This window comes from Bradyrhizobium sp. KBS0727 (assembly GCF_005937885.2).
In the GTDB taxonomy this organism is placed as follows: Bacteria; Pseudomonadota; Alphaproteobacteria; order Rhizobiales; family Xanthobacteraceae; genus Bradyrhizobium.
On record NZ_CP042176.1, the window covers coordinates 451,249 to 508,298 of the forward strand.

At 63.7% G+C, this 57,050-nt stretch carries 51 protein-coding genes and 1 pseudogene (1 of these 52 running past the window's edge); 30 read left to right on the forward strand and 22 right to left on the reverse strand.

What is annotated here, in order from left to right; all coding sequences use genetic code 11:
• Positions 1–481: the 5' portion of a heme ABC exporter ATP-binding protein CcmA gene (gene ccmA / locus FFI89_RS02140; RefSeq protein ID WP_138832460.1), read on the reverse strand. It extends 122 nt beyond the left edge of the window; only the first 481 of its 603 coding nucleotides appear in the window; it begins with the start codon at positions 479–481; its stop codon lies beyond the left edge, outside the window.
• A 238-nt stretch (positions 482–719) separates the two neighbouring features.
• Between ccmA and acnA the strand changes: the two genes are divergently transcribed.
• The 3 genes from acnA (at position 720) to FFI89_RS02155 (ending at position 5,191) form a co-directional block, all read left to right on the forward strand.
• Positions 720–3,440 (forward strand): aconitate hydratase AcnA, encoded by a 2,721-nt coding sequence (gene acnA / locus FFI89_RS02145; protein ID WP_138832462.1) that lies wholly within the window; start codon positions 720–722, stop codon positions 3,438–3,440.
• Between the two features lie 158 nt (positions 3,441–3,598).
• On the forward strand, positions 3,599–4,375 hold the full coding sequence (locus FFI89_RS02150; protein ID WP_138832464.1) for a thioredoxin family protein: 777 nt from the start codon (positions 3,599–3,601) through the stop codon (positions 4,373–4,375).
• Positions 4,376–4,804: 429 nt separating this feature from the next.
• A complete protein-coding gene (locus FFI89_RS02155; RefSeq protein ID WP_138832466.1) occupies positions 4,805–5,191 on the forward strand; it encodes a DUF2794 domain-containing protein in 387 nt (128 codons plus the stop codon).
• 244 nt (positions 5,192–5,435) lie between these two features.
• Here the strand turns inward: FFI89_RS02155 and FFI89_RS02160 are convergent, their stop codons facing one another.
• From FFI89_RS02160 to FFI89_RS02185, 5 genes are all read right to left on the reverse strand, one after another.
• Positions 5,436–6,419: an MBL fold metallo-hydrolase gene (locus FFI89_RS02160; protein ID WP_210249065.1), complete on the reverse strand. Its 984-nt coding sequence runs from the start codon at positions 6,417–6,419 to the stop codon at positions 5,436–5,438.
• A 609-nt stretch (positions 6,420–7,028) separates the two neighbouring features.
• Positions 7,029–7,568, reverse strand: a complete 540-nt coding sequence (locus FFI89_RS02170; protein ID WP_138832468.1) for a GNAT family N-acetyltransferase — start codon at positions 7,566–7,568, stop codon at positions 7,029–7,031.
• An 85-nt stretch (positions 7,569–7,653) separates the two neighbouring features.
• Positions 7,654–8,448, reverse strand: a complete 795-nt coding sequence (locus FFI89_RS02175; RefSeq protein ID WP_138832470.1) for a Bax inhibitor-1/YccA family protein — start codon at positions 8,446–8,448, stop codon at positions 7,654–7,656.
• A gap of 244 nt (positions 8,449–8,692) precedes the next feature.
• The gene (locus FFI89_RS02180) at positions 8,693–11,263 is read right to left on the reverse strand and encodes an ABC transporter permease (RefSeq protein ID WP_138832472.1); all 2,571 of its coding nucleotides are present in this window, start codon (positions 11,261–11,263) and stop codon (positions 8,693–8,695) included.
• A 10-nt stretch (positions 11,264–11,273) separates the two neighbouring features.
• Complete coding sequence (locus tag FFI89_RS02185; protein ID WP_138832473.1) at positions 11,274–11,987, reverse strand: ABC transporter ATP-binding protein; 714 nt, start codon at positions 11,985–11,987, stop codon at positions 11,274–11,276.
• On the opposite strand from FFI89_RS02185, the gene FFI89_RS02190 reads away from it, so the two are divergent.
• The 12 genes from FFI89_RS02190 (at position 11,986) to FFI89_RS02245 (ending at position 26,092) form a co-directional block, all read left to right on the forward strand.
• Positions 11,986–12,702, forward strand: a complete 717-nt coding sequence (locus tag FFI89_RS02190; protein ID WP_210249066.1) for an arylesterase — start codon at positions 11,986–11,988, stop codon at positions 12,700–12,702. The genes FFI89_RS02185 and FFI89_RS02190 overlap by 2 nt on opposite strands.
• 178 nt (positions 12,703–12,880) lie before the next feature.
• On the forward strand, positions 12,881–13,417 hold the full coding sequence (gene thpR, locus FFI89_RS02195; RefSeq protein WP_138832477.1) for an RNA 2',3'-cyclic phosphodiesterase: 537 nt from the start codon (positions 12,881–12,883) through the stop codon (positions 13,415–13,417).
• Between the two features lie 131 nt (positions 13,418–13,548).
• Positions 13,549–14,733, forward strand: coding sequence for a cell division protein ZapE (gene zapE / locus FFI89_RS02200; RefSeq protein WP_138832479.1), 1,185 nt, complete (start codon positions 13,549–13,551; stop codon positions 14,731–14,733).
• Positions 14,734–14,982: 249 nt separating this feature from the next.
• Positions 14,983–15,951 (forward strand): malate dehydrogenase, encoded by a 969-nt coding sequence (gene mdh, locus FFI89_RS02205; protein WP_138832481.1) that lies wholly within the window; start codon positions 14,983–14,985, stop codon positions 15,949–15,951.
• A gap of 120 nt (positions 15,952–16,071) precedes the next feature.
• Positions 16,072–17,268, forward strand: coding sequence for an ADP-forming succinate--CoA ligase subunit beta (sucC, locus tag FFI89_RS02210; protein WP_138832483.1), 1,197 nt, complete (start codon positions 16,072–16,074; stop codon positions 17,266–17,268).
• Between the two features lie 2 nt (positions 17,269–17,270).
• Complete coding sequence (locus FFI89_RS02215; protein ID WP_138832485.1) at positions 17,271–17,747, forward strand: DUF1579 family protein; 477 nt, start codon at positions 17,271–17,273, stop codon at positions 17,745–17,747.
• A 50-nt stretch (positions 17,748–17,797) separates the two neighbouring features.
• Positions 17,798–18,682: a succinate--CoA ligase subunit alpha gene (gene sucD / locus FFI89_RS02220; protein WP_138832487.1), complete on the forward strand. Its 885-nt coding sequence runs from the start codon at positions 17,798–17,800 to the stop codon at positions 18,680–18,682.
• 134 nt (positions 18,683–18,816) lie between these two features.
• Positions 18,817–21,774 carry a 2-oxoglutarate dehydrogenase E1 component gene (locus FFI89_RS02225; RefSeq protein ID WP_138832489.1) on the forward strand — a complete coding sequence of 986 codons (2,958 nt, stop codon included), beginning with the start codon at positions 18,817–18,819 and terminating at the stop codon, positions 21,772–21,774.
• A gap of 157 nt (positions 21,775–21,931) precedes the next feature.
• Positions 21,932–23,170, forward strand: a complete 1,239-nt coding sequence (gene odhB, locus FFI89_RS02230) for a 2-oxoglutarate dehydrogenase complex dihydrolipoyllysine-residue succinyltransferase (RefSeq protein ID WP_138832491.1) — start codon at positions 21,932–21,934, stop codon at positions 23,168–23,170.
• A gap of 80 nt (positions 23,171–23,250) precedes the next feature.
• Positions 23,251–23,997 carry an SDR family oxidoreductase gene (locus FFI89_RS02235; protein ID WP_168212752.1) on the forward strand — a complete coding sequence of 249 codons (747 nt, stop codon included), beginning with the start codon at positions 23,251–23,253 and terminating at the stop codon, positions 23,995–23,997.
• A 35-nt stretch (positions 23,998–24,032) separates the two neighbouring features.
• Positions 24,033–25,436 (forward strand): dihydrolipoyl dehydrogenase, encoded by a 1,404-nt coding sequence (gene lpdA / locus FFI89_RS02240; protein WP_138832495.1) that lies wholly within the window; start codon positions 24,033–24,035, stop codon positions 25,434–25,436.
• A 125-nt stretch (positions 25,437–25,561) separates the two neighbouring features.
• A complete protein-coding gene (locus tag FFI89_RS02245) occupies positions 25,562–26,092 on the forward strand; it encodes a hypothetical protein (RefSeq protein WP_138832497.1) in 531 nt (176 codons plus the stop codon).
• A gap of 63 nt (positions 26,093–26,155) precedes the next feature.
• On the opposite strand, the gene FFI89_RS02250 is transcribed toward FFI89_RS02245, so the two are convergent.
• A complete protein-coding gene (locus FFI89_RS02250; RefSeq protein WP_138832499.1) occupies positions 26,156–26,746 on the reverse strand; it encodes a DUF4337 domain-containing protein in 591 nt (196 codons plus the stop codon).
• Between the two features lie 129 nt (positions 26,747–26,875).
• The gene (locus FFI89_RS02255) at positions 26,876–27,853 is read right to left on the reverse strand and encodes a tyrosine recombinase XerC (RefSeq protein WP_138832501.1); all 978 of its coding nucleotides are present in this window, start codon (positions 27,851–27,853) and stop codon (positions 26,876–26,878) included.
• Between the two features lie 127 nt (positions 27,854–27,980).
• On the opposite strand from FFI89_RS02255, the gene FFI89_RS02260 reads away from it, so the two are divergent.
• Entirely contained in the window at positions 27,981–30,191 is a 2,211-nt protein-coding gene (locus FFI89_RS02260; protein WP_138832503.1) for a primosomal protein N', read from the forward strand.
• Between the two features lie 248 nt (positions 30,192–30,439).
• Here FFI89_RS02260 and FFI89_RS02265 read toward each other — a convergent pair whose 3' ends face one another.
• Positions 30,440–30,928 carry a septal ring lytic transglycosylase RlpA family protein gene (locus FFI89_RS02265; RefSeq protein ID WP_138832505.1) on the reverse strand — a complete coding sequence of 163 codons (489 nt, stop codon included), beginning with the start codon at positions 30,926–30,928 and terminating at the stop codon, positions 30,440–30,442.
• A gap of 632 nt (positions 30,929–31,560) precedes the next feature.
• Here FFI89_RS02265 and FFI89_RS02270 point away from each other — a divergent pair.
• The 6 genes from FFI89_RS02270 to FFI89_RS02295 all read left to right on the forward strand — a co-directional run bounded on the left by FFI89_RS02270 (position 31,561) and on the right by FFI89_RS02295 (position 38,512).
• Positions 31,561–32,121: a F0F1 ATP synthase subunit delta gene (locus FFI89_RS02270; RefSeq protein WP_138832507.1), complete on the forward strand. Its 561-nt coding sequence runs from the start codon at positions 31,561–31,563 to the stop codon at positions 32,119–32,121.
• Positions 32,121–33,650, forward strand: a complete 1,530-nt coding sequence (gene atpA, locus FFI89_RS02275) for a F0F1 ATP synthase subunit alpha (protein WP_138832509.1) — start codon at positions 32,121–32,123, stop codon at positions 33,648–33,650. Before FFI89_RS02270 ends, atpA begins: the two co-directional genes overlap by 1 nt.
• A 134-nt stretch (positions 33,651–33,784) precedes the next feature.
• Complete coding sequence (locus tag FFI89_RS02280) at positions 33,785–34,663, forward strand: F0F1 ATP synthase subunit gamma (protein ID WP_138832511.1); 879 nt, start codon at positions 33,785–33,787, stop codon at positions 34,661–34,663.
• Positions 34,664–34,720: 57 nt separating this feature from the next.
• Positions 34,721–36,163 carry a F0F1 ATP synthase subunit beta gene (atpD, locus tag FFI89_RS02285; protein ID WP_138832512.1) on the forward strand — a complete coding sequence of 481 codons (1,443 nt, stop codon included), beginning with the start codon at positions 34,721–34,723 and terminating at the stop codon, positions 36,161–36,163.
• A gap of 142 nt (positions 36,164–36,305) precedes the next feature.
• Positions 36,306–36,713 carry a F0F1 ATP synthase subunit epsilon gene (locus FFI89_RS02290; RefSeq protein ID WP_138832514.1) on the forward strand — a complete coding sequence of 136 codons (408 nt, stop codon included), beginning with the start codon at positions 36,306–36,308 and terminating at the stop codon, positions 36,711–36,713.
• A gap of 164 nt (positions 36,714–36,877) precedes the next feature.
• A complete protein-coding gene (locus tag FFI89_RS02295; RefSeq protein WP_138832516.1) occupies positions 36,878–38,512 on the forward strand; it encodes an adenylate/guanylate cyclase domain-containing protein in 1,635 nt (544 codons plus the stop codon).
• 26 nt (positions 38,513–38,538) lie between these two features.
• On the opposite strand, the gene FFI89_RS02300 is transcribed toward FFI89_RS02295, so the two are convergent.
• From FFI89_RS02300 to FFI89_RS02345, 10 genes are all read right to left on the reverse strand, one after another.
• Positions 38,539–38,766, reverse strand: a complete 228-nt coding sequence (locus FFI89_RS02300; RefSeq protein ID WP_138832518.1) for a hypothetical protein — start codon at positions 38,764–38,766, stop codon at positions 38,539–38,541.
• A gap of 131 nt (positions 38,767–38,897) precedes the next feature.
• Complete coding sequence (locus FFI89_RS02305; RefSeq protein ID WP_138832520.1) at positions 38,898–39,419, reverse strand: RNA pyrophosphohydrolase; 522 nt, start codon at positions 39,417–39,419, stop codon at positions 38,898–38,900.
• Positions 39,420–39,489: 70 nt separating this feature from the next.
• Complete coding sequence (locus FFI89_RS02310) at positions 39,490–39,993, reverse strand: RNA pyrophosphohydrolase (RefSeq protein ID WP_138832522.1); 504 nt, start codon at positions 39,991–39,993, stop codon at positions 39,490–39,492.
• A gap of 79 nt (positions 39,994–40,072) precedes the next feature.
• Positions 40,073–41,293 carry a divergent polysaccharide deacetylase family protein gene (locus FFI89_RS02315; protein WP_138832524.1) on the reverse strand — a complete coding sequence of 407 codons (1,221 nt, stop codon included), beginning with the start codon at positions 41,291–41,293 and terminating at the stop codon, positions 40,073–40,075.
• A gap of 198 nt (positions 41,294–41,491) precedes the next feature.
• Positions 41,492–42,853 (reverse strand): S41 family peptidase, encoded by a 1,362-nt coding sequence (locus tag FFI89_RS02320; RefSeq protein WP_138832526.1) that lies wholly within the window; start codon positions 42,851–42,853, stop codon positions 41,492–41,494.
• A complete protein-coding gene (locus FFI89_RS02325) occupies positions 42,850–44,241 on the reverse strand; it encodes a murein hydrolase activator EnvC (protein ID WP_138832528.1) in 1,392 nt (463 codons plus the stop codon). Before FFI89_RS02325 ends, FFI89_RS02320 begins: the two co-directional genes overlap by 4 nt.
• A gap of 42 nt (positions 44,242–44,283) precedes the next feature.
• The gene (gene rlmH / locus FFI89_RS02330) at positions 44,284–44,766 is read right to left on the reverse strand and encodes a 23S rRNA (pseudouridine(1915)-N(3))-methyltransferase RlmH (protein ID WP_138832530.1); all 483 of its coding nucleotides are present in this window, start codon (positions 44,764–44,766) and stop codon (positions 44,284–44,286) included.
• Between the two features lie 100 nt (positions 44,767–44,866).
• Positions 44,867–45,223: a ribosome silencing factor gene (gene rsfS, locus FFI89_RS02335; protein ID WP_138832532.1), complete on the reverse strand. Its 357-nt coding sequence runs from the start codon at positions 45,221–45,223 to the stop codon at positions 44,867–44,869.
• Positions 45,224–45,446: 223 nt separating this feature from the next.
• The gene (locus FFI89_RS02340) at positions 45,447–46,028 is read right to left on the reverse strand and encodes a nicotinate-nucleotide adenylyltransferase (protein ID WP_246669574.1); all 582 of its coding nucleotides are present in this window, start codon (positions 46,026–46,028) and stop codon (positions 45,447–45,449) included.
• A gap of 103 nt (positions 46,029–46,131) precedes the next feature.
• Positions 46,132–47,424, reverse strand: a complete 1,293-nt coding sequence (locus tag FFI89_RS02345) for a glutamate-5-semialdehyde dehydrogenase (RefSeq protein ID WP_138832536.1) — start codon at positions 47,422–47,424, stop codon at positions 46,132–46,134.
• A gap of 160 nt (positions 47,425–47,584) precedes the next feature.
• Between FFI89_RS02345 and FFI89_RS02350 the strand changes: the two genes are divergently transcribed.
• From FFI89_RS02350 to FFI89_RS02365, 4 genes are all read left to right on the forward strand, one after another.
• A complete protein-coding gene (locus tag FFI89_RS02350; RefSeq protein ID WP_138832538.1) occupies positions 47,585–47,794 on the forward strand; it encodes a hypothetical protein in 210 nt (69 codons plus the stop codon).
• A gap of 356 nt (positions 47,795–48,150) precedes the next feature.
• Positions 48,151–48,891 carry a hypothetical protein gene (locus tag FFI89_RS02355; protein ID WP_138832540.1) on the forward strand — a complete coding sequence of 247 codons (741 nt, stop codon included), beginning with the start codon at positions 48,151–48,153 and terminating at the stop codon, positions 48,889–48,891.
• Complete coding sequence (locus FFI89_RS02360; RefSeq protein ID WP_138832542.1) at positions 48,888–49,256, forward strand: hypothetical protein; 369 nt, start codon at positions 48,888–48,890, stop codon at positions 49,254–49,256. Before FFI89_RS02355 ends, FFI89_RS02360 begins: the two co-directional genes overlap by 4 nt.
• A gap of 432 nt (positions 49,257–49,688) precedes the next feature.
• On the forward strand, positions 49,689–50,369 hold the full coding sequence (locus FFI89_RS02365; protein ID WP_138832544.1) for a hypothetical protein: 681 nt from the start codon (positions 49,689–49,691) through the stop codon (positions 50,367–50,369).
• A 231-nt stretch (positions 50,370–50,600) separates the two neighbouring features.
• On the opposite strand, the gene FFI89_RS02370 is transcribed toward FFI89_RS02365, so the two are convergent.
• Positions 50,601–50,897, reverse strand: a complete 297-nt coding sequence (locus FFI89_RS02370; protein ID WP_138832546.1) for a cytosolic protein — start codon at positions 50,895–50,897, stop codon at positions 50,601–50,603.
• 252 nt (positions 50,898–51,149) lie between these two features.
• Here FFI89_RS02370 and FFI89_RS02375 point away from each other — a divergent pair, with 252 nt between their 5' ends.
• Positions 51,150–51,383 (forward strand): type II toxin-antitoxin system RelE/ParE family toxin, encoded by a 234-nt coding sequence (locus FFI89_RS02375; RefSeq protein ID WP_138832548.1) that lies wholly within the window; start codon positions 51,150–51,152, stop codon positions 51,381–51,383.
• Positions 51,384–51,386: 3 nt separating this feature from the next.
• On the opposite strand, the gene proB is transcribed toward FFI89_RS02375, so the two are convergent.
• Positions 51,387–52,529 carry a glutamate 5-kinase gene (gene proB / locus FFI89_RS02380; protein ID WP_138832550.1) on the reverse strand — a complete coding sequence of 381 codons (1,143 nt, stop codon included), beginning with the start codon at positions 52,527–52,529 and terminating at the stop codon, positions 51,387–51,389.
• 113 nt (positions 52,530–52,642) lie between these two features.
• The gene (gene obgE / locus FFI89_RS02385) at positions 52,643–53,701 is read right to left on the reverse strand and encodes a GTPase ObgE (RefSeq protein ID WP_138832552.1); all 1,059 of its coding nucleotides are present in this window, start codon (positions 53,699–53,701) and stop codon (positions 52,643–52,645) included.
• 251 nt (positions 53,702–53,952) lie between these two features.
• On the opposite strand from obgE, the gene FFI89_RS02390 reads away from it, so the two are divergent.
• From FFI89_RS02390 to FFI89_RS02405, 3 genes and pseudogenes are all read left to right on the forward strand, one after another.
• Positions 53,953–54,933: an ABC transporter substrate-binding protein gene (locus FFI89_RS02390; protein WP_138832554.1), complete on the forward strand. Its 981-nt coding sequence runs from the start codon at positions 53,953–53,955 to the stop codon at positions 54,931–54,933.
• A pseudogene (locus FFI89_RS02395) lies at positions 54,930–55,931 on the forward strand (ABC transporter substrate-binding protein). Before FFI89_RS02390 ends, FFI89_RS02395 begins: the two are co-directional and overlap by 4 nt.
• Complete coding sequence (locus FFI89_RS02405) at positions 55,928–56,926, forward strand: ABC transporter substrate-binding protein (protein ID WP_138832559.1); 999 nt, start codon at positions 55,928–55,930, stop codon at positions 56,924–56,926. Before FFI89_RS02395 ends, FFI89_RS02405 begins: the two are co-directional and overlap by 4 nt.
• Positions 56,927–57,050: the final 124 nt, after the last annotated feature.

Here is a 57,050-nt window from a genome sequence, read left to right on the forward strand (position 1 = left end):
CAGCGGCATCAAGCGCCGAGGTCGGCTCGTCCAGCAACCAGACCGGCCGCCGCACCACCAATAGCCGGGCGATCGACAACCGCCGCCGCTGCCCGGCCGACAGGTACGCCGCGGGCAGGTGGGTCGTATGGCCGAGCCCGACCGAAGCAAGGCATTGGCCGGGATCGGCGACATCGCCGCCCAGAAAATCGCACCAGAACGACAGGTTTTCGGTCACGCTGAGCGCTGGCTTCAGCGCGTCGCGATGGCCGAGATAGTGGGATTGTTCTGATAGGGTCAGTTCCGCTTCGCCGCCTTCGAGGTCGAACGATCCGCCCGCCGGCGTCAGCAGCCCTGCGATCAGGCGTAGCAGCGAGGTCTTGCCGGATCCATTGGGGCCGGTGACGGCAAGGGCCTGGCCGGACGAAGCCTCGAAATCGAGGCCGGAAAACACCTCGCGGCCGCCCCTGATACAACTGACCTGGCGTCCCGAGAGCCGCATCTTGTCCCTTCACAGCCCTCTGAAAACCCAGCCCTCTGAAAGCTATGGGTAGCGCATTCAAATTTGTGGGTCGCGCCATGCTGCCGCACGATTGTCGGTGTGGCGGCGCTTCTAGAAAGATTCTATAAGTCCGGAACTTGATGCAGCACACAATCGGCCGCCGCAAGCCAATAGGCCGACCAAGCGGCGGTGTTTAAATACCCTTGCCGGGTATAACTGAGAATTGGGATTTCCTCACATGACCTCTCTCGACAGCTTCAAATGCCGCAAGACCCTCAAGGTCGGTGGCAAGACCTATGTTTATTACAGCCTGCCCACCGCCGAGAAGAACGGTCTGAAGGGAATTTCCAAGCTTCCCTATTCGATGAAGGTGCTGCTGGAGAACCTGCTGAGGTTCGAGGACGACCGCACGGTCAAGAAGGCCGACATCGTCGCGGTGTCGAAATGGTTGAAGACGCGCAAGCTGCAACACGAAATCGCGTTCCGTCCCGCGCGCGTGCTGATGCAGGATTTCACCGGCGTGCCGGCGGTGGTCGATCTCGCCGCGATGCGCAACGCGATGCAGGCGCTCGGCGGCGATGCCGAGAAGATCAATCCGCTGGTGCCGGTCGATCTCGTGATCGACCACTCCGTGATCGTGAACTTCTTCGGTGACAACAAGGCGTTCGGCAAGAACGTGGTCGAGGAATACAAGCAGAACCAGGAGCGCTACGAGTTCCTGAAATGGGGCCAGAAGGCGTTCTCGAATTTCTCCGTGGTGCCGCCCGGCACCGGCATCTGCCATCAGGTCAATCTCGAATATCTCGCGCAGACGGTGTGGACCCGCAAGGAGAAGCTGACGGTCGGCAAGAAGACCGGCACCTTCGAGGTCGCCTATCCCGACACGCTGGTCGGTACCGACTCGCACACCACGATGGTCAACGGCCTTGCCGTGCTCGGCTGGGGCGTCGGCGGCATCGAGGCGGAAGCCGCGATGCTCGGCCAGCCGCAATCGATGCTGCTGCCGGAAGTGATCGGCTTCAAGCTCAAGGGCTCGCTGAAGGAAGGCGTGACCGCGACCGACCTGGTGCTGACGGTGACGCAGATGCTGCGCAAGCAGGGCGTGGTCGGCAAGTTCGTCGAGTTCTACGGCCCCGGCCTCGATCATCTCTCGGTCGCCGACAAGGCCACCATCGGCAACATGGCGCCGGAATATGGCGCGACCTGCGGCTTCTTCCCGGTCGATGCCGCGACCATCGATTATCTCAAGACCTCCGGGCGCAAGGCGGACCGCGTCAAGCTGGTCGCGGCCTATGCCAAGGCGCAGGGCCTGTTCCGCACCGCCAAGTCCGCCGATCCCGTGTTCACGGAAAAGCTGACGCTCGACCTCGGCGACGTGGTGCCGTCGATGGCCGGACCGAAGCGCCCCGAAGGCCGCGTCGCGCTGCCGGCGGTCGCCGCCGGCTTCTCCGCGGCGATGAGCAGCGAATACAAGAAGGCCGCGGACGCCTCGTCACGCTACGCCGTCGAGAGCCGCAAGTTCGATCTCGGCCATGGCGACGTCGTCATCGCGGCGATCACCTCCTGCACCAACACCTCCAATCCGAGCGTGCTGATCGGCGCCGGCCTGCTGGCCCGCAACGCCGCCGCCAAGGGCCTGAAGGCCGCGCCCTGGGTCAAGACCTCGCTGGCGCCGGGCAGCCAGGTGGTCGCGGAGTATCTTTCCAATTCCGGCCTGCAGACCGAACTCGACAAGGTCGGCTTCAACCTGGTCGGCTTCGGCTGCACCACCTGCATCGGCAACTCAGGCCCGCTGCCGGAGGAGATTTCGAAATCGATCAACGACAACGGCATCGTTGCCGCCGCGGTGCTGTCGGGTAACCGCAACTTCGAAGGCCGCGTCAGCCCCGACGTGCAAGCCAACTATCTCGCCTCGCCGCCGCTGGTGGTGGCCTACGCGCTGGCGGGAACGGTGACCAAGGACCTCGCGGTCGAGCCGATCGGCAACGGCAAGGACGGCAAGCCGGTGTACCTGAAGGACATCTGGCCGACGACCAAGGAGATCAACGCCTACATGAAGAAGTTCGTCACCGCGACGATCTTCAAGAAGCGTTACGCCGACGTGTTCAAGGGCGACACCAACTGGCGCAAGATCAAGACGGTCGAGAGCGAGACCTATCGCTGGAACATGAGCTCGACCTACGTGCAGAACCCGCCCTACTTCGAAGGCATGAAGAAGGAGCCCGAGCCGATCGTCGATGTCGTCGATGCGCGGATTCTGGCGATGTTCGGCGACAAGATCACCACCGACCACATCTCGCCGGCAGGCTCGATCAAGCTGACCTCGCCGGCCGGAAAGTATCTGTCGGAGCATCAGGTGCGGCCCGCGGACTTCAACCAGTACGGCACGCGGCGCGGCAATCACGAGATCATGATGCGCGGCACCTTCGCCAACATCCGCATCAAGAACTTCATGCTGAAGGGCGCCGACGGCAACATTCCGGAAGGCGGCCTCACCAAGCACTGGCCCGACGGCGAGCAGATGTCGATCTACGACGCCGCGATGAAGTACCAGCAAGAGCACGTGCCGCTGGTGGTGTTCGCCGGCGCCGAATACGGCAACGGTTCGTCGCGCGACTGGGCCGCCAAGGGAACCCGGCTGCTCGGCGTTCGCGCCGTGATCTGCCAGAGCTTCGAGCGCATCCATCGCTCCAACCTGGTCGGCATGGGCGTGCTGCCGCTGACCTTCGAGGACGGCACCTCCTGGTCTTCGCTCGGCCTGAAGGGCGACGAGAAGGTCACCATCCGGGGCTTGCAGGGCGAACTGAAGCCGCGTCAGACCCTGACGGCGGAAATCGTGTCCGGCGACGGTTCGCTGCAGCGGGTGCCGCTGCTGTGCCGCATCGATACGCTCGACGAGCTCGAGTACTATCGCAACGGCGGTATTCTGCAGTATGTGCTGCGCAATCTCGCGGCCTGACGCGGATTTGTGATCAGGGGCTCACTGCGAAGTGAGTGGCGACAAGCAAGAAGGCGGCCTATGAAAAGGCCGCTTTCGCGCGTTTTGGGGCACGCTCACAGGGATCAGATCATGCCCCGTACAAATACGGATGGAAATCGTTACGACCGGTTCGCAGTATGACAGCGATGATGGCCTATAATCGTATTTCGCGGTGGTCCGGAGCGCTCAGTGCAAGTGCGCTAAGTGTCTTTGCGATCGTCGCTATCATCCGTCCCGCCCACGCCGACCCGCGCGCCGTGGTTGAGCTGTTCACCTCGCAGGGATGTTCGTCCTGTCCGCCCGCCGACAAGATCCTCGGCGAGCTCTCCAAGGACCCTTCGGTGATCGCGCTGAGCATGCCGATCGACTATTGGGATTATCTCGGCTGGAAGGACACGCTGGCGGACTCGCGCTTCAGCGCCCGCCAGAAAGCCTACTCGCATATGCGCGGCGATCGCGACGTCTATACGCCGCAGATGATCGTCAACGGTTCGGCGCACGTGATCGGCAGCGACCGCGCCAGCATCGAAGGCGCGATCCAGGATACGACCAAGACCGATGGCGTGATGTCGGTGCCGGTGACGATGACGCTGTCCGGCAAGCAGATCAATGTTTCGGTCGCCGCCAGCAAGGCGCCGATGGCCGCGCATGGCGAAGTCTGGATCTGCTCGGTTTCGAAGGCAGTACCGATTTCGATCGGGCGCGGCGAAAATCGCGGCCGGGAAATCACCTACTACAATGTGGTGCGCAATCTGCTGAAGGTCGGCGACTGGAACGGCAATTCCGGAAGCTGGAGCGTGCCGATCGAGAATATCTCGCGCGAGGGCGTCGATGCCGCGGTCGTCTATGTCCAGGACGGCAATCGCGAGAAGCCGGGCCCGATGCTCGGCGCGGCCTATACGCCGCTGCGCTAGTTCTCTTTGGATTTTTGGGGACGGACGTCGCGGCTGCCGGCGAAGGTTGGCGGTCGCCGGACCGTGGCTGACGCCAGCAGGACCCCGGAAACGAAAGACGCCCGAAACGAAAAAGGACCAACTTTCGTTGGCCCAGGTTCGGGATTAACTCCCCTGCGAACAGGCCCGATCCCGACGGCCCCGGGGGGCTGGGGGCTGAGGAATCCGGAACCGAAAGGACCGGGCCAACGCAGAATCATCTTGTCGCAATCCAGCGGGGCGGTCGGTTGGCGGAAGTGGGGCAGCAATAAGATTCTGCTAACGATCGCGTGACTCGGTGTGTCCCGCGGGTAACGGACAATCCGTCGCGGTTTTCGTTGTGTTTACAATGGCCCTTGCGGTGCCCGGCGGTTAGCGCAATCATGTCGGGAGGATGACAGGAGGCGCTCGATGAGTTCGATGTCGGAGGACACTGATCCAAGCGAGAGTCGCGCAGTGGCGCGCACCGCCACTGCGAGCCCCGGGCAAACCAGTCCCTTGCCAAATCGCGTCACGTTCAATCGTCTGGAACTCAATCGTATCCTGAACCTGTACGGCCGCATGGTCGCGGACGGCGAGTGGCGCGACTACGCCATCGACTTCCTGAAAGACCGCGCGGTGTTTTCAGTGTTCCGCCGCGCCTCCGAAGTCCCGATCTATCGCATCGAGAAAGACCCGCGGCTGGCGCGCAAGCAGGGCATGTACAGCGTGATCACCGCGACCGGGCTGATCCTGCGCCGCGGCCACGAACTCGAACGCGTGCTGCTGGTGATCGACCGCAAGCTGGCGGTGGTGTAGGAGACCTGAGCGCGACGGCCCCTATCAGGGCGCGTACTCATGACGCGTTCTCATGAATCGAGTTCGTTCGTCGCGGGCTTGGCCAATGTCCGCTGTGCCCCAGTAGCGACCAAATTCCGCGCCGCAGCGAAATGACGCGATGTGCCAGGATCGGAAGTCATGGCCGTGGCTCATCGTTGATATCGAGACACCCGTGCTTGTTACGCTCGCGTCCTCGAACAATGACGGTATCAGCCTGGATGCTCTAGCGTCCGGCCTTGCGTTCGATCTCGAGCCGCTGTTCGGCGCCGATGCGCCACTCGGCGAGCAGTTTGAGGAATCCGTCCGGATCGACCAGCAGGTTGGGTTCGCCGGGCTTGCGCGCCATCAGCCTGTAATGAGTTTCCGTCAATCCGCTCGAAAAGGGATGAGGCGTAAGGTTCACTGTGACGGGTTGGTTAGGCTGCTTGACCAGTCCGCTGAGCCGGTCGAGGGTTGCAATGAAGCCTTCGACCTGTTTTGAACTCTTGATGGCATTGAGACCCAATCCGCCGATGGTGATTGCCCTGTAGAGGTTGGCGCCGTCCTTGACGTCGAAGGTGTAGGACGCGGTACCGAGCGTATGGCCAGGGGTCTCAAGCACGCCGAAGCTGTTGCCGCCGAGCTGGATGACGTCGCCGTCCTTCACCACGACATCCTGCGGGATCATCGACCAGGACCACGGCGTCGATTCCGATGCTCGCGCCGCCTCCATCGCCTCGTCCCAGCCGGCTTGCGTCATCACGAACTTTGCGTTGATCAGGAGCGGCTTGAGCTTGGCAGCGCCGCCGACATGGTCAAAGTGGCCGTGCGTCATGAGCACATATTTGATGTCGGCGAGATTGATCCCGGCCTTGCCGAGGTTTGCAACCAGCCGGTCGACATGGGGCTCATGAAGGGTGTCGATCAGCACCACGCCGTCGGCGGTCCGGATTGCCCAGGCAGATACCCAGCACACGCCGACGGACTGGATGTTGTCGAATGCGTGCCAGGGTTCGACCGCCTGCTGCGCATTGGCATCGCGCTGCCAGCTGCGCCAGGCATCCGGGGGCGGCTTTCCGACGCTGGCGAAAGCGTTGAAGGCCGCCAGAATTTCTTTGGAGGGGCAGCCCTCGAACGGCTGGGCTGCCAGCGGATTAGCTGACGCAGTCACGAGCAGCACCGTAAGCCCAAATGACATAATCCACTCGGAGAAGGTCAGGCGAGGCATGATGTATCTCCGGGACCCGGATGTTAGACACTTGTGCGGGCCGCCAAATGCAGGCCGCCAAATCCAATAAAGCCGCGCGGCTGCTCATTTTGGAATGATGCACCTTGCAAGCGCAAAAGCATACAGATTTGAACCGGAGCTACGGAAAAATGGTCCGGCGACCTGCTTCGGACGGTGATGAGGCACATGTCTGCTTCGGGTCCAATCGCGACTGGGTCGAGCCAGCAGCAAGTCCGGCCATGCCCGCAATGCCGCCGAAGCGGAAGTGACTTCATGGCATTAGCAGCAACCGCGATGGACGTGATTCAAGCTTCGAAACCTGCAGTCTCGAATCATGCGCTACGAACTCAGCGACTTTGAGGGACCTGGAGCCTTTTCCGTTCCGATAGAATCGGAACGGGGCTCCAGTTTCTTGTTTTGACGCGTTTTCTTGACGCGAACCGGTATCCACTTCGCTCGAAAACGCTCTGGTCTACTTTGCATGGGGTTGTTTTCGCGATTTTGTGTTCAGGCCCTACGGTTCAGCGCAGAAGAGGCGTTGCGCCGCGTCCGGGACACGCGCGATCGTTAGTGCTTCACGCTTACGGCGAATCGAAATCAACTCCAGCGTTAAGCCTTCGAGTCCGCCGGCAGCGTCGTCGCACCTTCGCCGAGCGCGCGCTGCATCATCACGGTATCGAGCCAGCGGCCGAATTTGAGGCCGACATCGGGGTGCGTCCCGATCATCTGGAAACCGGTTTTGGTGTGGACGCCGATCGAGCCGGCATTGGCGGAGTCGCCGATCACGGCGATCATCTGCCGGTAGCCGCGGGTCTCGCATTCGGCGATCAGCCGCTGCAGCAATTGCAGGCCGATGCCGCGGCGGTGGATCGCCGGCTGCAGGTAGACCGAATTCTCCACCGTGAAGCGATAGGCCGGCCGCGGCCGGTACGGCCCGGCATAGGCATAGCCGATGACGCGGCCTTCGACGGCGGCGACCAGATACGGAAATCCGCCGTCCATCAAGGCCCGGAAGCGCCGGGTCATCTCGGCAAGGTCGGGTGGGATCAGCTCGAAGGTCGCGGTGCCATAACGCACCGCGTGCTCGTAGATCTCGGTGACAAAGGGGAGGTCGGCCTCGGTGGCGGGCCTGATTTCAGGGGTGGACATGCGCGCAGATTATTTTTGCCGGCCGCAAAAGAAAAGCCCCGGCCGCGAGGGCCGGGGCTGCAAATTTAGCCTTGGTCGGAAGCGTCTAGTTGTCGCGCTGTCCGAGCAGCTGCAGCAGCAGCGTGAACAGGTTGATGAAGTTCAGGTAGAGCGACAGCGCACCGGTGATCGCCGCCCGCTCCGCCACCACACCACCCTGCGACGCGTAGCCGTAGATGTAGTCGTTCTTCAGCCGCTGGGTGTCCCAGGCGGTGAGGCCCGCGAACACCAGCACGCCGACCACCGAGACGATGAACTGCAGCATCGAGCTTGCCAGGAACAGGTTGACCAGGCTTGCGATGATGATGCCGATCAGGCCCATGAACAGGAACGACCCCATGCCGCTCATGTCACGCTTGGTGGTGTAGCCGTAGAGGCTCAGCGCGCCGAAGGTCGCCGCGGTGATGAAGAACACCCGTACGATCGAGGTGTGGGTGTACACCAGGAAGATCGACGACAGCGAAACGCCCATCAGCGCCGAGAACACCCAGAACAGCATCTGGGCGGCCGCGGGCTGCAGCCGGTTGATGCCGGCAGAGATCACGAACACCATGACCAGCGGCGCGAAGATGAACAGCCACTTCAGCGGGCTGACATACATCGCGTAGCCGAACGGGGTCAGGAAGGCGCTGCCGAACTTGGCCGCACCGGCCGACGGATCCGTCGTCACCGCTGCCATGTAGACACCGAGCGCCGCCAGGCCGGTGATGGCCAGGCCGATGCTCATGTAGTTGTAGATGCGCAGCATGTAGGCGCGCAGACCGGCATCGACGGTCGCGGCGTCAGCGCGCCCGGCGGCCCGGCCGAAAGGAGAAGCGTAGTTACGGTCTAGGTCCGACATGGTCGAATTCCCGTTGGTTGCCCGGCGGAGCGCAAGGGGTTTGCGGCGCCGGTTCGAAATCTATCTCAGATGACCGCGATTTGCCGACATTAATTTTGTGTCATCAAACCGGGTCTGTTCCCATCCGATATGTGGGAAACTAACACATTTGCTGCAAGCTTCCACGCGCGGCTGAATGTCGCTCTATCAGGCGATTTCCGAGCAAAAGCAGCGTTAACCCTGCCCTGGTCCCCGCTACAATTTGTCACAAATTCCGCAACACGCTGGCCGGCTTCTGGTTCAGGGCCAGCAACGTCCCGGCGAGTCCGAGGCCGACGGTGACGACCAGGGCGGCGGCGACCACGCCGGCCGCGCTGCCGGCCTGCCATATGAAGCTCAACGTCATCAGCCGGGTCACGATCAGCCAGGCCGCGACCGAGCCCGCGATCACGCCGAACACGGCGGTGGCAAAGCCGATCATCAGGTATTCCAGCGCATAGGCGCCGAGCAGCCGTGCCCGGGTGGCGCCGAGCGTCTTCAGGATCACCGCGTCGTAGACCCGGTGGCGATGGCCGGCGGCGAGCGCCCCGCCCAGCACCAGGATGGCCGAGATCAGCGTCACCGCGCTGGCGCCGCGGATCGCCAACACGAGGTTGGTGACGACGGTGCCGATGGTCTCCAGCGCCTCGCGCACCCGTACGCTGGTCACCATCGGGAAGGCATCCGCGACCTGCCGGATGATCCGGGCGTCGCCGGCGGCGTCCGGGTGGGCCTCGGTCAGGGTGGCGACATGGGTGAGCGGGGCGCCCTTGAAGGCGTTCGGCGAGAACACCAGCACGAAATTGATGCCGAGGCCCTGCCAGTCGATGTTGCGCAGGTTGGCGATCTTGGCCGGGATGTCGCGGCCGAGCACGTTGACCACGACCTCGTCGCCGATCTTGAGCTTCAAGCCGTCGGCAATCTTCCTCTCCATCGAGACCAGCGGCGGGCCGCTATAGTCCTTACCCCACCATTCGCCCTCGACGATCTTGGAGCCTTTTGGGACCTCGCCGGTATAGGTCAGGCCGCGGTCGCTCTGCAGCACCCATTCGGAATCCTGGGATGCGCCGAGTTCCTCGGCCTTGACGCCGCGGGCGGCGACGATGCGCCCGCGCAGCATCGGCACGTCCTCCACGGTCGAGTCGGGCGCCGTCTGCTTGAGGAAGGCGCCGAAGCGGTCGGCCTCCGTGGTCGGAATGTCGATGAAGAAGAACGAGGGCGCGCGATCCGGCAGCGCGGCCAAAAACTGCCGGCGCAGGTTGCCGTCGATCTGGGTGATGGTGACCAGTACCGCGAGGCCGAGGCCGAGCGACATCACGACCGACGGCGTCAGCGCGCCCGGCCGGTAGATATTGGCAATCGCCAGCCGCAGCATGGTGATCCGGGATCGCGGCAGCCGGCGGGCCAGCGCCATCAGGCCGGCGGCGACGCCGCGCAGCACCGCGAACACGACGATCGAGGAAACCACGAACACGGCGGCGACGCGCTTGTCGTAGGCGAGGCCAATGGCAACGCCGATCAGCAGCGCGATCACCACGGCCATCAGCGCGAGATAGCTCCAGCGCGGGCGATGCCATTCGCGGGCGACCTCTTCGCGAAACAGTGCGGCGACCGGCACGTCGTGGACCCGGCCGAGCGGCCACAGCCCGAAGGCGAGCGCGGTGAGCAGGCCGTAGATAAACGACAATGCGAGCTCGTCCGGGTGCAGCGCCGGGATCACCGGCAGCGGCAGCAGCTTGCCGAACAGGCCGACGATGACGAACGGCAGCGCGGCGCCGGCCGCCAGCCCGATCACCGAGCCGATCCCGGCCAGCACGATCACCTGGGTCAGATAGATCGTGAAGACGTCGCGGCCGGTGGCGCCGAGCGCCTTGAACGCGGCAATGACGTCGCGGCGGCGGTCGATGTGGCTCTTGACCGCGTTGGCGACGCCGACGCCGCCGACCAGCAGGGCGGCGAGGCCGACCAACGTGAGAAATTGCGTAAAGCGGCTGATGGTGCGTTCGAGCTGCGGCGAGGCGTTGCCGCGGCTGCGAATTTCCCAGCCGGCCTGCGGCAGCGTCGCCCGCGCATCGTCGACCAGCCGGGTCGCGGCGCGATCATCGGCCGCATTGTCCGGCAGCCTCACCCGGTAAATCCATCGCACCAGGCTGCCCGGCTGCAGCAGCCCGGTCGCGCGCAAACTGGTCTCGCTGACCAGAAAGCGCGGCCCGAGGCCGACATTGCCGGCAAGCTTGTCCGGCTCGGCCTCGACCACGCTGCGGATCTGGTAGGGGGCGTTGCCGATGGTGACGCGGTCGCCGAGCTTGAGGTCGAGCCGCGCCAGCAGGGTGGAGTCGACTGCCGCGCCGAACGCCCCGTCACGCTCGGCGAGCAGGTCCGCCATCGGCATTTTGGGATCGAGCGTCAACTCGCCGAGCATCGGGTAGTTGCCGTCGACCGCCTTGAGTTCGACCAGCGCCAGTCGGCCGTCGCCGCTGCGGACCATTACCCGCAAGGCGGCTGCGACCGACACCTCGCCGCGCGTGCGCAGGAAGGCGACTTCGTCGGGCTTGGCCTCGCGCTGAATCAGCGAGAACGCGACATCGCCGCCGAGCAGCGTGCGGCCTTCCCGCGTCAGACCTTCGCTGAGGCTGGCGGCGACCGAGCCGACGCCGGCAATCGCCATCACGCCGAGCGCGATGCAGGCGATGAAGACGTAAAAGCCGCGCAGGCCGCTGCGCAATTCACGCAGGGCATAACGCAGCGCCAGCGATGATCCGCGGCTGCGGTAAACGGGTTCGGCGATGGTGGTCATGCAATGACGTTCATGCGTGGGTGTCGATCTTTCCGGAGCGCAGCCGCACCACGCGATCGCAGCGTTGCGCGAGCGAGGTGTCGTGCGTCACCAGCACCAGGGTCATGCCGCGCTCGGCATGTTTGGTGAACAGCAAATCGACGATCTGCTTGCCGGTGGCTTCGTCGAGATTGCCGGTCGGTTCGTCGGCGACGAGAATGGCGGGATCGGGCGCCAGCGCACGGGCCAGTGCCACGCGCTGCTGTTCGCCGCCGGACAATTGCGTCGGGTAGTGATGCAGGCGATCGCCGAGTCCGACCGCGGTCAATTCCTGCGCCGCGCGCTCGGCCGCATCGGGGTTGCCGGCGAGTTCCAGCGGCACCGCGACGTTCTCCAGCGCGGTCATGGTCGGGATCAGATGGAACGACTGGAACACGATGCCGACTTGGCGGCCGCGGAAGCGCGCCAGCGCATCCTCGTCGAGGGCATTGAACGGCGTTCCGTTCACCACCACTTCTCCGCTGTCAGGACGTTCCAACCCCGCCATCACCATCAGCAAGGTCGATTTGCCCGAGCCTGACGGCCCGATCAGGCCGATCGCCTCGCCCGATGCCACACGAAGGCTGATATCTTTCAGGATATGAACGCGCGCGGCACCGGTGCCGAGCGAGAGATTGACGTTGGAAATGGAAATGGTGTCCGGCTGGAGGCCGATCAGTGAAGAGGATGCGATGAGACTGTCCATGGCTCGGTCATATGGCACTTCCGCCGCTCGGGTCGAGGGCTGGCGAGGAATCTTCGCGCACATACGCGTGTTGATTATGGCTTTGATGACGGCGGGACCGGTTTTGGCGCAAAGCCCGGCCCAAGAACCGATCAAGTCCCCCGCCAAACCGGTCAAGATGGTCGTATTGGGCGATTCCTTGAGCGCCGGCCTCGGCCTGTCGGGTTCGGCGGCGTTCCCGGCCCGGCTGCAAAAAGCCTTGAGCGACAAGGGGATAAAGGTCGACATGATCAATGCCGGGGTGTCCGGCGATACCGCTTCGGGCGGCCGCGACCGGCTCGACTGGTCGATCCCCGAGGGAACCGAGGCGGTCGTTCTCGAACTCGGCGCCAACGACGCCTTGCGCGGCACCGACCCCGCCGTTACCCGCGCCGCATTAACCGATATCCTGACGCGGCTGAAGGCGCGCAAGATCGCGGTGCTGTTGTGCGGCATGGTAGCGCCGCCCAATTATGGCCGCGAGTACGCGGCCAAATTCAACGCGATCTATCCGGAGCTTTCGAAATCGTTCGACGTCCCGCTCTATCCGTTTTTCCTCGAAGGGGTCGCGGCCGACGCCAAGCTCAATCAGGCCGACGGCTTGCATCCGACCGCCGAGGGCGTCGACGTCATCGTGAAAAATATTCTGCCCGCTGTGCAGGCACTTGTCGGCACGATCTCCGGGCAACGCAGTTGAAAAGCCGGCAATCAACGACGTTACCCAACGTTTTTTCCGTAGCTTTCCGGAGAGCGCGTGCCGGATGCTTCGCAGAGTCACATAAGTCGGGTAGAAATTAGGGATCGGTGATTCGTCACCGGGTTTGTTGTCAGGCGTGAGCCTCAGGGCATCGCGCCTTTGCATCGAGGATCTTGCGATGCCGCGTTTGTTCGCTGGACTGGAAATTCCGGCCGAGATCGGCCAGCAACTTTCCAATTTGCGTGGCGGCCTTCCCGGCGCACGCTGGATCGATCCCGAAAATTATCACGTCACCTTGCGCTTCATCGGCGATATCGACGGCATGTCGGCGAATGAAATCGCCTCGCTGCTGTTTCGGATCAACCGCAAGCCGTTCGAGGTCAAGGTGCAGGGCCTGCAAAGCTTCGGCGGCAAGAAACCGCGCGCGGTGGTCGCCGCCGTCGAGCCGAGCCGGCCGCTGATCGAATTGCAGGCCGAACTCGAGCGGCTGATGCAACGCCTCGGGCTCGATCCTGAAGGGCGCAAGTTCGTTCCCCATGTCACGCTGGCGCGGCTGCACGATGCCTCGAGCCAGGACGTCGCCGATTATCTTTCGGTGCGCGGCTATTTCCCGAGCCGAACCTTCATGGCCTCGCGTTTCGTGCTGTTCTCCTCCCGCGCCTCCACCGGCGGCGGGCCCTATGTGGTCGAGGATTCCTACGCGCTGAGTGCGTAGCCGAAAGGCCGCGGCGTACTGGATACCCGCTTTCGCGGGTATGACGGCTTGGGCGTGGCGAGTATTTGCATACCGCGTACACCAATTCACGGCTTGCAATTTCCGTCGCGGTGGGGCCGTAAGATGGGCCCATGCTGTCCACCTTGCCCAATTCGTTCCGTTCCCAATATCAGGCCCTGGTTTCCTCCGGCGCGATCGAGGCCGATCCGGCGCAGGCCGACGCCGTCGCGGCGTTGGCTGATCTCGACGAGCGGCTTTCGGACTACAAGCCGCGGCGCAAGCAGAACCTGTTCGGCCGGCTGTTCGGCGACAAGGACGAGGCGCCGCCGCGCGGGCTGTACGTTTATGGCGAAGTCGGCCGCGGCAAGACCATGCTGATGGATCTGTTCTTTCAGTACAGCCCGGTCGAACACAAGCGCCGCGCCCATTTCCACGAATTCATGGCCGAGGTGCATGAGCGGATATACGGCTACCGCCAGAACATTGCGCGCGGCGAGATCGCCGATGGTGACGTCATCACGCTGACCGCGAACGCGATCTTCGATGAGGCCTGGCTGTTGTGCTTCGACGAATTCCACGTCACCGACATTGCGGACGCGATGATCCTGGGGCGGCTGTTCTCAAAACTGTTCGATCTCGGCACCGTCGTGGTGGCGACCTCGAACGTAGCACCCGAGGATCTCTACAAAGGCGGCCTGAACCGCGCGCTGTTCCTGCCTTTCATCGCGCAGATCTCGGATCACATGGACGTGCTGCGGCTCGATGCGCGTACGGATTTCCGGCTGGAAAAACTCGTCGGCGTGAACATGTGGCTGGTGCCCGCCGATGATGCGGCCAAGGCCGCGCTCGACAAGGCCTGGGGCAGGATGACCGGCAACGCGCCGTGCAAGGCGCGCGACATCTCGATCAAGGGCCGGGTCCTGCACGTGCCCTGTTCGGCGAACGGCGTCGCGCGATTCACGTTTGCCGATATCTGCGAAAAGCCGCTGGCCGCATCGGACTATCTGCGGCTGGCGCACGACTATCACACCATCCTGATCGATCGCATTCCGGTGATGGACTACGCCGAGCGCAACGCCGCCAAGCGCTTCATCTCGCTGATCGACACGCTGTACGACAATGCGGTGAAGCTGATGGCCTCGGCCGCGGCCGATCCGGTGTCGCTGTACCTGGCCACCGACGGCGTCGAGGCCAACGAGTTCAAGCGGACCGCCTCGCGGCTGATCGAAATGAGTTCGGAATCCTATCTGGCGCTGCCGCACGGGCGGAAGGATTCCGCGGCGAGCGGGTCGACCACGGGGCTGGTGGAGACGTAGGTATTTACGCCGTCATTCCCGAGTGCACGAAGTGCGAACCTCAGGGGTGCAATTGCGCCTCGGGGAATCTCGAGATTCCGGGTTCGATGCTGCGCATCGCCCCGGAATGACAAGAGAGAGCCCCTGACCGAATTCAAGGCAGGACCGACAATTGGGCACGCCCCGACTTGAACGTATCAATCGAAAGGGATAACCAGCCGTCCAGCCTGACTTCCCTCTCCCTCTTCGTCTCAGAAGGACAAATTTCCCATGGCGCGCGACAAGATTGCTTTGATTGGCTCCGGTCAGATCGGCGGAACGCTGGCTCACCTCGTCGGCCTGAAGGAGCTCGGCGACGTCGTGATGTTCGATATCGCCGAGGGCGTGCCGCAGGGCAAGGCGCTCGATATCGCGCAGTCGTCCCCGGTCGACGGTTTCGACTCCCACCTGACCGGCGCCAATTCCTATGAGGCGCTGGACAATGCCAAGGTCTGCATCGTCACCGCCGGCGTGCCGCGCAAGCCCGGCATGAGCCGCGACGATCTTCTGAGCATCAACCTCAAGGTCATGGAACAGGTCGGCGCCGGCATCAAGAAATACGCGCCCGACGCCTTCGTCATCTGCATCACCAACCCGCTGGATGCGATGGTCTGGGCGCTGCAGAAGGCCTCCGGCCTGCCGCACAAAAAGGTGGTCGGCATGGCCGGCGTGCTCGACTCCGCGCGCTTCCGCTATTTCCTGGCCGACGAATTCAACGTCTCGGTCGAGGACGTTACCGCCTTCGTGCTCGGCGGCCACGGCGACACCATGGTGCCGCTGACGAAATATTCCACCGTCGCCGGCATTCCGCTGCCCGACCTGGTCAAGATGGGCTGGACCTCGCAGGCCCGCATCGACGAGATCGTCGACCGCACCCGCAACGGCGGCGCCGAGATCGTCAATCTCTTGAAGACCGGTTCGGCCTTCTATGCGCCGGCCGCCTCCGCGATCGCGATGGCCGAGAGCTATCTGAAGGACAAGAAGCGCGTGATGCCCTGCGCCGCCTATCTCAACGGCGAATACGGCGTGAAGGACATGTATGTCGGCGTGCCCGTCGTGATCGGATCGAAGGGCGTCGAGCGGATCGTCGAGATCGAGCTGGCCGGTAAGGACCGCGAAGCTTTCGACAAGTCGGTCGGCGCCGTTCAGGGCCTGGTTGAGGCCTGCAAGAAGATCGCGCCCGATCTGCTAGGCCGTTGATCCTGTTCGGCTAACAGCCGATTGCAGGGAGCAGTTGCACTTCGTCTGGTATATGGTATACCAGACGAAAATCCGGTGTGAGCATCAACCGCACCGCGTCAGGCTTTGGGGAGCGTCGCGATGAATATCCATGAATACCAGGCCAAGGCCCTGCTGCATGAATTCGGCGTGCCGATTTCGCGCGGCGTGCCTGTCTTGAAGGCCTCGGATTCCGACGCTGCCGCCAAGACGCTTCCCGGCCCGATCTGGGTGGTCAAGAGCCAGATCCACGCCGGCGGCCGCGGCAAGGGCAAGTTCAAGGAAGCCTCGGCCGGCGACAAGGGCGGCGTCCGCATCGCCAAGTCGGTCGCCGAGGTTAACGAATTCGTCAAGCAGATGCTGGGCGCGACGCTGCTCACGATCCAGACCGGCGCGCGCGGCAAGCAGGTCAACCGCCTCTACATCGAGGAAGGCTCCGACATCGACAAGGAGTTCTATCTCTCGATCCTGGTCAACCGCGAAACCTCGGAAGTCTCGTTCGTGGTCTCGACCGAGGGCGGCGTCAACATCGAGGACGTCGCGCACAACAATCCCGAAAAGATCGTCACCTTCTCGGTCGATCCGGCGACCGGCATCATGCCCCATCACGGCCGCACGGTGGCGAATGCGCTCAATCTAAACGGCGATCTCGCCAAGCAGGCCGAGAAGCTGGTGGTGCAGCTCTACAACGCCTTCACCGCCAAGGACATGGCGATGCTGGAAATCAATCCGCTGGTCGTCACCAGGCAGGGCCTGTTGCGCGTGCTCGACGCCAAGGTGTCATTCGACGACAACGCGATGTATCGCCATCCCGACATCGTCGCGCTGCGCGACGAGACCGAAGAGGACGCCAAGGAAATCGAGGCGTCGAAATACGATCTCAATTACGTGACGCTCGACGGCACCATCGGCTGCATGGTCAACGGCGCCGGCCTCGCCATGGCGACCATGGACATCATCAAGCTTTACGGCATGGAGCCGGCGAACTTCCTCGACGTCGGCGGCGGCGCCAGCAAGGAAAAGGTTGCCGCGGCCTTCAAGATCATTACCGCCGATCCCAACGTGAAGGGCATCCTGGTCAACATCTTCGGCGGCATCATGAAGTGCGACATCATTGCCGAGGGCGTGGTAGCCGCCGTCAAGGAAGTCGGCCTGAAAGTGCCGCTGGTGGTGCGGCTCGAAGGCACCAATGTCGACGCCGGCAAGAAGATCATCCGCGAGTCCGGTCTCAACGTCGTGCCCGCCGACAATCTCGACGATGCCGCGCAGAAAATCGTGAAAGCCGTTAAGGGAGGCTAGCGATGGCTGACCATCTCGACGCACCGACGCTGCTCGACGAACACCGCAAGCTCGCGGCGTTTGCAGGCGAATGGAGCGGCGAAGAGATGGTCTATCCGTCACGCTGGACCGCGGGCGGACCCGCGACCTCGCACGTGGTCGCGCGCATCGCCCTCAACGGCTTCTACCTGATCCAGGACACCGTCCAGAATCGCGACGGCAAGCAGGTCTTCGCCACCCACGGCGTCTTCACCTACGATCGCGAGGATCGGCTCTACAAATTGTTCTGGCACGATTCGCTCGGCTACTACCCGCCATCGCCGGCTTCCGGCGGCTGGACCGGCAAGACGCTGATCCTGGTGCGCGGCTCGCTGCGCGGCAATGCGCGCCATGTCTACGAAGTCGTCGACGACAACAACTACACCATGAAAATCCAGTTCTCGCCTGACGCCGAAGGATGGGCCGACGTGCTCACCGGCGCGTACCGGCGAATCCACTAGCTCTCCTTTTAGCTCTCCCTTTCCTGGCCATTTGCGAAAGTAAATCCATCATGTCCGTTCTGATCGACAAGAATACCAAAGTCATCTGCCAGGGCTTTACTGGCAAGAACGGCACGTTCCATTCCGAGGCCGCGATCGCGTACGGCACCAAGATGGTCGGCGGCACTTCGCCTGGCAAAGGCGGCTCCATGCATCTCGGACTGCCGGTGTTCGATACGGTCGCCGACGCGCGTGAAAAGACCGGCGCCGACGCTTCCGTGATCTATGTCCCGCCGCCGGGGGCAGCAGATGCGATCTGCGAAGCGATCGACGCGGAAATCCCGCTGATCGTCTGCATCACCGAAGGCATTCCGGTGCTCGACATGGTCCGGGTGAAGAGATCGTTGAGCGGATCGAAATCGCGCCTGATCGGGCCGAATTGCCCGGGCGTGATGACCGCGGGCGAATGCAAGATCGGCATCATGCCGGCCAACATCTTCAAGCCCGGCAGCGTCGGCATCGTCTCGCGTTCGGGCACGCTGACCTATGAGGCCGTGTTCCAGACCACCCAGGAAGGCCTCGGCCAGACCACCGCGGTCGGCATCGGCGGCGACCCGGTCAAGGGCACCGAATTCATCGACGTGCTGGAAATGTTCCTGGCCGACCCCAAGACCACCTCGATCGTCATGATCGGCGAAATCGGCGGATCCGCCGAGGAGGACGCCGCCCAGTTCATCAAGGACGAGGCCAAGCGCGGCCGCAAGAAGCCGATGGTCGGTTTCATCGCCGGGGTTACCGCCCCTCCCGGCCGCCGCATGGGCCATGCCGGCGCGATTATCTCCGGCGGCAAGGGCGACGCCGGATCCAAGACCGCGGCGATGGAAGCGGCCGGAATCACGGTCTCTCCGTCGCCGGCGCGGCTCGGACATACCCTTGTCGAAAAATTGAAGTCGTAATTCAATTCTTGGTTCTTTTGGGCGCGAAAGTTCGTCCAAAATAGGATAGAGGGTTCTTTATCCAGCCGATCCGGCCTCCGGATCGGCTTTTGCGCCGTCTGTTACGCGCGAACCGAAATCACCAGGACGCCCTCATGTCTCGTCAGGACGCGAATGCCGCTTTTGCCCTCTCCTCGTTTTTGCAGGGCGCCAATGCCACCTATATCGACGAACTCTACGCCCGCTACGAGCAGGATCCGGCCTCGGTCGACGCCGACTGGCAGGCGTTCTTCAAAAGCCTGAAGGACAGCCCTGCCGACGTCCAGAAGAACGCCGAGGGCGCTTCCTGGGGTCGCGCCAACTGGCCGCTGACGCCGCGAGACGACCTGACCTCCGCGCTGGATGGCAACTGGGTCACCGTCGAGAAAGCGGTCGGCGCCAAGCTGGCCGCCAGGGCGCAGGCCAAGGGCGCTGAAATATCGGCCGCCGACGTCCACCAGGCGACGCGGGATTCGGTCCGCGCCCTGATGCTGATCCGCGCCTACCGCATGCGCGGTCATTTCCACGCCAAGCTCGATCCGCTCGGCATCGAGGCGCCGCGCGATCGCGAAGAGCTCGATCCGCGTTCCTATGGCTTCACCGAGGCCGATTTCGACCGCAAGATCTTCCTCGACCACGTGCTCGGCCTCGAATACGGCACGCTGCGCGAAATCGTCGCGATCTGCGAGCGGACCTACTGCCAGACGCTCGGCGTCGAGTTCATGCACATCACCAACGCCGCGCAGAAGGCCTGGATCCAGGAGCGCATCGAGGGACCGGACAAGGAAATCAGTTTCACCCGCGAGGGCCGGCGCGCGATTCTCAACAAGCTGATCGAAGCCGAGGGCTTCGAGAAGTTCTGCGACCTGAAATTCACCGGCACCAAGCGCTTCGGCCTCGACGGCGGCGAGGCGCTGATCCCGGCGCTGGAGCAGATCATCAAGCGCGGCGGCAATCTCGGCGTCAAGGAGATCGTCTTCGGCATGCCGCACCGCGGCCGCCTCAACGTGCTGACCCAGGTGATGGGCAAGCCGCATCGCGCGCTGTTTCACGAATTCAAGGGCGGCTCCGCCAATCCCGACGCGGTCGAAGGCTCCGGCGACGTCAAGTATCATCTCGGCGCATCGTCCGACCGCGAGTTCGACAACAACAAGATCCATCTGTCGCTGACCGCCAACCCGTCGCACCTGGAGATCGTCGATCCCGTGGTGCTCGGCAAGGTGCGCGCCAAGCAGGACCAGCATGGCGATCCGCCGGACATGCGCATTTCCGTGCTGCCGCTGCTGATGCATGGCGATGCGGCGTTCGCCGGCCAGGGCGTGGTGGCGGAATGCTTTGCGTTGTCGGACCTGAAAGGCTACCGCACCGGCGGTTCGCTGCATTTCATCGTCAACAACCAGATCGGCTTTACCACCTATCCGCGTTACTCGCGCTCCTCGCCCTATCCGTCCGACGTGGCGAAGATGATCGACGCGCCGATCTTCCACGTCAACGGCGACGATCCGGAAGCCGTGGTGTTCGCGGCCAAGGTCGCGATCGAGTTCCGGCAGAAATTCCACAAGCCCGTCGTGATCGACATGTTCTGCTATCGCAGGCACGGTCACAACGAAGGCGACGAGCCGATGTTCACCCAGCCGGTGATGTACAAGAAGATCGGATCGCATCCCGGCACGGTCGAGATCTATTCCAAGCGGCTGATTGCCGACGGCGTGATGACGGAAGGCGAGGTCGAAAAGGCCAAGGCCGACTGGCGCGCGCGGCTCGATGCCGAGCTCGAGGCCGGCTCGGGCTACAAGCCGAACAAGGCCGACTGGCTCGACGGCAAGTGGGCCGGCTTCAAGTCCGCCGACCAGGAAGAAGACGCCCGCCGCGGCATCACCGGCGTCGACGTCAATGTGCTGAAGGAGATCGGCCGCAAGATCACCAAGGTGCCCGACGGCTTCCGGGTTCATCGCACCATCCAGCGTTTCCTGGAGAACCGCGCCAAGGCGATCGACAACGGCGTCGGCATCGACTGGGCGACCGGCGAGGCGCTGGCGTTCTGCTCGCTGCTGCAGGAAGGCCATCACGTCCGGCTATCCGGCCAGGACTCGGAGCGTGGCACCTTCTCGCAGCGTCATTCGGTGCTGATCGATCAGGAGGACGAGGGCCGCTACACGCCGTTCAACCATCTCGGCGGCGAACAGGGCCATTACGAGGTCATCAACTCGCTGCTGTCCGAAGAGGCCGTGCTCGGCTTCGAGTACGGCTATACGCTGGCCGAGCCGAATGCGCTGGCGATGTGGGAAGCCCAGTTCGGCGACTTCGCCAACGGCGCGCAGGTCCTGTTCGACCAGTTCATTTCGTCCGGCGAGCGCAAATGGCTGCGCATGTCCGGCCTGGTCTGCCTGCTGCCGCATGGCTATGAAGGGCAGGGGCCGGAGCATTCCTCGGCGCGGCTCGAGCGCTTTCTGCAGATGTGCGCCGAAGACAACATGCAGGTGGTCTATCCCACCACGCCGGCGAACTACTTCCATGCGCTGCGGCGCCAGCTGCATCGCGAGATCCGCAAGCCGCTGATCATGATGACGCCGAAGTCGCTGTTGCGCAACAAGCGCGCGGTCTCGCGGCTGGATGAACTCGGCACCGACGCCACCTTCCACCGTATTCTCTACGATGACGCCCAGATGCTGCCCGACGAGCCCATCAAGCTCGTGTCCGACGACAAGATCCGGCGCGTCGTGCTGTGCTCGGGCAAGGTCTATTACGACCTCTACGAGGAGCGCGAGAAGCGCGGCATCAACGACATCTACCTGATGCGTGTCGAGCAGCTTTATCCGGTGCCGCTGAAGGCGCTGGTGCACGAGCTCGGACGCTTCAAGGGTGCCGAGCTGGTCTGGTGTCAGGAAGAGCCGCGCAACATGGGCGCGTGGCACTTCATCGAGCCCTATCTCGAATGGGTGCTGAACCAGATCCACGCGCCGAACAAGCGTCCGCGTTACGCCGGCCGCGCCGCGTCGGCGGCAACCGCCACCGGTTTGATGTCGAAGCATCTGGCGCAGCTCAAGGCCCTGCTGGATGAGGCGCTGAACTAGAATTTTTTCATTTGTCTTGCCCCGCGCAGGCGGGGCATCCAGTAAGCCGCGCCGTCCGTTTTAGCCACGACCGCTTCGGAGTACTGGATCGTCCGCTCCAGTGCGCAATTGCGCACAAGGCGGACGATGACGGCACCAACGACTGGGGAAACAGACCATGATTGAAATTCGTGTTCCGACGCTCGGCGAGTCCGTGACGGAAGCCACCATCGGCCGCTGGTTCAAGAAGGCAGGCGACGCCGTGGCGGTGGACGAACCGTTGGTCGAGCTCGAGACCGACAAGGTCACCATCGAAGTCCCGGCGCCGTCGGCGGGCGTGCTCGGCGAGATCGCCGCCAAGGATGGCGAAACCGTCGCGGTCGGCGCCCTGCTCGGGCAGATCACGGAAGGGGCAGGCGGCGCGAAGCCGGCCGCCGCTCCGGCCAAGGCTCCCGCGGCCGCCGCCGCACCGGCTGCCGCGCCTGCGGCTCCGGCGCCGAAGGCCGCTCCTGCCGATGCGCCGCTGGCGCCGTCGGTCCGCAAGCTTTCCGCCGAAAGCGGCGTCGACGCCGCGACGGTTCCGGGCTCCGGCAAGGATGGCCGCGTCACCAAGGGCGACATGCTGGCTGCGATCGAGAAGGCGGCCTCGGCGCCGACGCCGGTCAATCAGCCGGCGGCCGCCGTGCAGGTGCGCGCACCGTCACCCGCCGACGATGCCGCGCGCGAAGAGCGCGTGAAGATGACGCGGCTGCGTCAGACCATCGCGCGCCGGCTAAAGGACGTGCAGAACACCGCCGCGATGCTCACGACTTTCAATGAGGTCGACATGAGCCACATCATGGAGATGCGGTCGCTGTACAAGGACGTGTTCGAGAAGAAGCACGGCACCAAGCTCGGCTTCATGGGTTTCTTCGTCAAGGCCTGCGTGCAGGCGCTAAAGGACATCCCGGCCGTCAACGCCGAGATCGACGGCACCGACCTGATCTACAAGAACTACTATCACATCGGCGTTGCCGTCGGCACCGACAAGGGCCTGGTCGTGCCTGTCGTGCGCGACTGCGACCACAAGTCGATCTCCGACATCGAAAAATCGATCGCCGATTTCGGCCGCCGCGCCCGTGACGGCCAGCTCAAGATCGACGAGATGCAGGGCGGCACCTTCACCATCACCAATGGCGGCATCTACGGTTCGCTGATGTCGACGCCGATCCTGAACGCGCCGCAGTCCGCCATTCTCGGCATGCACAAGATCCAGGAACGGCCGGTGGCGATCGGCGGCAAGGTCGAGATCCGCCCGATGATGTATCTGGCGCTGTCCTACGATCACCGCGTGATCGACGGCAAGGAAGCGGTGACGTTCCTGGTTCGCGTCAAGGAAAGCCTGGAAGATCCGGCGCGGATGGTGCTGGATCTCTGAGGCTTCGGCCTGCCGGCATCGGCGTTCGAGCCCGGGCTCGGGCGCCCTTGATCGATACGCTTTGACTATTGGGGGCTGATGTGACGGACAAGGTTGTTGTGATCACCGGCGGGAGCCGCGGCATCGGCCGCGCTGCCGCGCTTGCCGCCGCCGCGCGCGGTTTCCGTGTCGTGGTCGGCTATGCCAGCAACGAGGCCGCGGCCAAGGAAGTAGTCGCCTCGATCGAGCGCAAGAACGGCAAGGCGATCGCGGTGAAATGCGACGTCGCCAGCGAGAAGGATATTCTGGCGCTGTTCACTGCCGCCGACGATTTCGGCAAGCTCGGCGCGCTTGTCAACAATGCCGGCATTGTCGGGCCGTCGGCGCGGGTCGAAGACATGTCGGCCGAGCGCATCCAGCGCATGATGGCGATCAACGTCACCGGCAGCATCCTGTGCGCGCGCGAAGCCGTCAAGCGGATGTCGACCCGCAACGGCGGCGAGGGCGGCGTCATCGTCAACCTCTCCTCGGTCGCGGCGAAACTCGGCGCGCCCAATACCTATGTCGATTATGCGGCGTCCAAGGGCGCGGTGGATTCCTTCACCGTCGGCCTCGGCCATGAGGTGGCCGGCGAGGGCATCCGCGTCGCCGCGATCCGCCCCGGCCTGATCGATACCGAAATTCATGCGAGCGGCGGCGAGCCCGATCGCGCCCACCGGCTCGCGCACATGGTGCCGATGCAACGGGTCGGCACCGCGGAGGAAATCGCCAACGCCATCGTCTGGCTGATGTCGGACGAGGCGTCCTACGTTACCAGCGCCATCCTTGATGTCTCGGGCGGCCGCTAATACCTGTCACATCCCTCAGCTACAGGACTTCGATCATGGCTACCTACGATCTCGTCGTCATCGGCACCGGCCCCGGCGGATATGTCTGCGCGGTGCGCGCGGCGCAACTCGGCATGAAGGTCGCCGTGGTCGAGAAGAACGCGACGCTGGGCGGCACCTGCCTCAACGTCGGCTGCATGCCGTCGAAGGCGTTGCTGCATGCTTCCGAAATGTTCGAGGAAGCCGGGCACTCCTTTGCCAAGATGGGCGTCAGCGTTTCCACGCCGAAGCTCGATCTGCCGGCGATGATGGATTTCAAGCAGCAGGGCATCGACGGCAACGTCAAGGGCGTCGAGTTCCTGATGAAGAAGAACAAGATCGACGTCATCAACGGCAAGGCGAGGATTCTCGGCGCCGGCAAGGTCGAGGTGACCGGCAGCGACGGCAAGACGCAGGTGGTCGAGACCAAAAACATCGTCATCGCCACCGGCTCGGATATCGCGCGGCTGAAGGGCATCGAGATCGACGAGAAGCGCATCGTGTCGTCGACCGGCGCGCTGTCGCTCGACAAGGTGCCGTCGAGCCTGTTGATCGTCGGCGCCGGCGTGATCGGGCTCGAACTCGGCTCGGTGTGGCACCGGTTGGGCGCCAAGGTCACCGTCGTGGAATTCCTCGATCGTATCCTGCCCGGCATGGATGGCGAAGTGGCCAAGCAATTCCAGCGCATCCTCGAAAAGCAGGGTTTTGTGTTCAAGCTCGGCGCCAAGGTCACCGGCATCGACACCTCCGGCAAGGCGCTCGCGGTCAAGGTCGAGCCGGCGGCCGGCGGTGCGGCGGAGACGCTCGAAGCCGATGTGGTTCTGGTCTGCATCGGCCGCGTGCCCTACACTGAGGGCCTCGGCCTGAAGGAGGCCGGCGTTGCGCTCGACAATCGCGGCCGCGTCGAGATCGACGCGCACTTTTCCACCAGCGTGAAGGGCATCTATGCGATCGGCGACGTCGTCGCGGGCCCGATGCTCGCGCACAAGGCCGAGGACGAAGGCGTGGCCTGCGCGGAAATCATCGCAGGGCAGGCCGGCCATGTGAATTACGATGTGATCCCAGGTGTTGTGTATACCACGCCGGAAGTGTCGTCGGTCGGCAAGACCGAGGAGGAGCTGAAGCAGGCCGGTGTGGCGTATACGTCGGGAAAATTCCCCTTCACCGCCAACGGCCGTTCCAAGGTCAACCAGACCACCGAGGGTTTCGTGAAGATTCTCGCAGATGCGAAGACGGATCGGGTGCTCGGCGTGCACATTGTCGGCCGCGAAGCCGGCGAAATGATCCATGAAGCCTGCGTTTTGATGGAGTTCGGCGGTTCCGCCGAGGATCTGGCGCGGACTTGCCATGCCCATCCGACCCGCTCCGAAGCGATCAAGGAAGCGGCGCTTGCAGTCGGCAAGCGGGCGATCCATATGTGATCGACGTCCGGCAGAAGCCGGGTGCATGATCCGGGAACGTGGATGCCGGCTTTCCGGAAAGATCATGCTCAAACGAGAAGATAGGGCGGGATGACGAAAGTCAGGCCGCTCTAGAGATTACGTGCATGATGCGCCGCCTACTTCAACCGTTCTGGATTTTGCTCGCGGTCATCTTCCTGATCGAGGCATGGCTGTGGGATCATCTCGAGCCGATCGTGGCGCGCGTCGTCGCGCTGATCCCGCTGCGCGCCTTCAAGCAATGGCTGGCGGAGCGCGTCGACACGCTGTCGCCGGCGATGACGCTGATCGTGTTTCTCGTGCCGGTGATTCCGCTGTTTCCGCTCAAGCTGGCCGGGCTGTGGCTGTTGGCCCATGAATATTGGATCGCGGCCGTCGTCACCATCGTGTTCGCGAAATTCCTGGGCGTAGGCGTCACCGCGTTCATCTTCGACGTGACGCGTGAGAAGCTGTTGGAAATGCGCTGGTTCGAGAAGCTCTATGAATTCGTGCTGGCCATGCGTGCCAAGGCCGCCGCCCTGGTCGAGCCGGTCAAGCAGCGGATTCGTGATGTCGTGCGCGGCGATGGCGACGGCTGGTCATCGCGCATGCTGCGGTTGATCCAGCGCTTCCGCAAAAGCGTGCACGAAGCGCGCTAAATTACTGGATCACCCGCTCCCGTGCGCAATTGCGCACAAGGCGGGTGACGACAGCAGCGGCGCTCAGTGCAGATGCAGGAAGTGCGGCGCGTAGACGCCGAGTGCGGTCACCACGATGCCTGCCAGCGCCAGCGCGCCTGAAACCCAGGCCAGCACGATCATGCCGGTGATGATGGTCGCCGAAGCCAGCACGATGCCGATCTGGAAGGCGGCCGACGCCAGTTCATAGTGATGATACTTGGCTGTCGCCTCGTCGCGTTGGTGCTCGGCTTCCTTGGCGCGTTCGGAGAGCTGTTCCGAACCTTCGCCGGTTTCCGGTTCCGAGCGATAGCGCGACGCGGTCTTGTTCCAGTCGTCGATCTGCTTTTGCAGCGCCGCCTTGCCGGCATCGTCGCCCACGGTCCCGAGGCTGAGCTTGGCGTGTTCGGCGGTGGCCTGCACCACGGTGCGGCGGATGCTCTTGGCCTGGAAGAAGGCCCACAGGTTCGAGGCCTCGACGTTCTTGCTGATCGATTCGGTCTGCGCGCCCTTGCCCAGCGTTTCCGACAGCGCCAGGCACAAGGCGATCACCGCGATCAGCAGCGCGATCTTCCTGTTTTCGCCCGAAGCCTCCTCGGCATGCTCCGCATGCTCCATGCTCTCATGTGCGCTCATGGTTCCCTCCTGCCAGATGACGGGATCACGATTGCCGAACCGCAACGCCGGCGCAAGGGGGCAGCAGCGAGGACGAACAAGGCAGTTGCCGGTGTGACGGCAATGTGTCGCTACGAGGCAATGGCCTTGTCAGCGGCGCGGATGCGCGGTGCGGTAGACTTCCAGCAGCCGCTCCGAGTCGATGCCGGTATAGATCTGCGTGGTCGAGAGCGAGGCGTGACCAAGCAATTCCTGGATCGCGCGCAGGTCGCCGCCGCGGCTCAACAGGTGAGTCGCGAAGGAGTGCCGCAGCGCATGCGGCGTTGCGCTGTCGGGCAGGCCGAGCGAGCCGCGCAGCCGCTCCATGGTGAGCTGGATAATGCGGGGGCTGAGCGGCCCGCCGCGGGCGCCGACGAAGATCGGTCCCGCCGGCGGCAGCGGATGCGGGCACATCGCAGTATAGTCGGCGATCAGCGCCAGCACGTTTTGCAGCACCGGGACCATCCGGGTCTTGTTGCCTTTGCCGGTCACGATGATGACGTCGCCTTCGCCGGGCTTCGGCACGTCGCGGTGCTTCAGCCCCAGCGCCTCGGAGATACGCAGGCCGGAACCATAGAGCAGCGCCATCACGGCGGCATCGCGGGCCCAGATCCAGGGATCGCGATCCTCGCCGGCACGTTCGTCGGCGTCGGCAAGCCGTTTGGCGGCGGCCATCTGGATCGGCTTCGGCAGGCTCTTGCCGATTTTTGGCGCGCGGATCGCCGACAATGCGCCGACCTTGCCCTTGCCTTCGCGTTCCAGGAATCGTCCGAACGACCGCAGGCCCGCCAGCGTCCGCATCAGCGAGCGACCGCCGATATCGTCGGCGCGGCGCATCGCCATAAAGGCCCTGACGTCACTGGCTTCGAGCGCGGCAAACGCCTTGAGCGACACGCGCTTGCCCCAGTGCTCGCAGAGAAAGCCCAGGCACTGCCGCAAGTCGCGGGCATAGGCCTCCAGCGTCTTCGGCGACAGCCGCCGTTCGGCGCGCAGATGCGTCAGCCAGCGCGTCATCTCCAGCGCCAGGCTCTCCTCGGCGCAATCGAGCTCGACGGTTTGAATTGGCGCTGCAAGTGGAGCTTTGGTCATGGAGCTATGGCGCCCTGATTCTTTGGCGATTATATCGCACCTCTTTCGCTTACCTTCCGTTAACTTGGGTGGCCCCCGCCGCCACGCGCCTTTACCTTAAGCCGTTGCCACCCCCGAGCCTGATTCGATGGACCATTCCACGCGCCAAACCACCTCAGCGGCCTCGTCGACGCGTGTCGTCGACGTGCTGGTGCCGGTTGCGCTCAATCAGGCCTATTCCTATCGCGTGCCGCGCGGCATGGAACTGAAGCCCGGCGACGTCGTCTGCGTGCCGCTCGGTCCGCGCGAGGTGGTGGCCGTGGTGTGGGCGGAGAACGCCACGCCCGACCCGCGGCTGCACAACCGCCTCAAGGATGTCGGTGAAAAGCTCGACGTGCCGCCGCTCAAGGAGGAGCTGCGCCATCTGGTCGACTGGGTTTCCAATTACACGCTGTCGCCGCGCGGCATGGTGCTGCGGATGTGCCTGCGGATGGGAGAAAATCTCGGACCTGAGCGGATGCGGCTCGGCGTCCGGCTGATCGGCGAACCGCCGCGCCGCCTGACGCCGGCACGGCGGCGTCTGATCGAGGTGCTTTCGGATGGCTTGCTGCACGGCAAGTCCGAGGCGGCGAGGGAAGCCGGCGTCAGTGCCGGCGTGATCGACGGTCTGGTCGACGAGGGCACGGTGACGGTCGAAGCGATGCCGCCGCCGCTAGCACCGCCGGCGCCCGATCCGGCCTTTGCGCAACCGGAATTCTCTTCCCTGCAACGTAGCGCCGTCGATGCGATGCGGGCGCTGGCCGCCAACGGCAGCTTTCACGTTGCCCTGCTCGATGGCGTCACCGGTTCGGGCAAGACCGAAGTCTATTTCGAGGCGATCGCCGAAACCGTTCGGCGCGCCAAGCAGACGCTGATCCTGATGCCCGAGATCGCGCTGACCGGACAGTTTCTCGATCGCTTCGCGCAGCGTTTCGGCGTGCGTCCGCTGGAGTGGCATTCGGAATTGACGCCGCGCACCCGCGCGCGCAACTGGGCCGCGATCGCATCTGGCGAGGCGCCGGTCGTGGTCGGCGCCCGCTCCGCGCTGTTCATGCCCTATGCGGATCTGGGGCTGATTGTCGTCGATGAAGAGCACGACCAGGCCTACAAGCAGAGCGACGGCGCGCATTATCATGCCCGCGACATGGCGGTGGTGCGCGCGCGGATCGAAAAGATTCCGATCATCCTGGCCTCGGCGACACCGTCGGTCGAGACCGAGGTCAACGCCCGCAAGGGCCGCTATCAGCGCGTGGCGCTGCCGTCGCGCTTCGGTGGCCAGCACATGCCGCATATCGAGGCGATCGACCTGCGCCGCGCGCCGCCGCCGCGCGGCCGTTTCATCTCGCCGCCGCTGGCCGAGCAGATCAAGTTCGCAATCGAGAAGCGCGAACAGGCGCTGTTGTTCCTCAACCGCCGCGGTTACGCGCCGCTGACCCTATGCCGGGCCTGCGGGCACCGCTTTGCCTGCACCATCTGCGACGCCTGGCTGGTGGACCATCGTTTTCGGCAGCGGCTGGTGTGCCACCATTGCGGCTTCTCGATGCCACGCCCGAATATCTGTCCGCATTGTGCGGCCGAGGAATCGCTGGTCGCGGTCGGCCCCGGCGTCGAGCGCCTGCAGGAGGAAGCCGCGCAATTGTTTCCGCAAGCCCGTACCATGGTGCTGTCGAGCGACCTGATCACCTCGATCGAGACCATGCGCAGCGAACTGAACGAAATCGCGGAAGGACGCGTCGACATCATCATCGGCACGCAGCTGGTGGCGAAGGGCCATAATTTCCCGCGGCTCAATCTGGTCGGCGTCATCGATGCGGATTTGGGCCTCGGCAACGGCGATCCGCGCGCCGCCGAGCGGACATGGCAGTTGCTGAACCAGGTGATCGGACGCGCCGGCCGCGACCAGGGCCGCGGCGTCGGCTACCTGCAGACCCATCAGCCCGAACATCCCGTGATGAAGGCGCTGATCGCCTGCGACCGCGAGGCGTTCTACGCCAGCGAGATCGACGCCCGCGAACGCACCGGGTATCCGCCGTTCGGCCGGCTCGCCAGCCTGATCATTTCCGCGGGCGACCGGCCGACCGCGGAAGGCTTTGCACGAAAACTCGCCGCGGTCGCGCCTCTCGACGAGCGCATCCAGGTGCTGGGGCCCGCCGAGGCGCCGCTGGCGGTGATCAAGGGCCGCTATCGGTTCCGGCTGCTGGTGAAGTCGCTGCGCAATGTCGACCTGTCGGACTACTTGCGCGAATGGCTCGCGAGCGGCCCGAAGACCAAGGGCAATCTCAAGCTCGAGGTCGATGTCGATCCGCAGAGCTTTTTGTAGCGGCCCGTCATTCCGGGATGGTGCGTAAGCACCAGACCTCAGGTGCGCACTTGCGCACCGGGGAATCTCGAGGTTCCGGGTTCGATGCTCCGCATCGCCCCGGAACGACGATGGAGGACAAACAAAAAAAAGCCTGCCGTCATTTGCGACGGCAGGCTTTTATCGGCCGCGCGAAACAATCCGCGACCGTTACGCAAACGCAACGCTTACCAGATCTGATGGACCGGAAACGGCGCGGATGACGCGCGTTAGGAGACGACCTCGGCAGTGACGTGGCCGACGCCGGCGCTGGTCAGTCCGATGGCACGGGCAGCGCCCGTGGAAAGGTCGAGCACGCGCCCCTTGATGAAGGGACCGCGGTCATTGACGGTGACGACCACGCTCTGGCCGCGATGGGTGACCCGCAGCTTGGTGCCGAACGGCAGCGAGCGATGGGCGCAGGTCAGGGCGTTCTGGTTGAAGCGCTGGCCGGAAGCGGTCTTGCTGCCGGATTCACTGCCGTAGAAGGAGGCAACTCCGGAGAAGCTGTGTCCGCCGGTAGAGCCCATCGAGGCATTGGCATCGCGCCAGTCACCGCCGGCCGACTTGCTGGCCTGGTGGGAGTGGTGGCGTTGGTGCCTGGATTTGGCTGATGCTTCGGTGACGCTGCCACCGATCAGGAGAGTTGCGGCAATCATAGCGAAAGCCGTACGCGACCGGGTTAGATTTCCCAGCACCGCCTTATTGGTATTCAACATTAAACTAGTCCCTCAGATAGTATTGCCACATGTGTGACAAGTGGAACCCCCGTCCCAGTTTGAGTGACTGCGGTTTGGTTCCGCAATGAGGCATGAATTGGGCAGTAAATCCGGTATATGTCCGGCTGACATATCTTGTTACAGAGATCAACTAACCAGATAATGTTCCGTAATATTTGGCTTTAACCAATTTTTAACCATATGAATACTTACTAATACTGATTAGTATAGTCATTGTTCGCAACTGCGAGATTTGGCGCAAGTAATCGGCGGGAACCCGAAAAGGTTCAGCCCGGCCGGCTCATGCCCCCTATGCAGATACGGGTGGAACAAATGTCCTTAACTCCGGCGGACATGAGCTGGACCCCGTCGGCCGGGATTCTCCAGCGCCCGAAACGGCGTGCGGGCAGCGCCGAAAATTGACGTGCGACAAGGCATCGCCGGCGCGCGCCGTCATGTTGCACCTGCGCGCTTGCTATGTTAGCAAAGCCGCGATTTTAACGATCCCAGCACCTCTCGTGCCGGTCGAAAATCGAAGTCCCGCTTGAATTCCAAGGGCTTGGATCGCTTGGCGCCGCTTTCGTGGCGACGGTTTTTCCCTTGCGAATTTGACAGCTAAAAAAGAGCGTCTAGTGGCTGCTGAAGATCCGTCCGTTTCGGGAGTGTCAGGTCGTTATGCAACGGCCTTGTTCGAGTTGGCGCGCGACGAGAAATCCGTCGACGCCGTAAGAGCCGATCTCGATAAATTCGAGGCCATGCTGGCCGATAGCGCCGATCTGAAGCGCCTGGTTCGCAGTCCGGTATTCTCGGCAGATGCGCAGTCGAAAGCGCTCACCGCGGTGCTCGACAAGGCCGGAATTGCAGGCACTTCAGCCAAATTCATCAAAGTCCTTATCGCCAATCGCCGGCTGTTTGCCGTCTCCGATGTGATCCGCGCCTTCCGCGCGCTGGTGGCGAAATTCAAGGGCGAGGCCACCGCCGACGTGACGGTTGCCGAGCACCTCAATGACAAGAATCTCGACGCCCTCAAGACCGCACTCAAGTCGGTGACGGGCAAGGACGTCGCGCTCAACGTGAAAGTCGATCCCTCCATCATCGGCGGCCTAGTGGTCAAGCTCGGCAGCCGCATGGTGGATAGTTCGCTTCGCACCAAACTCAATTCGATCAAGCACGCGATGAAAGAGGCAGGCTGATGGACATCCGCGCCGCGGAAATTTCCGCGATCCTGAAGGACCAGATCAAGAATTTCGGCCAGGAGGCTGAAGTCACCGAAGTCGGACAGGTGCTGTCCGTCGGCGACGGCATTGCCCGCGTCTACGGCCTCGACAACGTCCAGGCCGGCGAGATGGTCGAGTTCGAGAACGGCACCCGCGGCATGGCGCTGAACCTCGAAACCGACAACGTCGGCATCGTGATCTTCGGCGCCGACCGCGAGATCAAGGAAGGCCAGACCGTCAAGCGCACCCGCGCCATCGTCGACACGCCCGTCGGCAAGGGCCTGCTCGGCCGCGTCGTCGACGCGCTCGGCAATCCGATCGACGGCAAGGGTCCGATCCAGGCCGACAAGCGCATGCGCGTCGACGTCAAGGCGCCCGGCATCATTCCGCGCAAATCGGTGAACGAGCCGATGGCGACCGGCCTCAAGGCGATCGATGCGCTGATCCCGATCGGCCGCGGCCAGCGCGAGCTGATCATCGGCGACCGTCAGACCGGCAAGACCGCGATCGCGCTCGACACCATTCTGAACCAGAAGCCGCTCAACGCGCAGCCGGACGAGAACATCAAGCTGTATTGCGTCTATGTCGCGATCGGCCAGAAGCGCTCCACCGTCGCCCAGTTCGTCAAGGTGCTCGAAGAGCAGGGCGCGCTGGAATATTCGGTCATCGTCGCGGCCACCGCGTCCGATCCGGCGCCGATGCAGTACATCGCGCCGTTCACCGGCTGCACCATGGGTGAATATTTCCGCGACAACGGCATGCACGCCGTCATCATCTATGACGACTTGTCGAAGCAGGCCGTCGCCTATCGCCAGATGTCGCTGCTGCTGCGCCGCCCGCCGGGCCGCGAAGCCTATCCCGGCGACGTGTTCTATCTGCATTCGCGCCTGCTCGAGCGCGCCGCCAAGCTCAACAAGGAGCATGGTTCGGGGTCGCTGACCGCGCTGCCGGTCATCGAAACCCAGGCCAACGACGTCTCGGCCTACATTCCGACCAACGTGATTTCGATCACCGACGGCCAGATCTTCCTGGAAACCGACCTGTTCTTCCAGGGCATCCGCCCGGCGGTGAACGTCGGTCTGTCGGTGTCGCGCGTCGGATCGTCGGCGCAGACCAAGGCGATGAAGAAGGTCGCCGGCAAGATCAAGGGCGAGCTGGCGCAGTACCGCGAAATGGCGGCGTTCGCGCAGTTCGGCTCCGACCTCGACGCCTCGACCCAGCGCCTGCTCAACCGCGGTTCGCGCCTGACCGAACTCCTGAAGCAGCCGCAGTTCTCGCCGCTGAAGATGGAAGAGCAGGTCTGCGTGATCTGGGCCGGCACCAACGGCTACCTCGATGCGCTTCCGCTCGCCAAGGTGCGCCCGTTCGAGGACGGCCTGCTGTCGCTGCTGCGCGGCAAGAACGTCGAGATACTCAACAGCATCCGCGAAAGCCGCGATCTCAGCGACGATACCGCGGCCAAGCTGAAGACCGTGGTAGAGGCTTTCACCAAGACGCTTGCTTGATTGGCCCGTCGGCCAGTTGAAGTTTTGGCCCGGCGCATTTGGCACGAAGACGCGCTTCGCGCTTTTGGCCGGGTCTGATTGAAAAGAGGCTTGCGGTCGGGTCGTGACGATCTGGTCGCCGGGGTGAACTAAGAATGGCTTCACTTAAAGACATGCGGGTCCGCATCGCCTCCACCAAGGCGACGCAGAAGATCACCAAGGCGATGCAGATGGTCGCGGCTTCCAAGCTGCGCCGCGCGCAGACCGCCGCCGAAGCCGCGCGTCCCTACGCGGAAAAGATGGACGCGGTGATTTCCAACATCGCGACCGCTGCCGCGGGTTCGCCCGGTGCGCCGACGCTGCTGGCCGGTACCGGCCAGGATCAGGTGCATCTGCTGCTGGTCTGCACCGGTGAGCGCGGCCTGTCGGGCGCCTTCAACTCGTCGATCGTGCGTCTGGCCCGCGAGCGCGCGCTGGCCCTGATCAACCAGGGCAAAGAGGTCAAGCTCTTCTGCGTCGGCCGCAAGGGTTATGAGCAGCTCCGCCGCCAGTTCGACCGGCAGATCGTCGAGCATCTCGACCTGCGCTCGGTCCGCCAGCTCGGCTTCGGCAATGCCGAAGATATCGCAAAGAAAGTTCTGGCGCGGTTTGACGCCGGCGAATTCGACGTCTGCACGCTGTTCTATTCACGCTTCAAATCCGTGATCGCCCAGATCCCGACCGCCCAGCAGATCATTCCGCTGGTGGTGGAAGCGCCGGCCGCGAACGCCGGTCCGGCGACGTCCTACGAATACGAGCCGGAAGAAGACGAGATCCTGACGCGGCTGCTGCCGCGCAATCTCGCGGTGCAGATCTTCCGCGCACTGCTGGAAAACAACGCCTCGTTCTACGGCGCGCAGATGAGCGCGATGGACAACGCCACCCGCAACGCCGGCGACATGATCCGCAAGCAGACCTTGATTTACAACCGCACCCGTCAGGCCCAGATCACCAAGGAGCTGATCGAGATCATCTCCGGCGCCGAGGCGCTCTAGCCATTCGCGCGATGGACTGACGGACTTCTAGAGACAGAATTCGAAGGAGAGAGTTTTATGGCCGCACCAGCAAACCAGACCGGACACATCACCCAGGTCATCGGCGCCGTCGTCGACGTGCAGTTCGAAGGGCATCTGCCCGCCATTCTGAACGCGATCGAAACCAGGAACGCCGGCAACCGCCTGGTGCTCGAAGTGGCGCAGCATCTCGGCGAATCCACGGTGCGCACCATCGCGATGGACACCACCGAGGGCCTGGTCCGCGGCCAGGAAGTTACCGATACCGGCTCGCCGATCCGCGTTCCCGTCGGCGCCGGCACGCTCGGCCGCATCATGAACGTGATCGGTGAGCCGATCGATGAAGCCGGCCCGATTGCTTCGGACGGCACGCGTCCGATCCACGCCGAGGCGCCGACCTATACCGACCAGGCCACGGAAGCTGAAATTCTGGTCACCGGCATCAAGGTCGTCGACCTGCTGGCGCCCTACGCCAAGGGCGGCAAGATCGGCCTGTTCGGCGGCGCCGGCGTCGGCAAGACCGTGCTGATTCAGGAGCTGATCAACAACGTCGCGAAGGCGCACGGCGGTTATTCGGTGTTCGCCGGCGTCGGCGAGCGGACCCGCGAAGGCAATGACCTCTATCATGAGTTCATCGAATCCAAGGTCAACGCCGATCCGCACAATCCCGATCCGAGCGTCAAATCGAAGTGCGCCCTGGTGTTCGGACAGATGAACGAGCCGCCCGGCGCCCGCATGCGCGTCGCGCTGTCGGGTCTGACGGTCGCCGAGAATTTCCGCGATCAGGGCCAGGACGTGCTGTTCTTCATCGACAACATCTTCCGCTTCACGCAAGCCGGCTCGGAAGTGTCGGCGCTGCTCGGCCGTATTCCTTCCGCGGTGGGCTACCAGCCGACGCTCGCGACCGACATGGGCGCGCTGCAGGAGCGCATCACGACCACGCACAAGGGCTCGATCACCTCGGTGCAGGCGATCTACGTGCCGGCCGACGACTTGACCGACCCGGCGCCCGCGACCTCGTTCGCGCATTTGGACGCCACCACCGTGCTGAACCGCGCGATCTCGGAAAAGGGCATCTATCCGGCGGTGGACCCGCTCGACTCGACTTCGCGCATGCTCTCCCCGCTGATCGTCGGCGAAGAGCACTATCAGACCGCGCGTATGGTTCAGCAGGTGCTGCAGCGTTACAAGTCGCTGCAGGACATCATCGCGATTCTCGGCATGGACGAATTGTCGGAAGAGGACAAAATCGCCGTCGCCCGCGCCCGCAAGATCGAGCGCTTCCTGTCGCAGCCGTTCCACGTGGCCGAAATCTTCACCGGCTCGCCGGGCAAGTTCGTCGACCTCGCCGACACCATCAAGGGCTTCCGCGCCATCTGTGAAGGCAAGTACGATCACCTTCCGGAGGCCGCCTTCTACATGGTCGGTGCTATCGAAGAAGCCGTCGAAAAGGGCAAGAAGCTCGCGGCGGAAGCTGCGTAAGCATTGCTAACGCTACGCCGTCACCCTGAGGTGCGAGCGTAGCGAGCCTCGAAGGGCGACTTCTTTCATCCTTCGAGGGCCGCAACGGCGGCCACCTCAGGATGACGACCGCCTTTGTAGTTAGCGCGAAACGGATTTTCCGATGGCCACCTTCCACTTCGATCTGGTTTCACCCGAAAAGCTCGCCTTCTCCGGCGAAGTCGATCAGGTTGACGTCCCCGGCGTGGAAGGCGATTTCGGCGTGCTGGCCGGACATGCGCCTGTTGTGGCCGCGGTCCGCCCGGGTATCCTCACCATCACCGCCGGCGGCGCGCATCAGAAGATCATCGTGCTCGGCGGCCTCGCCGAAATGTCGGAGAAGGGCCTCACCGTGCTCGCTGACGTCGCCACCTCGACGGCCGACCTCGACCGCGCACAGTTCGCCGAGACCATCGCCGAGATGGAAGCCAAGCTTGCGGAGAAGGAAGGCTCGGAGCTCGATCATGCGCTCGAGCGGCTGGACCACTTCAAGAGCATCCAGCAGGAACTCAGTTCGACGGCTATGCACTAGGCCCCGGAGCAACACGCGCCGGGGCGCATTGAAGGCCCGAATCAATTCAGCGCCCGTCACATCGTGACGGGCGCTTTTTTGCGTTTTGCTGTTACCGCTGTAGTTGCGCACGGGTAGTTCTGACGGCATTCTGCCGGTGCATATTTTGTCCGGGGCTGTTTTTCATGAAACGCAAGATCGCGGCGATTTTTGCGGCCGATATTGCCGGCTACAGCCGACTGGTTGCCGAGGACGAAGAAGAGACGCTGCGCCGTCTGGCATCCTATCGCCAGGTGACCGACGATTTCATCGCCAAAGGCGGCGGCCGGATCTTCAACACCGCGGGTGACGCCGTCCTCGCCGAATTTCCCAGCGCGGTCGAAGCCGTGCGCTGTGCGATCGATATCCAGGAAAGCCTGCGCACCCGGAACATGGCGTATCCGCCGAGCCGGCAGATGGCGTTTCGCATCGGCATTACCATCGGCGATGTGGTCGAGCGCGACGGCGATCTGCTCGGGGATGGCGTCAACATCGCGGCGCGCCTCGAGGGGCTCGCCGAGGTCGGCGGCATCTGCGTCTCGCGCGCGGTGCATGAGCAGGTCGTCAACAAGCTGTCGGTGCAGTTCGCCGATATCGGCGCGCAGGAAGTAAAGAACATCCCGACGCCGGTGCACGCCTATATGGTGGCGATGCGGCGCGAGGACGGGACCTATTCGATCCCGCAAGTCAAGAAGCCCGCCAAGGCTTCGGGATCGCAGCCGACCTGGATGTGGCCGGTCGCGGTGACGCTGGTCAGCCTGGCCGCGATCGGCGCCGGCGGTTTTCTCTATTTCACCAAGCTGGAGACGCAGGCCGTCAAGGTTGCGGCGCCGGCGCCCAACGTCAGTCCGGCGCCTTCGGCTGTGCCCGCGGCTGCATCAACTCCGGCCCCGACAGCCGCGACGTCCTCGCCGCCGCCGGCACCGCCAGCGCCTTCCCCGCCGCCGATCGGTTCGACGGAGAAATTCGCGGCCGCGAATGTCCCGTTCGTCAGCGATAAAGCCCGCACGTCGCTTGCCGGCGAATATGCGGGGGCGGCGAACTTCAAGGCGTTCTCGCTCAACATCGGCGGGATCAGCGCGTGGGTTACCGCGCAACCGAGTGAAGAGGCTGCCAGGACCGCCGCCGTCGAGCAATGTCAGAAGCGGGCGGATACCGCGCAGTCGCCGAGAAAATGTGAGCTCTACGCCGTCGGCGACGACGTCGTTTACGCGCACGGCAAGCCGCCGGTGCCGCCGTTGCCCTGGGTCAGGCATGACACGGCGACCGAACAGCCATTTGCGGCCAAGGACGTGCCGCTCACGCGCGACGCGGGTAGGACGAGGTTTGAGAATGTCTATGTGCCGGGCCGAAAAACCAAGACCATCGCGCTAGGCCCCGGCGGTGCGTTTTTCTTTCTCACCGCCATGGATTCGGTGGATGAGGCCATGCGGCGATCCCTCGAATCGTGCGGCGCCATCGCCGGCGTTCCCTGCATGATTGTCGCGCTCAATGAGAATTTCGTCGTGCCGATCCCGACCACATTGAGGGTCACCGGTTTCTTCAAGGTTGCCGGTAACGGGGTGATCAGCCCCGAAGCCCGCGACGATGTCGCGCACCGGATGGCCGATGCGACCAGTGGCTGGAACGCAATCGCTGTGGGCGCGGCCGGCCGGCCGGGGCTTGGATTGAAGGCGGCCTCCGAACAGGCCGCGGTGAATGGCGCGCTCGCCGACTGCGTCAAGCGAGACAGCGATTGCCATGTCATTGCGATCGGCCCGTTCTCTGTCGGACCGAACTAGACCGCAGAGCCCGCGGTCCAGCTTCGTTACGTGTGGCGGAACTCTCCGCGCGCGGCCGGTTGTCGGGGCGCCTCGAGGTCGCTTTGCCGCCAGCTGGTGGCCAGCAGCATGAACAACGCGCGATAACCCTGATATCGTGCCGCGGGACGGCTCTTCTCCCGCCCGCCCATTATCAAGATACCGCTCTGATCGCGCAGCTGCCACTCCCAGGCCCGCCGGCGCTTGATGACAGTCACTTCCTTCATGTCAGACAAAACATCTCGCAGTGCAGGTTATTCCGGGCGCCATCCGTGGACCCAATGGCACTCTAGTGTGTACGAGCAGAGCGGGTGTCGGTTGCAAAAAAAGCGTGAGCGAATCGAGAAAAATTCAGGTCGGTTCTGATTCAGTCAACAGCACGGCCCGCAGCGGGCCCCGCGAATTCGGCAAACAGCCGCGCCACCGTTCGGTAGACGTCGCGCCGGAACGGCACCACGAGGTCGGCGACGCGGTCAAGCCGCTCCCAGCGCCAGCTGTCGAACTCGGCCGGCTGCCCGTTGCGCGGGGTCAGCGGATCGATCTCGTCGTCGCGCCCGGTGTAACGCAAGGCGAACCATTTCTGCCGTTGCCCACGGAATTTGGCGAGGCGGTGGGCGGGCGGTCCGTCATAGGGCGGGAACTCGTAGTTCATCCAGTCGGTCTCGCCGAGATGGTCGGCCCGGCTTACCCCGGTCTCTTCCCAGAGCTCGCGCATGACCGCATCGCGGGGGTTCTCGTCGGCATCGATGCCGCCCTGTGGCATCTGCCATTCGAGGCCGGGCAGAATGATTTCCGGCCCGTCGTCCCGGAAACGGCGGCCGATCAGCACCTGGCCGGCGTTGTTGAACAAGGCGATCCCCACATTGGGGCGATAGGGTTTCTCGGACATGGTGTTTAAAAGAATTGGCGTTTCGAGACGTGATCCCGGTTCGCGTTCGGAAAATGCGTCAAAAACAGCGTCAGTTGCCCGCGAGGCCGGAAAATTCCTTCACCACGCGCTCGTAGACCGGCCGCTTGAACGGAACGATCAGCTCCGGCAGGTTCTTCATCGGCTCCCAGCGCCAACTGACGAACTCGGCCTTGTGGCCGCCCCCGGGGGTCGCGACGTTGATCTCGCTGTCCTTGCCCGTGAAGCGCACGGCGAACCATTTCTGCCGCTGCCCGCGGTAGCGGCCCTTCCAGGTGCGGCCGGCGACGGTGCGCGGAATATCGTAGATCAGCCAGTCGGCGACTTCGCCGAGCTTCTCCACCGAGCGGACGCTGGTTTCCTCGTAGAGTTCGCGCTTTGCCGCGGACCAGGTATCTTCGCCGGGATCGACGCCGCCCTGCGGCATCTGCCAGACGTGGCTTTCATCGACATGTTCGATGCCGCCGGCGCGGCGGCCGATGAAGACCAGCCCCGCTGCGTTGATCAGCATCATGCCGACGCAGGTCCGGTAAGGCAGGTCTTCGTAGCGCGCCATTCCGTCAGGGCTCCTTACGGCACAATCGGTCGAACCGGCGTGGTCCGGAAGGCCCGGATGGCCGTCATCGGGTCGATCTCTAGCCTGATTTTGATTTCAGCATCGCCGTTGTCAATGGCACAAGCATGATGCCACGGCTATCGAGAGTCTTGATCCAGGCGGCAATCCGCTCGATCGAAATCGGCAGGGCCGAGGCCACGCCGACGGCGAGCCCGCGTTCCTTGGCGAGCGTTTCGAGCTTGATCAGGGTGCGGTCGATTTCGGCCGAGGTCGGCACCGCGTCGATGGTGAAATCGGCCTTGGCGAACGGCATCGCCTGACCCGCCGCCAGTGACGATGCGACGCTGCGCGGCGTGGAACCGTCGTCGAGGTAGCCAAGGCCGCGTTTGGCGGCCTCGCGCATGATCGGCTGCATCACGGCGTCGGTTGCCAGGAAGCGCGCGCCCATGAAATTGGCGATCCCCGCATAGCCCTGGAACCGGCTCAGGTGCCAGTACAGGCGGTCAATATTCTGCTCCGGCGGCAGGCTCGTCAGCAGGGTCTGCGGGCCGGGGTCGTTGTCGGGATAGTCGAACGGCTCCATCGGGACCTGTAGCAGGATCTCGTGGCGCTGGGCGCGGGCCCGTTCGGCGAGCTTGGTGGGGTCGGCCCCGTAAGGCGTGAACGCCAGCGTCACGGCCGGCGGCAGCTTCATGATGGCGTCGGCCGTCTTGGCGGCGCCAACGCCGAGGCCGCCGACGACGATGGCGACCACCGGCATCTTGGCCGCCTTGGCGCGGTCGGTGTCGGCCGCATAGACGGTGAACGGCTTCAGGCCGTCGGCGACGACGGGGATCATGCCGTAGCGTGTTTTCTCCAGCAGCCGCGGATCGATGCCGGCCATGACGGCGGCAGGCGCGGCCTCGGTGTCGGTCTTGCCGGCCGCATCACCGCCAATCACGACATCCTGGCGCTTGCCGCTGGAGCCGTCGATGATCGTGACGGTCTTGTTCTCGCCGGCGGCGGCGGGCCTGGATTCGACCTTCGCCGCCGGTTCGGCCTGATGGCTGGCGGTCGCCGTGGCGGGCTTCTCGTCCGCCGCCGTTGTAGTTGCCTCGGGCTTGCGCAGGGCGATATGGGCGACCGGCTCGCCGCCCAGCGGATTGTCGGTGAAAAGCGCTGTTGTAACGAAGGCGACCAGGAACAGGCCGAGCAGCACTGCGAGTGCCTGCATTGCCGAGAACGGCAGCCGAAACCGGCGCTTATGGCGCTCCGGTTTCTGTCCGAGCGGCGTGCTCAGTTCGTCGGCCGTCTCCGTCATGAACCTCCCCGAATCAATTCGAAACCGCTCCGAATCAATCCGAACGACGATACCACGATGGGCTCAGATCGAGCGCCCGCGCCGCGCCCAAAAAGCGATCGGTCCGGCGTTTCCGGAAAGCCGGAACCCGCCAACAAAAAGGGCGGCCCGAAGGCCGCCCTTTTCACTGATATCGGACTGATGCCGGACTTGGCAGGATCAGTTCGCTGCCTTATTGGCCGGCTTGTCGGCCGAGGCCTTGTCGCCGGTGGCCGGCGCGGGGACCGCGGCGGTGGACTTGATGCCGTGCAGCAGGTCGGCGGCAGTCTTCAGCGCCTTGTCGTCCTTGGCGTCCGGCGGCACGTAGGATTGCGAGCCGGTCTTCTCGTCGCCGTCATTCTTCAAATGGCCGCGCAGCGAGGCCTCACCCTTGGTGTCGGTGCGCGACTTCAGCTCGTCCGGCACATCCTGCAGCACCTCGATATCGGGCACGATACCCTTGGCCTGGATCGACTTGCCGGACGGCGTGTAGTAGCGCGCGGTGGTCAGACGGAGCGCGCCGTTGCCGCTGCCGAGCGGGATGATGGTCTGCACCGAACCCTTGCCGAACGAGCGGGTGCCGACCAGCGTCGCGCGCTTGTGGTCCTGCAGCGCGCCGGCGACGATTTCGGATGCCGAAGCCGAGCCGCCGTTGATCAGCACGATCACCGGCTTGCCCTTGGTCAGGTCGCCCGGATGGGCGGCGCGGCGCTGGGTTTCCTCGGCGTTGCGGCCACGGGTCGAGACGATCTCGCCGCGATCCAGGAAGGCGTCGGAAACGGTGACCGCTTCCTCGAGCAGCCCGCCCGGGTTGTTGCGGAGATCGATGATGTAGCCCTTGAGCTTGTCGCCGATCTGGTTCGACAGATTGCCGATCTCGCGCTTCAGGCCTTCGGTGGTCTGCTCGTTGAAGGTGGTGACGCGGATATAGGCGATGTCGTCGCCCTCGACGCGGGCGCGGACCGAGCGGACGCGGATATTGTCGCGCACCAGCGTGACTTCGATCGGATTGTCCTGACCCTTGCGGATGATCTTGAGGCGGATCTTGGTGTTGACCGGGCCGCGCATTTTCTCGACCGCCTGGTTGAGGGTGAGACCCTGCACGGCTTCGTCGTCGAGATTGGTGATGATGTCGTTGGCCATGATGCCGGCCTTGGAGGCGGGCGTGTCGTCGATCGGCGAGACCACCTTGATCAGGCCGTCTTCCATCGTGACCTCGATGCCGAGCCCGCCGAACTCACCGCGGGTCTGCACCTGCATGTCGCGAAAACTCTTGGCGTCCATGTAGCTGGAATGCGGATCGAGGCCGGCCAGCATCCCGGAGATCGCGGACTCGACCAGCTTCGAGTCGTCGGGCTTCTCGACATAGTCGCTGCGCACGCGCTCGAAGACGTCGCCGAACAGATTGAGCTGGCGATAGGTGTCCGAGGTCGCGGCACGCGCGCTCGATCCCATCAGCACGGCGCGAGGCTGCGTGATGAAGAGCGTCAAAGCCGCGCCGGCGGCGGCGCTGAGGAGAATTACAGAAGTCTTGCGCATCATCCGCGAACCTTTTCGCCTTCATTTGCGGCCCACCATGGGCCTGGATCGATTGGAGTGCCGTCCTTACGGAACTCGACATAGAGCACGGGCTGACTCGCGGTCGTTGCGAGAATGGATGCAACCAGGGATGTCGACCCCATGGTCGCGACCGGCTCCCCCGTAAGTACAAACTGGCCGATGTTTACCGAAATGCGCTCCATCCCGGCGATCAGCACATGATACCCGCCCCCGGCATTCAGGATCAAGAGTTGTCCGTAGCTGCGGAAGGGTCCGGCGTAAACAACCCAACCGTCACACGGGGTTGTGACCTGCGCGCCGGTCCGGGTTGCCAAAGAAATGCCTTTTTCGACGCCACCCGCACCATCGGAACCGCCAAAATCGCGAATCTTGGAGCCGTTGACCGGAAATGCGAGCAACCCCTTGGCGGAGGCAAAGGCGATCGCCGGGCTGAGCCGCGCGGGATCCTTTAGCGCACCCAGATTGGGCTTGCCGTTCGGGGTCGCAGGCGCCCCCTGCAGACTGGCCGTTGCGGCCGCTTTGGCCGCGCTCTTGAGGTCCTGCTCCATCTTGGCGATCAGGCCCTGCAGACTGTCGACTTGTTTGGACAGCGTGATGGCGCGCGCGCCTTCGGCTTCCATGTCCTTTTCGATCGCGCTCTGCTTGCGTTGCCGTTCGTCGACCAGTGCGGCCAGCCGCACCTGATCGTCCTTCGACTTGTCGCGGTCGCGCGCCAGCGCGTCACGCTCGGTCGCAATGGTCTTGCGCAGCGCGACCAGTTCGCCGAGATCGCTGGAGAGTTTTTCCGCGCGTCCGCGCAGTTCGGGCACGACCGCGCCGAGCAGCATCGCGGTGCGCAGCGATTGCAGTGCGTCCTCGGGCCGAACCAGCAATGCCGGCGGCGTGCGCCGGCCGGCACGCTGCAACGCTGCCAGCACCTCGACGATTTCGGAGCGGCGTGAATCGAGCGACGCCCGTATCTGCTGCTCGCGGGCGTCGAGCGGGCGCAGCCGCGCCTCGGCGTCGGCGATGCGGGTCTCGACGCCGCGCACCCCTGCTGCGATGTCGATCAGTTGCTGGTTGAGTTTTGAACGATCCTGTCCGATTGCCGCGATATCGGCTTTCAGTTTTTCCTGCAGCTCGGCGGCTTTCCGCTGCTGTTCGCGGGCGGCTTGCAGTTCCTGCTCGCGCTGCTTGATGATGTCGGGTGAGACGGCCGCCGCCTGCGGCGCGGGCGCCGCCACTTGCGCCGCGGCCGGCGCGAGGGCCGCGCTTGTCAGGCTCAAGAGGCCCGCGGACAACAACACCAGGGAACGCCCCGCCGGCAGCGCCAAAGCCCGCCTGTGGCGGGCGGCATCCGGGCGCGGGTGAATGTTCGGCGGAGAGTGCATTCGGGCCTAATCAGCGCTTTCTGTATTCATGCCACCGTGCCTTCAGACGCGATGATAGGGATGGCCGGCCAAAATGGTCGCGGCGCGGTAAATCTGTTCCAGAAGCATGACGCGAACCATTTGATGCGGCCAGGTCGCCGAGCCGAACGCAATGCGCAACTTTGCCTTGCGCTGCAAATCGGGCGAAAGTCCGTCCGCACCCCCGATCGTGAAAATAGTGCTGGCGACCTGATCGTCGCGCCAGCGGCCGAGTTGCTGGGCGAAGCTTGCACTGTCGACGCTCTTGCCGCGCTCGTCGAGCGCCACCAGTACGGACTTTTCGGGGATCGCGGCCGAAATCGCCGCCGCTTCCTCGGCTACTCGGGTCGCCGCATCGCGGGCGCGGCTTTCCGGGATCTCGTGAATCTCGAGGCCGCGAAAGCCGAGCTTGCGGCCGATATCGTCGAAGCGCTCGCGATAGCGCTCGGCCAGTTCCCGCTCCGGGCCCTGCTTCAGCCGGCCGATTGCAACCACGACAAGACGCATCAGAAGATCCGGCGCATGAGAGAATGCTCCGGCACGCGCGCGTTATGCCGCGCGCATGCAAACTACATGCGCTCCCGCCGATTCGCATCGGCGCAGGAACTCAGATCGCCTTCGCTGCCGCCGGGCTTTGCGTCCACAACCTTTCCAGATTGTAGAACTCGCGCACCTCGGGCCTGAACACGTGCACGATCACATCGCCGGAATCGATCAGCACCCAGTCGCAGTTGGGCATGCCCTCGACATGAATGCTCTTGATGCCGGTTTCCTTCAGCGCCTTGGTGACATTTTCCGCGATCGCGCCGACGTGGCGGTTGACCCGTCCCGTGGTGACGATCATGTAGTCGGAATATGCAGATTTGCCGCGAAGGTCGATGGTGACCGTTTCTTCCGCCTTCATATCGTCGAGGCGGGAGAGGATCATATTCAGCGTCTTGTCGGCGTCGGGTTGCGCCTTCAAGGCCGCAGCTTTTGTCGATGTTTTACGCGGGGTTTTGGCAGCTGACTTGGTAGCCTTGGAAACCTTGGGTAAAACAGACTTGGACAATACAGATGTGGCCAGGGACCATTCCTTTCACTGTATCGCGGACGCCGAATCCTGACGTCCACGGGCTATATTAGACATGTGGGGTTAATGGTTTCAATATTCCAGTGAACCCCACCTGCCGGTTGTGACCCGACTGTCACTTCTTTGCCTTCCAGCTTCCGTCCGGGTTTCGCAGTCCGGTCGACGACAGGCTCGATTTCATGCCGGTGAGGAAAGCCCAGGCGGGGGCCTGCTGATCTGCTAGCCGGGTCGCCTGATTCTCAGGCAGCCGATAGCGCGCCAGCGCCTGTGCGGCGGGTGCTGCGAGCGCCCGGAAACTCTGGGGCGGACGGTCGATCACGGCGATCGGAACCTCGGAGGCAATGCGCCGCCAGTTCTGCCAGCGATGGAACTGCGCAAGGTTGTCAGCGCCCATGATCCAGACGAAGCGCAGGCCGGAAGCACGGCGGCGCAGGTAAGAAATGGTGTCGACAGTGTAACGGACGCCGATGACAGCTTCGAGACAACTGATGTCGATTCGCGGATCGTCGGCCATTTGGCGCGCGGCATCCATCCGCGCATCGAGATCGTTCAGCGCGTCCCCGGACTTGAGCGGATTGCCGGGGGTCACCAGCCACCAGACGCGGTCGAGCTTCAGTCGCTTGATCGCGAACAGGCTGATGGCGCGGTGCGCCTCGTGCGGTGGATTGAAGGAACCGCCGAGCAGCCCGATCCGCATGCCATTGCTGTAGAGCGGGATTGCCTGCGAGACGGATTGCGACGCGACCGAAGCTGGCTTCAACGCGGCCACCGCGTGCGTTCGCCGGAAAAAGTAGGTGCGTTCACGGTCGCGTCTGCCCGGTGCCGTGAACGCGATACTTGAAGCTGGTCAGTTGCTCGGCGCCGACCGGGCCGCGGGCGTGGAACTTGCCGGTGGCAATGCCGATCTCGGCGCCGAAGCCGAACTCGCCGCCATCGGCGAACTGCGTCGAGGCGTTGTGCAGCACGATCGCGGAATCGACCTCGTTGAGGAATCTCTGCGCGGCAGCTGCGTCTTCGGTCACGATCGCATCGGTGTGGTGCGAGCCGTGATCGTGAATATGCGCGATCGCTTCATCGAGCCCGTTGACGACGCGGGCTGCGATGATCGCGTCCTCATATTCGGTGTCCCAGTCCTCGTCGGAGGCGGGCTTTACCCTGCTATCGGCGTGCTGCACGGCCGCGTCACCGCGCACTTCGCAGCCCGCATCGATCAGCATTTCAACCAGCGGCTTCAGGCTTGCCGCAGCACCGGCCCGATCGACCAGCAAGGTCTCGGCGGCGCCGCAGACGCCCGGACGGCGCATCTTGGCGTTGAGCACGATCTTCTTCGCCATTTCGAGATTGGCGGAGCGATCGACATAGACGTGGTTGACGCCTTCGAGATGCGCGAACACCGGCACGCGGGCTTCGGCCTCGACGCGCGCGACGAGGCTCTTGCCGCCGCGCGGCACGATCACGTCGATGCCGCCGTTCAGTCCGGTCAGCAAGAGGCCGACCGCCGCGCGATCGCGCGTCGGCACCAGCGTGATGGCAGCTTCCGGCAGACCCGCCTCGCGCAGACCCTGCACCAGGCAGTCATGGATGGCGCGGCAGGAGCGGAAGCTGTCGGAGCCGCCGCGCAGGATCACGGCGTTGCCGGATTTCAGGCACAGCACGCCGGCGTCGGCGGCGACGTTGGGGCGGCTTTCGAAAATGACGGCGATGACGCCGAGCGGCACCCGCACGCGTTCGATGGTCATGCCGTTCGGGCGCTGCCAGCTTTCGGTGACGGTGCCGATCGGATCGGCGATCCCGCGTATGGTGGCGACGCCATCGGCCATCGCGTCGATGCGCGCCGGCGTCAGCGTCAGGCGGTCGATGAAGGCGGACGTCGCGCCGCCGGCGCGAACCTCAGCGACATCCTCGGCATTGGCGGCGAGAATGGCCGGCGCGCTGGTGCGGATGGCGCGCTCCATCGCCTCAAGCGCCCTGTTCTTCTGTTCGGGCGAGGCAAGCGCCAGCACCCGCGCGGCGGCGCGGGCACGGGCAGCGAGTTCGGTCATCAAGACAGGCAGATCGGCGTTGCCGTCGATTGCCTTCAGCGGCGCGGTCATCGGAGGTCTCGGGTTTTCGTTAAGGCCATGTTCTAGCATGGAAATCGGAGCCTTGGCGAGGTCTGGAACCGGCATGGCAGCCGGGCGGTGCGGGGGTGACGGCGGCTGGGCCGCTTTTCTCGGTCCCTGGATTTGCTGAATTGTAGCTTAGGCGCCCGGCGTGCGGGAAGCGGAAGCTATCTGGTGGGGCGGCAAGCCGATCAAGATCAAATTTCATCGCTCTAACGACCTGCTGCGAGGACTCATCATTGATCAGAATCTCGACGACCATGGTTTCGACGGATTGCGCCGATGGGTTGAACGGAAGATAAATTTCGTCGTGATCGATTCCTACACTGGCGAAGATATCACTCGGATGATGCGGGCTTGAGAGCCGCCCGTCGACCCCGCGTGCGCGATGCCGGTATCTCGGCATGCTTCCGCCGCTTTCGTTTGTCGACCGACGCAACGGTGATGCGGCGATCTATCTCACCACCGACGAAGACAGTTCACCCGAAATCCAGTTCGAGGAAGGTCAGCGCTGCATCGATTGGACTTGCAGCCGGCCCCGCAATGCCCCGGCATTGCTCCGCAATGCCGCGGCTCGCCGCGCCTGTTAACCACGAAACGGATCTGCGGATGAAAGATACGAAAATTTAAGATAAATTGAATCAATCGGCGGGTCGACGTGTGTTGTAAATTTTCATTCTACCGGCGCGGTAGAAAGAATCACACATGAAGCCTCTTTTGTTGGCTGCCATCGTTATGACGGTGGCAAGCGGCCCAGCATGGGCTCAATCATCGACAGGGTCGGGCGTCGGCATTGCCAGATCGACTTCGAGCTCGCAGGCGATCTCGGGGCAGGGCGGTTCGGCGAAGATCATCAGTAGCAGCACCGTGCCGGCCGATCAGACGGTCAGGAACGTACCGAGCGTTTTCGCACCAGGCTTGGCCGCGGCCGGGCTCGAAACGTGCCTCGGGTCGGTTTCCGGCGGCGGCGCCTTTATCGGGACCGGATTTAGTTTCGGCTCTTCGATCCCTGATGCCAGCTGCGCGGCGCGGCTCGATGCGCGGACGCTGTGGAGTTTTGGCCTGAAGAAGGCCGCGGTAGCGCGGCTTTGCCTTAACAGCGACATCTACCGCGCGATGCCGGACGTTTGCGCGATCTATCTGCCGCAGGCTTCCGTGCGTCCCATCTCCGCTCCCGCTCCGCTTGCCTACGCATCGGCGGTAACGACAGCCCCGGACGAGCAGCCCTACACGGGCGGCCCGATCCAGTTGGTCGAGGGCGACACCGGCAAGATCCGTCTTTGCAACGACTACGACGAGCCCGGCCAACGCTGCCGTGTCTGGGCCCACGTCGAGCACCACGCGTCTCCGACGAAGAAGAAAGCGCCGGTGCGTGGTGGACTGACGACCATGGCAGCAATCCAACCCGCCCCGGCACCCGCCGTGGCGGAAACCGAAAAGAAGGGAAAGTCACAATGAAGAAGCTGTTGATGAGTGTTGCGTTCATCGCATTGGTGGGAAGCATTGTGCCGGCTGACGCGGCCTCGACGTTCGCCATCGGGGGAGGCCTCAACCTCGGTCACGTCCAGACCGGGACAGGCGCGGCCTCGACGGGCACGGCGGCGGCGGGTTCGCTCGCCAACGGGACCACCACCAACATCGGTGCTGGTTTCGCGGCGGCCTCCCCGGCCGGGAGCATCTCGACCGGCCTCGGGGCGTCTGCGGGTCAAAGCAGCGCCGTGAGCGGAGCTGCCTCCATCGGTAACGGGGCGGCAGTAAGCAGCGGCGTCTCCAACAACATCGGTGTCGGTGTTGGCGGAGGCTTCACGAACGTGCTGCCCTAAGTAGACGACAGCAGCATGGTGGCAAACCTTCGTCACCATGCTGCTGATTGGGTTTGGGGGGCGATCTTCTGCTCAATCGCGCCGACGAGTGATCGATATCCCGACCGCACGGACCAGCATCCGTTCACGGGGGCAAAGCGGAAATGACACGAGCCGACCGCGCGTTCTGAGTTTGGGCATAAAACGGACTAGTCCGGCCGCTCCGCGATGTCTGCTATCAAGGGTATCAACGGACCTAGCTCGGACGGGCACTGAGGTCGGCGGGTCTCTGGAATAACCGATCATTAACCATACGAGCCCATGATTTGAGCCGAATTCGGGTGGGCAAGCGCGCGCGAGCCATTGCCGGTCTGTCATCGCGATGACTCTTTTGTTTTTGCTGACTGGCGATGGGAAGAATCTGGCGACTAGGCTGAGACGTAGGGAACGCAGGTGACCGAGGCACCGGACAGGAAAACGCAAGGGGGCCAGCAGCCCGAGGCGGCACCGCAGGTGGCCTCAAGCCGGGTGCCGGTGATAGCGGTGTCCCTGGCTGCCCTGGCCGTCCTTGGCGCCGCCACCGCCAATTCCTTACCGAGTTTCGGTGGCTTCTCTCTGCCGGATTTCAATCAGGTCTCTTTGCCGAGGGTCGATCGGTTCTCCTTGCCGGACTTCAGCCGCTTCTCCCCGCGGAATTTCAATCGCGTCGCTGCACCTCCTCCGCCTAACCCGGCTCCAGTCCTCGTACCGGATCCAGTTGTCAGGGCGGGACTGCGGGACATTCAGACGTCGCAGGAGCAAAACGCCGATATGTTCATGTCGCTCACGCAGAGTTCCGCAGCCCAACAGGCGGATTTGAAAAGAATAACCCGTCAACTCGCCTTGCTGACGGCGCAGGTGAGCTCCCTGCAGAATCAGGTGACGCCGCCGCTGACGACTTCCAGCATCCCACTGTCGACGACTTCGAGCATCCCACGTCCAAATCCTCGCGCGCGGGTCATCCAGGCGTCGCGAAAACTACTCCCTCCAGTTCTTCCTCCAACTATTTCTCCGCTTCCCAAGCCTGTCGGCCCCTTTTCGGTAGGGGGCGCGCCGCTGAGTCCTGCACCGGCACCCGGCTCGGGCGCAAGCTAGCTCTTCCTGGCATCAACCGGACCTCTAGCGACGTCCGCTATCAGGTCGCTAACGTGGGTAGACCGGACATGGCGCAGACAGCCGGTTTCGGTCGAGAATGACCCAATGCAGTCATTCCCCTAGACGAGCTGTCTCGCCTAGCGCGACCAAATCCCGGGGCTCGCGACACCCGATTCTTGCGATTGCTTGAACAGGATGCTTTCGGATCATGCCTTTAGGGACAAAACCAGATCACGGCTGTTCTCGAAGGATCGGTGCACCGAGTTCATCGAAACGAAAGAGCTGAAAAACCCGCTGGCCGTTGAAGTCGAGCACTCTCAAATCATCGGTCTCGTGCAGATCGCTCTCGACCGCTTGAAAATGCCCGCCGTAGCGCTCCCTAGCGAGCGACACTGGAACCTCAAATGCGACGAACTTGCCAATCCCTTTGTGCTTGAGTTTCTCGAGGAGATTCGGATCGCGTAAGGACTCGTGCGACGTGAGAATGAGCAACGGACCGCTCGCCGTGAGCAGCAAATGCGATTTCATCGGACCCTCCTTCGCGTTTGAACTGAATTCACGCGTCATGTCCAGTCTTGGTTGGACAGTGTCGCTGACGCTCCCAGTATAAGCCAGTTCACCGTTGATATAACGATTCCGGGGGCGGACATGATCTTGTACTCTTGGACGGTCCGGGATCCTCGGTTGCATCGAGGTAGGTGACGCGCATGTCCGGGGAAGTCGGGCTCACCATGACATGCGTTCACTTCCGAAATTGGCGCACTTTTCGGACATGGGACCATGTCCGACTTGAGTCCGTTATGCGCACGAAAGCGGACGTCCCCGTTCGCTCTAAGTTTACGAGTTCACGCCGTAGATTCACTTGGCGGCCGTAAGCGGCCTGAACTGCGCAGTGATTTGCGCAGTTTTCCGGTCGGCAATTACATCATCTTCTACGTGCCGTTGCCCGACGTTATCGAAGTCGTCCGTGTGATGAGCGGTCTGCAAGACATTGATGCCGACGACATCGCGTGAGGCTTACGCGGAATCGGTATGCCGCGGCCCGCCCACCACCAGATCGTCGCGATGGATCATCTCGGCGCGGCCGCTGATGCCCAGAATGGTCATCACATCAGGCGACGAGCGGCCTTTGATCTTTTCGGCGTCCTCGGCGTCATAGGCGATCAGGCCGCGGCCGATTTCATGGGTGTCGGGGCCGCGCACCACCACGGCGTCGCCGCGGGCGAACTGGCCGTCGATCCGGATCACGCCGGCCGGCAGCAGGCTCTTGCCGGCGCGAAGCGCGGCGACCGCGCCGGCGTCGATGGTCAGCGTGCCCTTCGGCTCCAGCGAGCCTGCGATCCAGCGTTTTCGCGCGGTGACGGGATTCGCGGGGGTCAGGAACCAGGTGCAGCGGCCGCCGTCCGCAATCGCCTGCAGCGGATGCTCGATCTTGCCGGATGCGATCAGCATATGCGTGCCCGCGGTGGTCGCGATCTTGGCGGCTTCGATCTTGGTATACATGCCGCCGCGCGACAGTTCGGATTCGGCCGCCCCCGCCATCGCTTCGATCTCTGACGTGACCGACTCCACGATCGGAATCAGTTTGGCGTTCGGATTGGCGCCGGGCGGCGCGTCGTAGAGACCGTCGATGTCGGACAACAGGATCAGCAAATCCGCGCTCGCCATGGTGGCGACGCGCGCGGCGAGGCGGTCATTGTCGCCGTAGCGGATTTCGTTGGTGGCGACGGTGTCGTTCTCGTTGATGACCGGCACCGCGCGCCATTCCAAGAGCTTGGCAATGGTCGAGCGTGCGTTGAGATAACGGCGGCGCTCCTCGGTGTCCTGCAAGGTCACCAGAATCTGTCCGGCGCCGATGCCGTGCGCGCCGAGCACCTCCGACCAGATCCGTGCCAGCGCGATCTGCCCGACCGCGGCGGCGCCCTGGCTCTCCTCGAGCTTCAGGGGGCCGCGCGGCAGTTTCAGGCGGCTGCGGCCGAGCGCGATCGAGCCCGACGAGACCACCAGAACGTCGCATCCCTTGCCATGCAGCTTGGCGATATCGGCCGCCAGCGCCGCCAGCCACGCCGCGCGGACTTCGCCCGCGCTGGAATCGATCAGCAGCGAGGAGCCGACCTTGACGACGATGCGGCGAAAATTCTTGAGCGCGGGGCGTTTCATGGGCTTGGTCTGACGAAGCGGAGTGTCGGGAAGCAATACGCGCCGGTTTCCTGATTTGGAAGTGGCGCGGGCAGGGAAGTCGCGGCTGGCGTCAGCCTGACGTCACCCTTGTATCACCCTTGCGGGTTCGCCGGCGCCCACGGCTCGGCCTGCTGCGCTCCGCCCTTGGCCTTCAGCGACACCGGCGCTTCGCCGATCACCTCGACCAGCGCCTTCAGCGCTTCGGGCACGCCTTCGCCGGTCGCGGCCGAGACCAGCAGCGGCGTTTTCTTCGCGGCGCGCTTCAGCCGGTCTTTCTGCTTCTTCAGTTCGTCCGGCGTCACCGCGTCGATCTTGTTCAACGCCACGATCTCGATCTTGTTGGCGAGATCGCCTTCATAGGCATCGAGTTCGGTGCGAACCGTCTTGTAGGCTTTGCCGGCATGTTCGCAGGTGGCGTCGATCAGGTGCAGCAGCACCCGGCAACGCTCGACATGGCCCAGGAACCGGTCGCCGAGGCCGGCGCCTTCATGCGCACCCTCGATCAGGCCGGGAATATCGGCGAGCACGAATTCGCGGCCCTGCGCGTTCACGACACCGAGCTGCGGGTGCAGCGTGGTGAAGGGATAGTCGGCGATCTTCGGCTTGGCCGCGCTGACGACGGAGAGGAAGGTCGACTTGCCGGCATTGGGCAGGCCGACCAGGCCGGCATCGGCGATCAGTTTCAGCCGCAGCCAGATCCAGCGCTCTTCGCCTTCCTGGCCGGGATTGGCATTGCGCGGCGCGCGGTTGGTGGAGGACTTGAAATGCGCGTTGCCGAAGCCGCCATTGCCGCCTTTGGCCAGCACGAATTTTTCGCCGAGCGTGGTGAAGTCGTGGATCAGCGTTTCGCGATCCTCGTCGATGATCTGCGTGCCGACCGGCACTTTCAGCACGATCGATTTGCCGTTGGCCCCATGGCGGTCACTGCCCATGCCATTGACGCCCTTCTGCGCCTTGAAGTGCTGCTGATAGCGGTAGTCGATCAGTGTGTTGAGCCCGTCGACCACTTCGATGACGACATCGCCGCCGCGGCCGCCATTGCCGCCGGACGGACCGCCGAACTCGATGAATTTCTCGCGGCGGAACGCCACGCAGCCGTTTCCGCCGTCGCCGGAGCGGATATAGACCTTGGCTTCATCGAGGAATTTCATGGGTCACCATAGCGTTTTCGGGCGAAAAGGGCAGCGTTTCGCGTCTCGAAAGCGCGTTAAAACGTCACTTCAGGCTTGGGGTGCTGTGCTGGGCCTTAAGTAAGCCACGGCAGCCCAAGCGGCAACCCTCAAGGCCCGCAACTTCGGCGAAAAGCCTTAATTTTCGGGCCTTTTTGCGGCTTTGGGCGATATTAGCGCCCGCCGCCGTGATATAGCTTCGATCCGCGAAAGTGGGGCCGGAAGGGGACCTAATGAGGCGTCGGGAATTCGTCCGGCTGATCGGCATGGCGGCGGCCACATGGCCGACGGCCGTGGGGGCACAACAGCCGAGCGCGAAATTACCGACCATCGGTTTCATCGGCCCCAGCACGGCGGACGCCGATCGCACCCGTCGCGCGGCGTTACTGGAACGGCTTGGCGAACTCGGCTGGGTCCAGGACCGCAATCTGAAGATCGAATTCCTCTGGGCCGATGGCGTCGTGGCGCGCGCCGGCGAGATCGCGGCCGGATATGTGCAGCGGGGCGTCTCCGTGATCGTGGTCAGTGGCGATGCGCAGGTCAAAGCGGCCAAGAACGCCACGTCGGCAATCCCGATCGTGATCGCCGCGGCCGCCGATCCCGTCGGCAACGGCCTGGTCGACAGCCTGTCGCGCCCCGGCGGCAACGTCACCGGCCTGTCGCGGCAATTGACCGACTCCACCGGCAAGCGGCTGGAGTTGCTGCGCGAGATCGTCGCCGGCCGGCGGCTGGCGATCCTGTTCAATGCCGGCAATCCGCTGACCCGGCCCGAACTCGAAATGGCGGAGAAGACTGCGCAGAGCATGGGCTTCCAGACCGTGCGCGCGGAAATCCGCAAGAGCGACGATGTCCAGCCGGCGATCGAAGCCCTGGCGGGCAAGGCGGACGCGCTCTATGTCTGCATCGATCCCCTGGTCAACACCAACAATGTGCGGATCAACGGGCTGGCGCAGGCGGCGCGGCTGCCGACGATGCACTCTTCGCGCGACAATATCGATGCCGGCGGCATGATCTCCTACGGCCCCGATACCATCGATCTGTTCAGGCGCGCGGCGGAATTCGTCGACAAGATTCTGCGTGGCGCCAAGCCAGCCGATCTTCCGGTCGAGCAGCCGACCAAGTTCGAGCTGGTGATCAATCTCAATATGGCCAAGGCGATCGGCCTCGAGATCGCACCGACGGTGCTGGCGCGCGCCGACCAGGTGATCGAATGAGGCGGCGGGAGTTCATCGGGCTGATCGGCGGCGCCGCAACCGCTTGGCCGCTTGCATCGTATGCGCAAGCACTGAGGAATCCGCATCGCATCGCGCTCGTCCATTCCGGTATCCCCGCCAACAAGCTGACCGAGACCACCGGACCGTTCTGGATACGGCGGTTCCACGAAACGCTGCGCGCGCTCGGTGATGTCGAGGGGAGCAATCTCGTCATCGAACGCTATTCCGCCGAAGGCCGCTCCGAGCTGTTTGCGCCGCTCGCGGCCGAGGTCGTGGGCAGCAAGCCTGACGTCATCGTCTCGAACCTCAACGATCTCGTTGCCGCCTTTGTGGCGGCCACCGCCACGATCCCGATCGTCGCGATCATGGGCGATCCGATCGCCGGAGGGTTCGTTACCAATCTGGCGCGTCCCGGCGGCAACCTGACCGGTGTCAGCATCAACGCCGGGATTGAAATCCAGGCGAAGCGGCTGGAGATTCTCAAGGAGGCGATGCCGGCGGCGACAAAGGTCGTCCATCTGCTCTCCGGAGCCTGGGATGACGGGACCGGAAAGTCGGTCGCAGAGGCGGGGCGGCACCTCGGACTCGCCGTGACCGGAACCAAGCTTGTGGTGGTGGACGGGGAGCACTTGCAGCGCGCCTTCGCCGAAATGGCGGAGCAAAAAGTGGACGCTGTCATGATCGACGAAGGCGGCAGCTTCCTGGCGCAGCGGGCAGCCGTTGTCGAACTGGCTGCGAAGTACCGGATGCCCGTGATCTATCCGTATCGCGATTATGCCGAACAGGGCGGATTGATCGCCTTCGCACCGGATCTCGGCGAACTCGCCTAACGCATGGCGAATGACGTGCATCAGATTCTCGGCGGCGCCAAGGCTGGCGACGTTCCATTCTACCAGCCCAGCAAATTCCAGCTGATCATCAACATGAAGGCCGCCAAGACGCTCGGCGTCAATCTTCCGCCGGCGTTGATCACCCGTGCCGACGAGGTGATCGAATGAAGCGGCGGGAGTTCATCGGGTTTCTCGGCGGGGTCGCCGCAACCGGCTTGCCTCGGTCCGCGTTGGCCCAGACCAATGCCGGCCTGCCGCTGGTGGCCGTCCTGACACCGGGACCGGCGGAGTTTGCCAGGCTCAGGATGGACGCGATCCGTCTCGGCATGCAGCAGGAAGGCTTTGTCGAGGGCCGGAACTATTCCTTTGAGCTGCGCTTCGCCAACGGCGACTTCGATCGGCTGCCGTCGCTCGCCAGGGAATTGGGCGCGCTGAAGCCGCGCGTCATCGTGGCCTCGGCCCGCGCCGCAACCGTGGTCCATGAAGTTCTGCCGGACGTGCCGCTCGTTTTCACCTCCTATGCCGCCGATCCCATCAAGGCCGGCTTCGTCGAAAGCTATGTGCGGCCCGGTGGGATGGCGACAGGAAACGTTATGAACGCGGTTGGCGGCGAGCAGTCGCTCACCGAAAAGCGAATTGGCCTTTTCAAACAACTCTTCCCCGGTCTGAGGCGGCTCGGGATGATCGGCACCGACCAGAACGGATTGGTCGTCGCAGAAAAAAATGCACTGAAGAAAGCGGCTGGTGAACTCGGCTTTGAGTTCGTGCACTACGTCATCCAGACGCTCGACGATCTGGAAGCAGCCTTTGCGTCGGGGCTGCGGGACGGCGTGAATGCGTTCTACATTTCAGGAGAGCCGCTGCTGTTCAACAATCAGGCGCGCGTGATGCCGCTCGTTGCCGCATCGAAAAAGCCGACCGTCGGCGTCTACCCGGAATGGGCGCGTGCGGGCCTTTTGATGTGCTATTCGGCTGACCTGCTGGACGATTTTCGCAAGGCAGGAAGCTATGCCGCGAAGATTTTGGGTGGCGCCAGGCCGGCCGATCTTCCGGTCGTGCAGGCGAGCAAGTTTGTCTTCGCGATCAATCTGAAGACCGCGCAGGGCCTTGGTATTGCCGTGCCGCCGACATTGCTCTCGCTCGCCGACGAGGTGATCGAATGAGGCGGCGGGAATTTGTCGGCTTCTCAGCGGAGCGGCAGTCTGGCCGCTGGCGATCGAATGAGACGACGGGAATTTCAACCGGAAGACCACAAAGGCGCTCGGCATCGAAATCTCGCGGACGCTG

Bases quoted from the DNA above. Each gene is read 5' to 3' on its own strand.
- acnA (WP_138832462.1), top strand. From the start codon at position 720: ATGACCTCTCTCGACAGCTTCAAATGCCGCAAGACCCTCAAGGTCGGT.
- FFI89_RS02150 (WP_138832464.1), top strand. From the start codon at position 3,599: ATGACAGCGATGATGGCCTATAATCGTATTTCGCGGTGGTCCGGAGCG.
- FFI89_RS02155 (WP_138832466.1), top strand. From the start codon at position 4,805: ATGAGTTCGATGTCGGAGGACACTGATCCAAGCGAGAGTCGCGCAGTG.
- FFI89_RS02160 (WP_210249065.1), bottom strand. From the start codon at position 6,419: ATGCCTCGCCTGACCTTCTCCGAGTGGATTATGTCATTTGGGCTTACG.
- FFI89_RS02170 (WP_138832468.1), bottom strand. From the start codon at position 7,568: ATGTCCACCCCTGAAATCAGGCCCGCCACCGAGGCCGACCTCCCCTTT.
- FFI89_RS02175 (WP_138832470.1), bottom strand. From the start codon at position 8,448: ATGTCGGACCTAGACCGTAACTACGCTTCTCCTTTCGGCCGGGCCGCC.
- FFI89_RS02180 (WP_138832472.1), bottom strand. From the start codon at position 11,263: ATGACCACCATCGCCGAACCCGTTTACCGCAGCCGCGGATCATCGCTG.
- FFI89_RS02190 (WP_210249066.1), top strand. From the start codon at position 11,986: ATGGCTCGGTCATATGGCACTTCCGCCGCTCGGGTCGAGGGCTGGCGA.
- FFI89_RS02185 (WP_138832473.1), bottom strand. From the start codon at position 11,987: ATGGACAGTCTCATCGCATCCTCTTCACTGATCGGCCTCCAGCCGGAC.
- thpR (WP_138832477.1), top strand. From the start codon at position 12,881: ATGCCGCGTTTGTTCGCTGGACTGGAAATTCCGGCCGAGATCGGCCAG.
- zapE (WP_138832479.1), top strand. From the start codon at position 13,549: ATGCTGTCCACCTTGCCCAATTCGTTCCGTTCCCAATATCAGGCCCTG.
- mdh (WP_138832481.1), top strand. From the start codon at position 14,983: ATGGCGCGCGACAAGATTGCTTTGATTGGCTCCGGTCAGATCGGCGGA.
- sucC (WP_138832483.1), top strand. From the start codon at position 16,072: ATGAATATCCATGAATACCAGGCCAAGGCCCTGCTGCATGAATTCGGC.
- FFI89_RS02215 (WP_138832485.1), top strand. From the start codon at position 17,271: ATGGCTGACCATCTCGACGCACCGACGCTGCTCGACGAACACCGCAAG.
- sucD (WP_138832487.1), top strand. From the start codon at position 17,798: ATGTCCGTTCTGATCGACAAGAATACCAAAGTCATCTGCCAGGGCTTT.
- FFI89_RS02225 (WP_138832489.1), top strand. From the start codon at position 18,817: ATGTCTCGTCAGGACGCGAATGCCGCTTTTGCCCTCTCCTCGTTTTTG.
- odhB (WP_138832491.1), top strand. From the start codon at position 21,932: ATGATTGAAATTCGTGTTCCGACGCTCGGCGAGTCCGTGACGGAAGCC.
- lpdA (WP_138832495.1), top strand. From the start codon at position 24,033: ATGGCTACCTACGATCTCGTCGTCATCGGCACCGGCCCCGGCGGATAT.
- FFI89_RS02245 (WP_138832497.1), top strand. From the start codon at position 25,562: ATGATGCGCCGCCTACTTCAACCGTTCTGGATTTTGCTCGCGGTCATC.
- FFI89_RS02250 (WP_138832499.1), bottom strand. From the start codon at position 26,746: ATGAGCGCACATGAGAGCATGGAGCATGCGGAGCATGCCGAGGAGGCT.
- FFI89_RS02255 (WP_138832501.1), bottom strand. From the start codon at position 27,853: ATGACCAAAGCTCCACTTGCAGCGCCAATTCAAACCGTCGAGCTCGAT.
- FFI89_RS02260 (WP_138832503.1), top strand. From the start codon at position 27,981: ATGGACCATTCCACGCGCCAAACCACCTCAGCGGCCTCGTCGACGCGT.
- FFI89_RS02265 (WP_138832505.1), bottom strand. From the start codon at position 30,928: ATGTTGAATACCAATAAGGCGGTGCTGGGAAATCTAACCCGGTCGCGT.
- atpA (WP_138832509.1), top strand. From the start codon at position 32,121: ATGGACATCCGCGCCGCGGAAATTTCCGCGATCCTGAAGGACCAGATC.
- FFI89_RS02280 (WP_138832511.1), top strand. From the start codon at position 33,785: ATGGCTTCACTTAAAGACATGCGGGTCCGCATCGCCTCCACCAAGGCG.
- atpD (WP_138832512.1), top strand. From the start codon at position 34,721: ATGGCCGCACCAGCAAACCAGACCGGACACATCACCCAGGTCATCGGC.
- FFI89_RS02290 (WP_138832514.1), top strand. From the start codon at position 36,306: ATGGCCACCTTCCACTTCGATCTGGTTTCACCCGAAAAGCTCGCCTTC.
- FFI89_RS02295 (WP_138832516.1), top strand. From the start codon at position 36,878: ATGAAACGCAAGATCGCGGCGATTTTTGCGGCCGATATTGCCGGCTAC.
- FFI89_RS02305 (WP_138832520.1), bottom strand. From the start codon at position 39,419: ATGTCCGAGAAACCCTATCGCCCCAATGTGGGGATCGCCTTGTTCAAC.
- FFI89_RS02310 (WP_138832522.1), bottom strand. From the start codon at position 39,993: ATGGCGCGCTACGAAGACCTGCCTTACCGGACCTGCGTCGGCATGATG.
- FFI89_RS02315 (WP_138832524.1), bottom strand. From the start codon at position 41,293: ATGACGGAGACGGCCGACGAACTGAGCACGCCGCTCGGACAGAAACCG.
- FFI89_RS02320 (WP_138832526.1), bottom strand. From the start codon at position 42,853: ATGATGCGCAAGACTTCTGTAATTCTCCTCAGCGCCGCCGCCGGCGCG.
- FFI89_RS02325 (WP_138832528.1), bottom strand. From the start codon at position 44,241: ATGCACTCTCCGCCGAACATTCACCCGCGCCCGGATGCCGCCCGCCAC.
- rlmH (WP_138832530.1), bottom strand. From the start codon at position 44,766: ATGCGTCTTGTCGTGGTTGCAATCGGCCGGCTGAAGCAGGGCCCGGAG.
- FFI89_RS02340 (WP_246669574.1), bottom strand. From the start codon at position 46,028: ATGCGGATCGGGCTGCTCGGCGGTTCCTTCAATCCACCGCACGAGGCG.
- FFI89_RS02345 (WP_138832536.1), bottom strand. From the start codon at position 47,424: ATGACCGCGCCGCTGAAGGCAATCGACGGCAACGCCGATCTGCCTGTC.
- FFI89_RS02360 (WP_138832542.1), top strand. From the start codon at position 48,888: ATGAAGAAGCTGTTGATGAGTGTTGCGTTCATCGCATTGGTGGGAAGC.
- FFI89_RS02370 (WP_138832546.1), bottom strand. From the start codon at position 50,897: ATGAAATCGCATTTGCTGCTCACGGCGAGCGGTCCGTTGCTCATTCTC.
- FFI89_RS02375 (WP_138832548.1), top strand. From the start codon at position 51,150: ATGTCCGACTTGAGTCCGTTATGCGCACGAAAGCGGACGTCCCCGTTC.
- proB (WP_138832550.1), bottom strand. From the start codon at position 52,529: ATGAAACGCCCCGCGCTCAAGAATTTTCGCCGCATCGTCGTCAAGGTC.
- obgE (WP_138832552.1), bottom strand. From the start codon at position 53,701: ATGAAATTCCTCGATGAAGCCAAGGTCTATATCCGCTCCGGCGACGGC.
- FFI89_RS02390 (WP_138832554.1), top strand. From the start codon at position 53,953: ATGAGGCGTCGGGAATTCGTCCGGCTGATCGGCATGGCGGCGGCCACA.
- FFI89_RS02405 (WP_138832559.1), top strand. From the start codon at position 55,928: ATGAAGCGGCGGGAGTTCATCGGGTTTCTCGGCGGGGTCGCCGCAACC.